Source organism: Methylobacterium sp. J-070, assembly GCF_022829385.1.
GTDB lineage: Bacteria > Pseudomonadota > Alphaproteobacteria > Rhizobiales > Beijerinckiaceae > Methylobacterium.
The window spans coordinates 1-40769 of sequence record NZ_JAKSXX010000307.1 but is presented as its reverse complement, the minus strand read 5'-3'; the positions used below and the strand labels follow the sequence as shown (position 1 = coordinate 40769).

Annotated in this window: 37 protein-coding genes, 1 tRNA gene and 2 pseudogenes; 23 read left to right on the top strand and 17 right to left on the bottom strand. The window is 70.7% G+C overall.

The genetic code is table 11. The features are described from left to right. Nucleotides 1-136: pseudogene (locus MKL01_RS34985) on the bottom strand (methyltransferase type 11); the annotation flags it as partial. A gap of 139 nt (nucleotides 137-275) precedes the next feature. Here MKL01_RS34985 and gloB point away from each other — a divergent pair. The 10 genes from gloB (at nucleotide 276) to lpdA (ending at nucleotide 12965) form a co-directional block, all read left to right on the top strand. Continuing rightward, entirely contained in the window at nucleotides 276-1052 is a 777-nt protein-coding gene (gene gloB, locus MKL01_RS34980; RefSeq protein WP_243909761.1) for a hydroxyacylglutathione hydrolase, read from the top strand. A gap of 358 nt (nucleotides 1053-1410) precedes the next feature. After that, a complete protein-coding gene (locus tag MKL01_RS34975; protein ID WP_243909762.1) occupies nucleotides 1411-1980 on the top strand; it encodes a TetR family transcriptional regulator in 570 nt (189 codons plus the stop codon). A gap of 402 nt (nucleotides 1981-2382) precedes the next feature. Next, nucleotides 2383-3345 (top strand): malate dehydrogenase, encoded by a 963-nt coding sequence (gene mdh / locus MKL01_RS34970; RefSeq protein ID WP_243909760.1) that lies wholly within the window; start codon nucleotides 2383-2385, stop codon nucleotides 3343-3345. Nucleotides 3346-3459: 114 nt separating this feature from the next. Continuing rightward, on the top strand, nucleotides 3460-4656 hold the full coding sequence (sucC, locus tag MKL01_RS34965) for an ADP-forming succinate--CoA ligase subunit beta (protein WP_243909759.1): 1197 nt from the start codon (nucleotides 3460-3462) through the stop codon (nucleotides 4654-4656). 2 nt (nucleotides 4657-4658) lie between these two features. Beyond that, nucleotides 4659-5543 carry a succinate--CoA ligase subunit alpha gene (sucD, locus tag MKL01_RS34960; RefSeq protein ID WP_243909758.1) on the top strand — a complete coding sequence of 295 codons (885 nt, stop codon included), beginning with the start codon at nucleotides 4659-4661 and terminating at the stop codon, nucleotides 5541-5543. Nucleotides 5544-5712: 169 nt separating this feature from the next. Continuing rightward, complete coding sequence (locus MKL01_RS34955; RefSeq protein ID WP_243909757.1) at nucleotides 5713-8703, top strand: 2-oxoglutarate dehydrogenase E1 component; 2991 nt, start codon at nucleotides 5713-5715, stop codon at nucleotides 8701-8703. Nucleotides 8704-8798: 95 nt separating this feature from the next. Beyond that, on the top strand, nucleotides 8799-10130 hold the full coding sequence (odhB, locus tag MKL01_RS34950; protein ID WP_243909756.1) for a 2-oxoglutarate dehydrogenase complex dihydrolipoyllysine-residue succinyltransferase: 1332 nt from the start codon (nucleotides 8799-8801) through the stop codon (nucleotides 10128-10130). A gap of 292 nt (nucleotides 10131-10422) precedes the next feature. Next, nucleotides 10423-10713, top strand: a complete 291-nt coding sequence (locus MKL01_RS34945; protein ID WP_243909755.1) for a DUF2442 domain-containing protein — start codon at nucleotides 10423-10425, stop codon at nucleotides 10711-10713. A 22-nt stretch (nucleotides 10714-10735) separates the two neighbouring features. Further along, nucleotides 10736-11491 carry an SDR family oxidoreductase gene (locus tag MKL01_RS34940; protein ID WP_243909754.1) on the top strand — a complete coding sequence of 252 codons (756 nt, stop codon included), beginning with the start codon at nucleotides 10736-10738 and terminating at the stop codon, nucleotides 11489-11491. A gap of 70 nt (nucleotides 11492-11561) precedes the next feature. Further along, nucleotides 11562-12965, top strand: coding sequence for a dihydrolipoyl dehydrogenase (gene lpdA, locus MKL01_RS34935; RefSeq protein WP_243909753.1), 1404 nt, complete (start codon nucleotides 11562-11564; stop codon nucleotides 12963-12965). 30 nt (nucleotides 12966-12995) lie between these two features. Here lpdA and MKL01_RS34930 read toward each other — a convergent pair whose 3' ends face one another. Continuing rightward, nucleotides 12996-13817, bottom strand: a complete 822-nt coding sequence (locus MKL01_RS34930) for a response regulator (protein ID WP_243909752.1) — start codon at nucleotides 13815-13817, stop codon at nucleotides 12996-12998. Nucleotides 13818-14006: 189 nt separating this feature from the next. Further along, on the bottom strand, nucleotides 14007-14975 hold the full coding sequence (locus MKL01_RS34925) for a tyrosine recombinase XerC (RefSeq protein ID WP_243909751.1): 969 nt from the start codon (nucleotides 14973-14975) through the stop codon (nucleotides 14007-14009). A 107-nt stretch (nucleotides 14976-15082) separates the two neighbouring features. Here MKL01_RS34925 and MKL01_RS34920 point away from each other — a divergent pair, with 107 nt between their 5' ends. After that, nucleotides 15083-15403, top strand: coding sequence for a YnfA family protein (locus MKL01_RS34920; protein WP_243909750.1), 321 nt, complete (start codon nucleotides 15083-15085; stop codon nucleotides 15401-15403). Nucleotides 15404-15470: 67 nt separating this feature from the next. On the opposite strand, the gene MKL01_RS34915 is transcribed toward MKL01_RS34920, so the two are convergent. Further along, complete coding sequence (locus MKL01_RS34915) at nucleotides 15471-16043, bottom strand: peroxidase-related enzyme (protein ID WP_243909749.1); 573 nt, start codon at nucleotides 16041-16043, stop codon at nucleotides 15471-15473. Nucleotides 16044-16133: 90 nt separating this feature from the next. Between MKL01_RS34915 and ruvC the strand changes: the two genes are divergently transcribed. Next, a complete protein-coding gene (gene ruvC, locus MKL01_RS34910; protein WP_243909748.1) occupies nucleotides 16134-16757 on the top strand; it encodes a crossover junction endodeoxyribonuclease RuvC in 624 nt (207 codons plus the stop codon). A 17-nt stretch (nucleotides 16758-16774) separates the two neighbouring features. Here ruvC and MKL01_RS34905 read toward each other — a convergent pair. Then, nucleotides 16775-16858, bottom strand: a tRNA-Tyr gene (locus MKL01_RS34905). 362 nt (nucleotides 16859-17220) lie between these two features. On the opposite strand from MKL01_RS34905, the gene MKL01_RS34900 reads away from it, so the two are divergent. The 3 genes from MKL01_RS34900 (at nucleotide 17221) to MKL01_RS34890 (ending at nucleotide 19921) form a co-directional block, all read left to right on the top strand. After that, nucleotides 17221-19071, top strand: a complete 1851-nt coding sequence (locus tag MKL01_RS34900; RefSeq protein ID WP_243909747.1) for a DEAD/DEAH box helicase — start codon at nucleotides 17221-17223, stop codon at nucleotides 19069-19071. Between the two features lie 27 nt (nucleotides 19072-19098). Next, nucleotides 19099-19422, top strand: coding sequence for a hypothetical protein (locus tag MKL01_RS34895; RefSeq protein ID WP_243909746.1), 324 nt, complete (start codon nucleotides 19099-19101; stop codon nucleotides 19420-19422). A gap of 343 nt (nucleotides 19423-19765) precedes the next feature. Beyond that, entirely contained in the window at nucleotides 19766-19921 is a 156-nt protein-coding gene (locus MKL01_RS34890; protein WP_243909745.1) for a hypothetical protein, read from the top strand. Between the two features lie 317 nt (nucleotides 19922-20238). Here MKL01_RS34890 and MKL01_RS34885 read toward each other — a convergent pair whose 3' ends face one another. Continuing rightward, nucleotides 20239-21294 (bottom strand): double zinc ribbon domain-containing protein, encoded by a 1056-nt coding sequence (locus tag MKL01_RS34885; protein WP_243909744.1) that lies wholly within the window; start codon nucleotides 21292-21294, stop codon nucleotides 20239-20241. A 441-nt stretch (nucleotides 21295-21735) separates the two neighbouring features. Between MKL01_RS34885 and MKL01_RS34880 the strand changes: the two genes are divergently transcribed. Then, a complete protein-coding gene (locus tag MKL01_RS34880; RefSeq protein ID WP_243909743.1) occupies nucleotides 21736-22140 on the top strand; it encodes a DUF3597 domain-containing protein in 405 nt (134 codons plus the stop codon). A 197-nt stretch (nucleotides 22141-22337) separates the two neighbouring features. Here the strand turns inward: MKL01_RS34880 and MKL01_RS34875 are convergent, their stop codons facing one another. Both MKL01_RS34875 and MKL01_RS34870 read right to left on the bottom strand, forming a co-directional pair. Next, entirely contained in the window at nucleotides 22338-23459 is a 1122-nt protein-coding gene (locus tag MKL01_RS34875; RefSeq protein WP_243909742.1) for a polyamine ABC transporter substrate-binding protein, read from the bottom strand. After that, nucleotides 23456-23812: a RidA family protein gene (locus MKL01_RS34870; protein WP_243909741.1), complete on the bottom strand. Its 357-nt coding sequence runs from the start codon at nucleotides 23810-23812 to the stop codon at nucleotides 23456-23458. Before MKL01_RS34870 ends, MKL01_RS34875 begins: the two co-directional genes overlap by 4 nt. Nucleotides 23813-23993: 181 nt before the next feature. Between MKL01_RS34870 and MKL01_RS34865 the strand changes: the two genes are divergently transcribed. Continuing rightward, the gene (locus MKL01_RS34865; RefSeq protein WP_012317940.1) at nucleotides 23994-24257 is read left to right on the top strand and encodes a GlsB/YeaQ/YmgE family stress response membrane protein; all 264 of its coding nucleotides are present in this window, start codon (nucleotides 23994-23996) and stop codon (nucleotides 24255-24257) included. 70 nt (nucleotides 24258-24327) lie between these two features. On the opposite strand, the gene MKL01_RS34860 is transcribed toward MKL01_RS34865, so the two are convergent. The 3 genes from MKL01_RS34860 to rpsO all read right to left on the bottom strand — a co-directional run bounded on the left by MKL01_RS34860 (nucleotide 24328) and on the right by rpsO (nucleotide 27713). Further along, the gene (locus MKL01_RS34860) at nucleotides 24328-24549 is read right to left on the bottom strand and encodes a YgaP-like transmembrane domain (protein ID WP_012317941.1); all 222 of its coding nucleotides are present in this window, start codon (nucleotides 24547-24549) and stop codon (nucleotides 24328-24330) included. Between the two features lie 464 nt (nucleotides 24550-25013). Next, nucleotides 25014-27233, bottom strand: a complete 2220-nt coding sequence (gene pnp / locus MKL01_RS34855; RefSeq protein WP_243909740.1) for a polyribonucleotide nucleotidyltransferase — start codon at nucleotides 27231-27233, stop codon at nucleotides 25014-25016. Between the two features lie 210 nt (nucleotides 27234-27443). Continuing rightward, nucleotides 27444-27713: a 30S ribosomal protein S15 gene (gene rpsO / locus MKL01_RS34850; RefSeq protein WP_243909739.1), complete on the bottom strand. Its 270-nt coding sequence runs from the start codon at nucleotides 27711-27713 to the stop codon at nucleotides 27444-27446. 293 nt (nucleotides 27714-28006) lie between these two features. Between rpsO and MKL01_RS34845 the strand changes: the two genes are divergently transcribed. From MKL01_RS34845 to MKL01_RS34835, 3 genes are all read left to right on the top strand, one after another. Then, the gene (locus tag MKL01_RS34845) at nucleotides 28007-30007 is read left to right on the top strand and encodes a hypothetical protein (protein WP_243909738.1); all 2001 of its coding nucleotides are present in this window, start codon (nucleotides 28007-28009) and stop codon (nucleotides 30005-30007) included. Then, complete coding sequence (locus tag MKL01_RS34840; protein WP_243909737.1) at nucleotides 30000-30674, top strand: hypothetical protein; 675 nt, start codon at nucleotides 30000-30002, stop codon at nucleotides 30672-30674. Before MKL01_RS34845 ends, MKL01_RS34840 begins: the two co-directional genes overlap by 8 nt. A 158-nt stretch (nucleotides 30675-30832) precedes the next feature. Then, a complete protein-coding gene (locus MKL01_RS34835) occupies nucleotides 30833-32227 on the top strand; it encodes an amino acid permease (protein ID WP_243909736.1) in 1395 nt (464 codons plus the stop codon). Here MKL01_RS34835 and MKL01_RS34830 read toward each other — a convergent pair. From MKL01_RS34830 to MKL01_RS34805, 6 genes are all read right to left on the bottom strand, one after another. Next, nucleotides 32220-32630: a flagellar biosynthesis protein FlgC gene (locus tag MKL01_RS34830; RefSeq protein WP_243909735.1), complete on the bottom strand. Its 411-nt coding sequence runs from the start codon at nucleotides 32628-32630 to the stop codon at nucleotides 32220-32222. The genes MKL01_RS34835 and MKL01_RS34830 overlap by 8 nt on opposite strands. 109 nt (nucleotides 32631-32739) lie before the next feature. Beyond that, complete coding sequence (locus MKL01_RS34825) at nucleotides 32740-33246, bottom strand: GNAT family N-acetyltransferase (RefSeq protein WP_243909734.1); 507 nt, start codon at nucleotides 33244-33246, stop codon at nucleotides 32740-32742. 14 nt (nucleotides 33247-33260) lie between these two features. Beyond that, complete coding sequence (locus MKL01_RS34820) at nucleotides 33261-33569, bottom strand: DUF1778 domain-containing protein (RefSeq protein WP_243909733.1); 309 nt, start codon at nucleotides 33567-33569, stop codon at nucleotides 33261-33263. A gap of 211 nt (nucleotides 33570-33780) precedes the next feature. Then, nucleotides 33781-34641 carry a formyltransferase family protein gene (locus MKL01_RS34815; protein WP_243909732.1) on the bottom strand — a complete coding sequence of 287 codons (861 nt, stop codon included), beginning with the start codon at nucleotides 34639-34641 and terminating at the stop codon, nucleotides 33781-33783. Further along, nucleotides 34641-35408, bottom strand: coding sequence for an SDR family NAD(P)-dependent oxidoreductase (locus MKL01_RS34810; RefSeq protein ID WP_243909731.1), 768 nt, complete (start codon nucleotides 35406-35408; stop codon nucleotides 34641-34643). Before MKL01_RS34810 ends, MKL01_RS34815 begins: the two co-directional genes overlap by 1 nt. Nucleotides 35409-35521: 113 nt before the next feature. Continuing rightward, nucleotides 35522-36829 (bottom strand): capsule biosynthesis protein, encoded by a 1308-nt coding sequence (locus tag MKL01_RS34805; protein ID WP_243909730.1) that lies wholly within the window; start codon nucleotides 36827-36829, stop codon nucleotides 35522-35524. A 334-nt stretch (nucleotides 36830-37163) separates the two neighbouring features. Between MKL01_RS34805 and MKL01_RS34800 the strand changes: the two genes are divergently transcribed. The 3 genes and pseudogenes from MKL01_RS34800 to MKL01_RS34790 form a co-directional block, all read left to right on the top strand. Continuing rightward, the gene (locus tag MKL01_RS34800) at nucleotides 37164-38666 is read left to right on the top strand and encodes a capsular biosynthesis protein (RefSeq protein ID WP_243909729.1); all 1503 of its coding nucleotides are present in this window, start codon (nucleotides 37164-37166) and stop codon (nucleotides 38664-38666) included. 224 nt (nucleotides 38667-38890) lie between these two features. Continuing rightward, a complete protein-coding gene (locus MKL01_RS34795) occupies nucleotides 38891-40381 on the top strand; it encodes an LTA synthase family protein (protein WP_243909728.1) in 1491 nt (496 codons plus the stop codon). Between the two features lie 187 nt (nucleotides 40382-40568). Further along, nucleotides 40569-40769, top strand: a pseudogene (locus MKL01_RS34790) (sugar transporter); the annotation flags it as partial.

Genomic DNA, 40769 nt, shown 5'->3' with positions numbered 1-40769 from the left:
CGTAGCCGATCCCGAGGACGCGCAGGCCCGACACCGAGCCCAGGAACTCGTGCAGGGCGCGCCCGACCACGCGGTGCGTCGTGCGGCCCAGGGGGCTGGCGTAGAAGGCCCGCAAGCCATTGACGTCGAGACGCATGAAGGGACACGAGATCGAGGCCGGGACGATGATGGTACTCAATGGTGAGCCGGACGGCCCGCGGCAAGCGCCGAAGGAACCCGGCCGCTTCGCCGCCAGTTCACGGCCACAGCTTTCGCGCTTCGAGAGATCTCATACGATGGCTGCCGAAACCGAGATCCACACCTTTCTGTGCCGCAGCGACAATATCGGCGTCCTGATCCGCGACCCGGCCACGGGGGCCTGTGCGGCGATCGACGTTCCGGAGGCCGGGCCGGTCCTCAAGGCGCTGGACGAGACCGGCTGGCGCCTCACCGACATCCTCGTCACCCACCGGCACGCGGACCATGTCGAGGGCATTCCGGCGGTCAAGCGGGCAACCGGCGCCCGGGTGGTGGCGCCCGCCAAGGCCGGCGACGCGGTCCCGGAGGTGGACACCACCGTTCGCGAGGGCGACACGGTGCGGATCGGGAACCTGGTGGCGGAGGTCTGGGAGACACCCGGCCATTGCATCGACCACGTCACGTATTCGTTTGCCGAGGCCGGGCTGGTCTGCGCCGGCGACACGCTGTTCACCCTCGGCTGCGGCCGGGTGATGGAGAGCCCGCCGGAGGTGCTCTACCGGTCCCTCCGGCGCTTCGACCACCTGCCGGACTCGACCCAGGTGTTCAGCGGGCACGACTACGTACTCGCCAACGGCCGATTCGCCCTCGCCGCCGATCCGGACAATGCCGCCCTGAAGGCGCGCGTCGCCGAGGCAGAACGCGCCGAGGACGAGGGCCGCTTCCTCATCCCGTCGACCATGGGCGCCGAGCGCGCCACCAATCCGTTCCTGCGCAGCGGGCTCCCGAACCTCGCCGCGTCGGTCGACATGCCGCCAGAAAGCGATCCCGAAGCGGTCTTCGTCGCCTTAAGGGCGTGGAAGAACCGCTTCTGACGCAGGTGATAACGAGAAAAATTTGTTGCCTTCTCAAGGCGAACTGACACATACGGGTTTTTAAGCGGTCTTAATCCGCTCAGGTTAACCGGGCTCCCGGGGGGAAGCCGTAACGTCAACGCGAAGCGCCGGGACGCTTCAGCCGGTATGATGGGGGTCCGTCTCGCCCTACCACCTGTCCACTTCCCGCCTTCCTCTTCCGTTCCTCAAGCCAGAATCTGCCGGGTCCAAGGAAGAGTCGCTCGACGTCAAGGTCAAGCTTCCCGGAACCGACGACGGCGACACCGTCCCGCATCGCGACAGCGGCGATGCGGCCGGGACGCAACGGCCCCGCGCACCGGTCGCGGCGGATGTCCGGCTGCTTGGCATCGCCACCGAGCATCTCTCGCGCCTCGGGCCGAAACGCGTCACGGTCGTCGCCGTCGCCGCGGAGGCCGGCATGACGCACGCCAACGTCTACCGCTACTTCCCATCGAAGGATGCGCTCCTCGACGCCGTGGCGGGCCGCTGGCTCCGGGAGGTCGAGGCCCGGCTCGCCGGCATCGCCGACGCGCCGGATCCGGCCGACGACAAGATCGAGCGGCTGCTAACCGCCCTGGCGACGGTGCAGCGGGACGCCCTGGTCGACGAACCGAATCTGTTCGCGGTCCATCTCGACGCGACGGTGTCGGCCCGGCCGATCGCCAGACGGCACCGCGTGCGCCTGCGCAGCCTGGTCGAGCGCGTGGTCGAGGAGGGGATCACCTCGGGGATCTTCTCGGCGCGCGATCGGGAGCGGGCGATCGCCTACATCTTCGACGCGAGCTACCGGTTCACGCATCCGCTGGCGATCCAGCACGATGCGGAGGTTCCGCGCGACCTGATCGAGGCCCGGTTCGGGGCCGTGATCCACGCGATCCAGCGGGTCCTGCGCTCCGGGATCCTCTGAGCAAGCCGACGGACGATGCGATTACGAAGGCCCGGACCGTGCGTCCGGGCCTTTCGCGTTTCCGGTGGACCGACCACCGCTTAGACACGCCGGGGAGGCGAAAATGACAGCCTCGCGGATCTGTCATCCGAGCTTGGCGGCGGTGCGGGACCAGGGTGCAGTGCACCTAAAACCTTCGCGACGTTGACGTTTCCCAATGCCCGTCGAGGGGGTCTCGGGCGGTCGGCCCGAGGGGATCGCCGACGCGCCGGCCCGGCATCGGCTTGAAGCGGCGGTGCTTTTCGGCCACACAGCCGCGCAGATTTCGGCGCGGCGAATCCGCCCTGTGGCCAAGGTTGCCGCACAGGTCCGGCATCGCCCGAGGCATCATCGAAGTCGACACGCAGCGGAGACGGATCCGACATGGCTCGCAACAAGATCGCGCTCATCGGTGCCGGCCAGATCGGCGGCACCCTGGCTCTTCTCGCTGGCCTCAAGGATCTGGGCGACGTCGTGCTCTTCGACATCGTCGACGGCGTGCCGCAGGGCAAGGCGCTGGACATCGCCGAGGCCGCCCCGGTCGAGGGCTTCGACGCGACCTATGCGGGCGCCAGCGACTATGCGGCGATCAAGGGCGCCGACGTGGTGATCGTCACCGCCGGCGTGCCGCGCAAGCCCGGCATGAGCCGCGACGACCTGATCGGCATCAACCTCAAGGTCATGCAGGCGGTGGGCGAGGGCATCAAGACCTACGCGCCGGACGCCTTCGTGATCTGCATCACCAACCCCCTCGACGCGATGGTCTGGGCGCTGCAGAAGTTCTCGGGGCTGCCGACCAACAAGGTCGTCGGCATGGCCGGCGTGCTGGATTCGGCCCGCTTCCGCCATTTCCTCGCGGAGGAGTTCAAGGTCTCGGTGGAGGACGTCACGGCCTTCGTGCTCGGCGGCCACGGCGACGACATGGTGCCGCTGACCCGCTACTCCACGGTCGCCGGCGTGCCGCTGACCGATCTGGTCAAGCTCGGCTGGACCACCCAGGAGAAGCTCGACGCCATGGTCGACCGCACCCGCAAGGGCGGCGGCGAGATCGTCAACCTGCTCAAGACCGGCTCGGCCTTCTACGCGCCCGCCGCCTCCGCCATCGCCATGGCCGAGAGTTACCTGCGCGACAAGAAGCGGGTCCTCCCCTGCGCCGCCTACCTCGACGGCCAGTACGGCGTGAAGGGCATGTTCATCGGCGTGCCGATCGTCATCGGCGCCGGCGGCGTCGAGCGCGTCCTGGAGGTCACCTTCGACCCAGCGGAGAAGGCGATGTTCGACAAGTCGGTCGCCTCGGTGACCGGCCTGATCGAGGCCTGCAAGGGCGTCGACGGCTCGCTGGCGTAAGGAACAGGCGAATAGCGAATAGTGAGTAGCGAATAGGGCTGCCCTGCCCGCTCGCGCCACGAAAACTATTCGCTATTCGCTACTCACTATTCGCTCCTCCCCCACGAGGTCCCGATGAACATCCATGAATACCAGGCCAAGGCCGTCCTGAAGGAGTTCGGCCTGCCGATCTCCCGCGGCGTGGCGATCTTCGATCCGTCGGAGGCCGAGGCCGCCGCCAAGGAACTCGGCGGCCCGGTCTGGGTCGTGAAGAGCCAGATCCACGCGGGCGGCCGCGGCAAGGGGACGTTCAAGGGAGCCCCCGAGGGTGCCAAGGGCGGGGTGCGGGTCACCAAGTCCATCGACGAGGTGAAGCAATATGCCGGCGAGATGCTCGGCCAGACCCTGGTGACGATCCAGACCGGGCCGGCCGGCAAGCAGGTCAACCGCCTCTACATCGAGGAAGGCGCGCAGATCGCCGAGGAGTTCTACCTCTCGATGCTGGTCGACCGGGTCACCGGCGGCGTCGCCTTCGTGGTCTCCACCGAGGGCGGCATGGACATCGAGGCGGTGGCCCACGACACCCCCGAGAAGATCCACACGATCGCGGTCGATCCGGCCACCGGCGTGATGCCCCACCACGGCCGCGCCGTCGCCAAGGCGCTGGGCCTCACCGGAAGCCAGGCCAAGGAAGCGGCCGCGCTCACGGAGAAGCTCTACGCGGCCTTCATGGCCAAGGACATGAGCCTCCTGGAGATCAACCCGCTGGTGCTCACCGCGGACGGGCATCTCAAGTGCCTCGACGCCAAGATGGCCTTCGATTCGAACGCCCTCTACCGCCATCCCGACGTGATGGCCCTGCGCGACGAGACCGAGGAGGACGCCAAGGAGATCGAGGCGTCGAAATACGACCTCGCCTACATCGCGCTCGACGGCACGATCGGCTGCATGGTCAACGGCGCCGGGCTGGCCATGGCGACGCTGGACATCATCAAGCTCTACGGCGAGGAGCCGGCGAACTTCCTCGATGTCGGCGGCGGCGCCTCCGAGGAGAAGGTCACGGCGGCGTTCAAGATCATCACCGCCGACCCGAACGTGAAGGGGATCCTCGTCAACATCTTCGGCGGGATCATGAAGTGCGACGTGATCGCCAACGGCGTCATCGCCGCCGTGAAGGCGGTGGGCCTGCAGGTCCCGCTGGTGGTGCGCCTCGAAGGCACCAACGTCGAGGAGGGCAAGGCGATCATCCGGAATTCCGGCCTCAACGTGATCCCGGCGGACGACCTCGACGACGCCGCCCAGAAGATCGTCGCCGCCGTGAAGGGAGCCTGATCATGTCGGTGATGATCGACGCCAACACCAAGGTCATCTGCCAGGGCTTCACCGGCAAGAACGGGACCTTCCACTCCGAGCAGGCGATCGCCTACGGCACCAAGATGGTCGGCGGCACCAGCCCCGGCAAAGGCGGCGCGACCCATCTCGGCCTTCCGGTGTTCGACACGGTGGCGGAGGCCCGCGAGGCCACCGGCGCCGACGCCTCGGTGGTCTACGTGCCGCCGCCCGGCGCCGCCGACGCGATCTGCGAGGCGATCGCCGCCGAGGTGCCGCTGATCGTCTGCATCACGGAGGGCATCCCGGTGCTCGACATGGTCCGGGTCAAGCGGGCGCTCACCGGTTCGAAGTCCCGCCTCGTCGGGCCGAACTGCCCCGGCATCGTCACGGCGGGCCAGTCGAAGATCGGCATCATGCCGGCCAACATCTTCCGGCAAGGCTCGGTGGGTATCGTCTCGCGGTCGGGCACGCTGACCTACGAGGCGGTGTTCCAGACCTCCAATGCCGGCCTCGGCCAGACCACCGCGGTGGGCATCGGCGGCGACCCGGTGAAGGGTACCGAGTTCATCGACGTGCTGGAGCTGTTCCTCGCCGATCCGAAGACCGAGTCGATCGTGATGATCGGCGAGATCGGCGGCTCGGCCGAGGAGGAGGCCGCGCAGTTCCTGCAGGACGAGGCCAAGCGCGGGCGCAGGAAGCCGATGGTCGGCTTCATCGCCGGCCGCACGGCGCCTCCGGGCCGCCGCATGGGCCATGCGGGCGCGATCATCTCCGGCGGCAAGGGCGGCGCCGAGGACAAGATCGCCGCCATGGAGGCCGCGGGCATCCGCGTGTCGCCGTCGCCGGCCCGGCTGGGCTCGACGCTCGTCGAGGTCCTGAAGGGCTGAGATCCGCGCGCCTGCGTTGCGGCCATCGCAGGGCCGCGATGCCCATATGGGCGTGCCGAGACGTATCAGCGGGGCGGTCTCGCGCCCCGTTCCGGTTTTGGGGCCCCGTCCCGCGGACGGAGAGCCGGATGAGCCGGGCGACCGGCCCGCGCGACAGGATGGACGGACCATGGCACGCCAGGACGTGAACGAAGCGCTCCTCGAAACCTCTTTCCTCTACGGCGCCAACGCCGCCTACATTGAGGAATTGCAGGCGGCCTACGCCCGCAACCCCGCCTCGGTCGATCCGGAGTGGCAGACGTTCTTCAAGGGGCTCGGCGAGGACGAGACCCTCGTGGCGAAGAACGCGGCCGGCGCATCCTGGGAGAAGCCCAACTGGCCGGTGCCCCTCAACGGCGAACTGGTCTCGGCGCTGGACGGCAACTGGTCGGCCCTGGAGAAGGCGGTCGGCGACAAGATCGTGGCCCGGGACGCCAAGGAGCAGAGGCCCGGCAAGCCCGTCGACAGCGTCTCCGCGACCACCGGCGTCTCGGTGGAGCAGGCCACCAAGGATTCGGTGCGGGCGATCATGCTGATCCGCTCCTACCGGATGCGCGGCCACCTGCACGCCAAGCTCGACCCCCTCGGCCTCGCCCCGCGCGGCGACCACGAGGAGCTGCATCCGCAGCATTACGGCTTCGCCGAGGAGACCGACTGGGACCGTCCGATCTTCCTCGACAACGTGCTCGGCCTCCAGTTCGGCACGATCCGCGAGATCGTCGACATCCTGGAGCGGACCTACTGCCAGACGCTCGGCGTCGAGTTCATGCACATCTCCGATCCCGCCGAGAAGGCGTGGATCCAGGAGCGGATCGAGGGCAAGGACAAGGAGATCTCCTTCACCCCCGAGGGTCGCCGGGCGATCCTGAACAAGCTGATCGAGGCCGAGGGCTTCGAGAAGTTCCTGGACCTCAAGTACACCGGCACCAAGCGCTTCGGCCTCGACGGCAGCGAGTCGATGATCCCGGCGCTGGAGCAGATCATCAAGCGCGGCGGCGCGCTCGGCGTCCGCGAGATCGTGCTCGGTATGGCCCATCGCGGCCGGCTCAACGTGCTCACCAACGTGATGGCCAAGCCGTTCCGGGCGGTGTTCCACGAGTTCAAGGGCGGTTCCGCCTCGCCCGCCGAGGTCGAGGGCTCGGGCGACGTGAAGTACCACCTGGGCGCCTCCTCGGACCGCGCCTTCGACGGCAACAACGTCCACCTGTCGCTGACCGCCAACCCGTCGCACCTCGAGATCGTCGACCCGGTGGTGCTGGGGAAGGTCCGGGCCAAGCAGGACCAGTGGGCCAAGCCGCATATCCAGCGGTCGAGCGTGCTGCCGCTGCTGATCCACGGCGATGCCGCCTTCGCCGGGCAGGGCGTGGTCGCGGAGTGCTTCGGCCTGTCGGGGCTGAAGGGCCACCGCACCGGCGGCTCGGTGCACTTCATCATCAACAATCAGATCGGCTTCACCACCGATCCGCGCTTCTCGCGCTCCTCGCCCTATCCGTCGGACGTGGCCAAGATGGTCGAGGCGCCGATCTTCCACTGCAACGGCGACGACCCGGAAGCCGTGACCTTCGCCGCCAAGGTGGCGGTGGAGTACCGCCAGAAGTTCGGCAAGCCGGTCGTGATCGACATGCTCTGCTACCGCCGCTTCGGCCACAACGAGGGCGACGAGCCGGCCTTCACCCAGCCGAAGATGTACCAGCGGATCCGCAAGCACCCGTCGGTGCTGGAGAATTACGGCCGCCGGCTCGTGGAGAACGGCACCCTCAGCCAGGAGGCCCTCGACGCCCGCAAGGCCGAGTTCCGCGGGATGCTCGACAGCGAGCTCGACGTCGCCACCAACTACAAGGCCAACAAGGCCGACTGGCTCGACGGCCGCTGGTCCGGCTTCAAGGCCGTGCACGAGGACGTGGACGATCCGCGCCGCGGCCGCACCGCGGTCCCGGCCGAGACCCTGCAGGAGATCGGCCGCAAGATCACCCAGGCGCCCCCGGGCTTCCACCTGCACCGCACGATCCAGCGGTTCATGGACAACCGCGCCAAGGCCGTGGAGACCGGCGCCGGGATCGACTGGGCGACCGCCGAGGCCCTGGCTTTCGGGGCGACGCTGCTCGACGGCAACCGGGTCCGGCTCTCGGGGCAGGACGTCGAGCGCGGCACCTTCTCGCAGCGCCATGCGGTGGTGATCGATCAGGAGAACGAGCAGCGCTACACGCCGCTCAACGCCATCCGCGAGGGCCAGGCGTCGATCGAGATCATCAACTCGATGCTCTCCGAGGAGGCGGTGCTGGGCTTCGAGTACGGCTACTCGCTGGCCGAGCCGAACGCCCTGGTCCTGTGGGAGGCCCAGTTCGGCGACTTCGCCAACGGCGCCCAGGTGGTGGTCGACCAGTTCATCGCCTCGGGCGAGCGCAAGTGGCTGCGCATGTCCGGCCTCGTGCTGCTGCTGCCGCACGGCTACGAGGGGCAGGGTCCCGAGCACTCCTCCGCCCGCCTGGAGCGCTACCTCCAGGCCTGCGCCGAGGACAACATGCAGGTGGCCAACGTCACCACCCCGGCGAACTACTTCCACATCCTGCGCCGGCAGCTGAAGCGGGACTTCCGCAAGCCGCTGGTGCTGATGACGCCGAAGTCGCTGCTGCGCCACAAGCGCGCCGTCTCGACCCTCGACGCCCTGGCGGAGGGCTCGACCTTCCACCGCGTCCTCTGGGACGATGCCGAGGAGGAGGGCGCGCAGAACAAGCTGGTGCGCGACGACAAGATCCGCCGCGTCGTGCTGTGCTCGGGCAAGGTCTACTACGACCTGCTGGAGGAGCGGGAGAAGCGCGGCCTCAACGACGTCTACCTGATGCGCGTCGAGCAGCTCTATCCGTTCCCGCTCAAGGCGCTCGCCACCGAGATGGGCCGCTTCCACAACGCGGACGTCATCTGGTGCCAGGAGGAGCCCAAGAACATGGGCGCCTGGTCCTTCGTGGAGCCCTACCTCGAATGGGTGCTCGGCCAGGCCGGCTCCGCGGTGAAGCGCGCCCGCTACGTCGGCCGCCCGGCCTCGGCCTCCACGGCGGTGGGCCAGATGTCGAAGCACCAGGCGCAGCTCCAGGCCTTCCTCAACGAGGCCCTGGCGGTCTGATCTTTCTTGGGACCCGGCGGCGGCCCGCTCGAGCCGCCGCCTTCGAACTCCAGGCCGTCCGGCACGGCCCAACCGATCCGGAAGTGCGAAACGACATGGCTACCGACATCCTCGTCCCGACGCTCGGCGAATCCGTGAGCGAGGCCACGATCGGCCGCTGGTTCAAGAAGCCCGGCGACACGGTCGCGGCCGACGAGCCGATCGTCGAGCTCGAGACCGACAAGGTGACCCTGGAGGTCAACGCCCCGGCGGCCGGCGAGCTCGGCGAGATCCTGGTCAAGGACGGCGAGACCGTGGAGCCCGGCGCTCTTCTCGGCTCGATCGTCGAGGCGGGCGCGGGCGGCGGCGCCGGTGCGAACAGCGGCAAGAAGCCGGCCCCCAAGGAGGTCGCCGAGACCAAGGCCGAGAGCCGCAGCGAGGCGCCGAAGCCCGCCGCCGCCCAGAAGGCCGAGGCGCCGGCGCAGGAATCCTCGGCGGGCTACGGCAACCACGGCGACGCCGGGGCTCCGGCGTCCCAGCGCCCGACCGGCGACAACGGCCCGGCGGTCGCCAAGCTCGCCCGGGAATCGGGCGTCGATCCCTCGGGGATCAACGGCTCCGGCAAGGACGGCCGCGTCACCAAGGGCGACATGCTGGGCGCGATCTCCAAGGGCCCGGCCCCGGCCGCCGCCCCCGCCCGGGAGGCCCGCCCGACCCTGCCGCGGGCGCCCTCGGTCCCGGACGATGCCGCGCGCGAGGAGCGCGTGCGCATGACGAAGCTGCGCCAGACCATCGCGCGCCGCCTGAAGGACGCGCAGGACACCGCCGCGATGCTGACGACGTTCAACGACGTCGACATGTCGGCCGTGATGGCGATGCGCAGCCAGTACAAGGACATCTTCGAGAAGAAGCACGGCACCAAGCTCGGCTTCATGGGCTTCTTCACCAAGGCGGTGATCGGCGCCCTCAAGGACGTGCCGGCGGTCAACGCCGAGATCGACGGGCAGGACCTCGTCTACAAGAACTACTACCACATCGGCATCGCGGTCGGCACCGATAAGGGCCTGGTCGTCCCGGTGGTGCGCAACGCCGACGACCTGTCCATCGCGGGCATCGAGAAGACGATCGCGAATTTCGGCAAGAAGGCCCGCGACGGCAAGCTCTCCATCGAGGAGATGCAGGGCGGCACCTTCACGATCACCAACGGCGGCATCTACGGCTCGCTGATGTCGACGCCGATCCTCAACGCCCCGCAATCGGGCATCCTCGGCATGCACCGCATCGAGGAGCGCCCGGTGGTCCGCGCCGGCAAGATCGAGGCGCGGCCGATGATGTACCTCGCCCTGTCATACGATCACCGCATCGTCGACGGTAAGGAGGCGGTGACCTTCCTGGTGCGGGTGAAGGAGGCTCTGGAGGATCCGGCCCGGCTCGTGCTGGACCTGTGAGACGGAGCCGCGGATCGAGAGTGGGGCGGCCGGCGAGGTAGACCCATGCCGGTCGTCGCCAGGGTGGACGGCGTTCAGATCCTCTCCTACGCCAATGAGCACCCACCCCCACATTTCCATGCAGTATCGCCGAGCACCGGGCAGTCATCGATATCGAGACCTTGAGCGTGACCGAAGGCTTTCTCCCGATCGCGAAACGTCGGATCGTCCTGGCCTGGGCGGCGACGCGGAAGGATGCTTTGCACGACGCCTTCATACGAGCGACGTCCCATGAGAAGGTGGAGCCGATCGCATGAAGCGGCTGCCACGCATCGCCTCAGCGGATCCGGTCATTCACGGGGTTCTCAAGCTTGTCTTCGTTGACGGCTACGAAGGCGTGATCGACCTGAGGCCGCTGTTGGCGAAAGGCAAGGTTTTCGCGTGGCTTCAGAACAGCGAGAACTTCAAGGCAGTTCAGGTCGAGGAATACGGCCACGCGATCTCGTGGACGGACGAAACCGGTTACGTGATCGATCTCGGGGCAGATTCCTTGCGGCGTGACTGCGAGCGGCAAGCAGAGATCCACAAGTTGATGGTCGGTTGATGGATACCGGGGGAGCGAGAACGTGAGCGGAAACTCCAATCCCGTCGCCATCGTCACCGGCGGCAGCCGCGGCATCGGGCGGGCCGTGGCGCTGCTCCTCGCCGAGCGCGGCTACGCGGTCTGCCTGAGCTACGTGTCGGATGCGGCCGCGGCCCAGGCGGTAGTCGATGCCATCACCGCCCAGGGCGGCACCGCGCGTGCGGTGCGCGGCGACGTTGGCGAAGAGGCCGACGTGATCGCGCTGTTCCAGGCCGCCGACGGGCTCGGCCGCCTGACGGCTCTGGTCAACAACGCGGGCGTGGTCGACCTGAAGTCCGACGTCGCCGACATGAGCGTGGCCCGGCTCCGGCGGATGATGAACACCAATGTGGTCGGCAGCTTCCTGTGCGCCCGCGAGGCCGTGCGGCGGATGTCGACCAAGCGCGGCGGGGCCGGGGGCGCGATCGTCAACCTGTCCTCGGTGGCGGCGCGACTCGGCGGCCCGGGCCAGTTCGTCGACTACGCGGCCTCGAAGGGCGCGATCGACAGCCTGACCGTCGGCCTCGCCCGCGAGGTCGCCGGGGAGGGGATCCGGGTCAACGCGGTCGCCCCCGGGATCATCGCCACCGAGATCCACGCCAGCGGCGGCGAGCCCGACCGGGTCGAGCGCCTCGGCCCGGGCGTCCCGATGGGACGGGCCGGCACCGCCGAGGAGGTGGCCGCGCCGGTCGCGTGGCTGCTCTCGGAGGAGGCCGCCTACACCACGGGCGCCATCCTCGACGTCGGCGGCGGCCGCTGAGCCGACCCGCGCCCATCCATTCTTTCTTCGGCTGCCTCAGGGCGGCACGACCGAGCGGAAGCGAACCTTCATGTCCTACGATCTCGTCGTCATCGGCACCGGCCCAGGCGGCTACGTCTGCGCGATCCGCGCGGCCCAGCTCGGCCTGCGGACCGCGGTGGTCGAGAAGCGCGCGACCCACGGCGGCACCTGCCTCAACGTCGGCTGCATCCCGTCGAAGGCGCTGCTCCACGCCTCGGAGGCCTTCGAGGAGGCGAACAAGCATTTCGCCGATCTGGGCATCGAGGTGAGCGGCGTGAAGCTCGATCTCAAGAAGATGATGAGCTTCAAGGCCGAGGGCGTGGCCGGGAATACCAAGGGCGTCGAGTTCCTGCTGAAGAAGAACAAGGTCGACACCTTCCACGGTACCGGCAAGATCGCCGGGGCCGGCCGGGTCGAGGTCGTGTCGGAGGATGGCGGCAACCAGATGCTCGAGACCAAGAGCATCGTCATCGCCACCGGGTCGGACGTGACGCGCCTGCCGGGCGTGACCATCGACGAGAAGGTGGTGGTCTCCTCCACGGGCGCCCTCGAGCTCGACCGGGTGCCGAAGAAGCTCCTGGTGATCGGCGCCGGGGTGATCGGGCTGGAGCTCGGCTCGGTTTGGCGCCGGCTCGGCTCCGAGGTCACCGTGGTGGAATATCTCGACCGGGTGCTGCCGGGTATGGACGGCGAGGTCGGCAAGCAGTTCCAGCGGATCATGACCAAGCAGGGCATCGTCTTCAAGCTGTCCACCAAGGTAACCGGCGTCGAGGTCGGCAAGAAGGGTGGCGCGACCGTCACCGTGGAGCCGGCCGCGGGCGGCGCTGCCGAGGCCCTGCAGGCGGACGTGGTCCTCGTGGCGATCGGCCGGGTGCCCTACACCGAGGGTCTCGGCCTCGACACCGTGGGCGTGCAGCGGGACGACAAGGGCCGGATCCTCACGGATGCCCACTACGCCACCAACGTCACCGGCATCTACGCGATCGGCGACGTGATCGCCGGGCCGATGCTCGCCCACAAGGCCGAGGACGAGGGCGTCGCGATCGCCGAGATGCTGGCCGGCCAGTCCGGCCACGTCAATTACGGCGTGATCCCCAACGTGGTCTACACGTTCCCGGAAGTGGCCTCGGTGGGCAAGACCGAGGAGGAGCTGACCAAGGACGGCATCGCCTACAACGCCGGCAAGTTCCCGTTCACCGCCAACGGCCGGGCCAAGGCCAACGGCACGACCGACGGGTTCGTGAAGGTGCTGGCGGACGCGCAGACCGACCGGGTGCTCGGCGTGCACATCGTCGGGGCGGATGCCGGCAACCTGATCGCCGAGGTCGCGGTGGCGATGGAGTTCGGCGCGTCCTCGGAGGACATCGCCCGGACCTGCCACGCGCATCCGACGCTGACCGAGGCGGTCAAGGAGGCCGCCCTGGCGGTGTCCAAGCGCGCGATCCACGTCTAACGCGCGGGACCGGGGACGCCCCGCGCGGGATCAGGCGATCTTGCGCCGGGCGTTCGGCAGGTCAGCGATGCGCAGGAGCGCGCTGGGCGCCGGGGCGGCGGTCAGGGCGTTCAGCAGATAGGGCCGGCGCAGGCCCAGCGCGTTGTGCAGCGCCAGGTCGATGTCGCGGGCGTAGAACGGCATCCGCAGGACCGCGTCGACCCCGAAATAGCGACCCGCCTGGGCGACCGGCTCGAGTTCGGAGGTGGTCAGCAGGGTGATCCGGGTCGGCAGGCCCAGCGGCTGGATCTGGCAGGCGAGTTCCATCCCGTCGATGCCGCCGAGCTTCACGTCGATGAACGCGAAGTCGTAGGCGCCGAGCTTGAGCTGCTTGAGCGCGTGACGGCCGTCGTCGGTCTCCTCGAGCTCGATGGCGAAACCGCTGCGCGCCACCACCCGGCTGATCGCCGTGCGGCCGGCGGGGGACGAGCAGGCGAGCAGCGCCCGGGTCGGTGCGCGGCGGCGGACATCGGCATGCAGGAGCTGCTCGATATGCGCCGGATCCAGCGGCGTCTTGAGCACTTCGTAGGCGCCGAGGCTCTGGGCGATCTCCTGCCAATGCGGCAGCACGCGGGTGGCGACCAGCACGAGGCAGGGCGGCTCGGCCCCCGCCCGACGCGCCACCGCGACGGCCTCGGGACCGCTCAGATCCTCCAGCTGGAGACCCACGAAGGCGAGGGTGGGGCGTTGGCGCAGCAGGATGTCGCAGAGTGCCTGTCCGGATGTCGCCTCGTCGACCACGGCCTTGGGATCGAATCGCTCGACGATCGCCCTGAGGGATTCGCGGCGGCCCGCATCGCAATCGGCGATCACGACACGTGCCGACGTTCTCCCGTCTTCAAGCCCCATGACGCCCGCCCAAGCCGATCCGTTCGCTAACGAGCAGATTGGACGTAGATCGTGACGAAGGTCTTAAAAAATCGATTGTGCACTCGATCTCGCGGATGATCTGCCTATTCCAGGCAAGAGCAGCGCCGAGGACCGCTTGCTGTCAAACCTAGATTAATACCCAGCGCGCGGATGAGCGGCCGCGTAGGCGCTCATCAGCCGGGCGGCATCGACCTGCGTGTAGAGCTGCGTGGTCGACAGGGAGGCGTGGCCGAGGAGTTCCTGGATGGCACGCAACTCCCCCTGGCGGGCGAGGAGGTGCGTGGCGAAGGAATGGCGGAGCGCGTGGGGCGTGGCGGTGTCCGGCAGGCCGAGCGCCCCCCGAGCCCGGGCGACCGTATACTGGATGATCCGCGGCGAGAGCGCCCCGCCGCGCGCGCCGACGAACAGCGGCCCGTCCGGCGGCAGGGGCAGCGGGCAGGCCGCGACGTAGTCGGCCACGGCCTGGGCCACCACCGGAAGGATCGGCACCATGCGCTGCTTGCCGCCCTTGCCGAGCACCGTAACCTGATCGATGCCCGGAAGCGGCGCGTCGCGGCGGGTGAGGCCCAGCGCCTCGGAGATGCGCAGGCCGGCGCCGTAGAGCAGTGCCAGCACGGCCGCGTCCCGGGCGAGCACCCAGGGGGCGCGCTCTTCGCCCGCGCGGATCCCCGTATCGGTGAGCGCCACCGCGGCGGAGACGGGCAGGGGGCGCGGCAACCGCCGCGGGACCTTGGGCGAGCGCACGCCGCCGAGGGCTGAGACGGTGCCGCAGCCCTCCCGCTCCAGGTAGCGCGCGAAGGAGCGCAACCCCGCGAGCATGCGCATCAGCGAGCGGCCGGAGACCCCGTCGGCCCGGCGCGCCGCCATGAAGGCTCGGATGTCGCGCACCTTCAGCGCGACCAGCATCGGGATCGTCGGGGTGCCCTGTCGCGCTGCGAGGTGGAGAAGGAATTGGCGCAGGTCCCGCGCGTAGGCCTCGACGGTGTTGGGCGCCATCCGCCGTTCGCGCGCGAGGCCGTCCGTCCACGACTGGACGATGGCGCGGAGGCGCGCGTCCCCCGGGATCAGGATCAAATCGTCGGGCGCCGCACGGTCACGCATCGTCTCAGTCCACCGGATGAACCTTGCCGAGCCCTTAATGCGGATCGCGGCCTCGACGCGATCGCGCGAGGCTCGTCGGCGGCGGCGACCCGTGCCAAGCTGGCGCGATGACCCTCCTCGCCTATGCCGGCGCCGCGCTCGCGGAGATCGCCGGTTGCTTCGCGTTCTGGTCCTGGCTGCGGCTCGGCCGCTCCGTCTGGTGGGCGCTGCCCGGTCTGGCCTCGCTGGCGGCCTTCGCCGGCCTGCTGACGCTGGTGGACAGCCCGGCGGCGGGTCGCACCTTCGCGGCCTATGGCGGCGTCTACGTGGCCGCGTCGGTCCTGTGGCTGTGGCTCGCCGAGGGCCAGCGGCCCGACCGCTGGGATCTCGCGGGCAGCGTGGTCTGCCTCGCCGGGACGGCGCTTATCCTGCTCGGGCGCCGGGGATGAGGCGGGTTCGGCGCGCGTCGCGAGGGCCCGAGGGCCTGCCACACTCGCGACGCGATCAGGGCCGGCCCTAGCGGCCCATGGCGTAGAATTCGGCGTTGGGCCGCAGATCCGCCACGCTGGCGAGCCGGTTCGACAGGGCGAAGAGCGCGGTGATCGCCGCGATATCCCAGATGTCGTCCGGGCTGAACCCGTGCCCGGCGAGGGCCGCGTGGTCCGCCGCGTCGATGGTCTGGGAGGTTGTCGCGACCTTCAGCGCGAAGGCCAGCATGGCGCGCTGGCGCGGGGTGATGTCGGCCTTGGCGTAATTGATCGCGACCTGATCGGCGATCAGCGGGTCCCTGGCCCGGACCCTGAGGATCGCCCCGTGGGCGACGACGCAGTAGAGGCAGTCGTTGGCGGCGCTGGTCGCCACCACGATCATCTCGCGCTCGGCCTTGGTGAGGCCGCCGGCCCGGTCCATCAGCGCGTCGTGATAGGCCATGAAGGCGCGAAACTCGTCCGGCCGGTGCGCCAGCGCCAGGAAGATGTTGGGCACGAAGCCGGCCTTCTCCTGCACCAGCGCGATCCGGGCGCGCAGGTCCTCCGGCATCTCGGAGAGCTTCGGTACCGGGAAGCGGCTGACCGGGGCGTCCTCGCGCATGATCGTCCTCCAGAAAGGCGTGCCTTGGTGAAACCAAGCGTTCACGATACGTACGGCAGCCTCGGGCCGTTCGTCGAGCCGTGGAGCATCATGTCCAGCCCCGTCCGAATCCTCGGCATCGATCCCGGCCTCCGCCGCACCGGCTGGGGCCTGATCACCGCGCAGGGGAGTAAGCTCACCTACGGCGCGTGCGGCGTCGTCACGTCGGACGGCGATCTGCCGCTGGCCCTGCGCCTGCGCGAGCTGTTCGAGGGGATCGGCCGCGTCGTCGAGGCCACAACGCCCAACGAGGTCGCCGTGGAGGAGACCTTCGTCAACAAGGACGCGCAGGCCACGCTCAAGCTGGGCCACGCCCGGGCGATGGCGCTTGTGGTGCCGGCGCTCGCCGGGCTTCCGGTGTTCGAGTACGCGGCGAACCTGATCAAGAAGACCGTGGCCGGCTCGGGCCATGCCGAGAAGGCGCAGATCCAGGCGATGGTGCGCTTCCTGCTCCCGAAGGCCGAGTTCCGGGTCGCCGACGCCGCCGACGCGCTCGCCATCGCGATCACCCATGCGAGCCATCGGGATGCGCATGCCCTCCGCCAGGCGCACCTGCCGGGCGGCAAGCGTCGCAGCCTCACCGGCCAGGCGGCCGCGGGACAGGGTCTCGAAGGACAGGGCTTCTCCGCCGCCGCCGCCGCGCGCATCGAGGCGGCGCTGGCGAAACAGGGCTGACGGGATCGGGAAGGACTTGGTGGGGGAAGTAGGACTCGAACCTACGAAGCTTACGCAGCGGATTTACAGTCCGCCCCCTTTGCCGCTCGGGACATTCCCCCAAGGCGGGTTTTTCACCCGCGGCGCCCTTATGGTGAGGGGCTGGCCGGGTGTCAACGCTTGTGGTGCCCCGATCCGGGCCACGATCTCGGGTTCACGCGACCGCGCCGCGGCCCGAACCGGCAATCTCTTCACCCCACGATTGCGGAGCCGGGCCCGGTGACGTTGCGCCGGCTGGGGTGGGCTGATCCGGCATCGGCAGCGGGTCGCCCTGTGCCGGGGGGTATCGGCCCCCCGCGCAGCGGCACGCCCGCCGCCGACCGGCTGACATCGGAAGAAAACGCGAACGTTCCGGGACTCGAGGGATTCACAAAGGAATCGCGATCCGTCACGGTGGCCGGATGTCGCCCTGCTTCGCCGGCCGTTGACCCGCCCCGTCCCGTCCCTGCGGTCGCACCAGCGCACGCTGATGGCCCTCGTCGCCGCCATGGCGGGCGGGGAGGCGTCCGGCGTCCGGAACATCCTGGCCGCGGTGACGCCCGGCGGCGGCAAGTCGCTGCTGCCGGTGATCGCCGCGCACCGGCTGATCACCGCGGGTCTGGTCGAACGGGTGGTCTGGGTGGTGCCGCGGGATTCCCTGCGGCTACAGGCCGAGGAGGCGTTCGCCGATCCGCTCTGGCGGGCCGCCTTCGGACATGCCCTGAGCGTTCGGGCGGCCGACAACGAACGCGATCCCGCCCGCGGGCTCGCCGGCTATGTCACCACCTATCAGGCGGTCGCCGCCGCCCCGGCGCTCCACCTCGCGGAGGCGCGGGCGCGCCGCACCCTGCTGGTGGTCGACGAGGTCCATCACCTGCCGGCGCCCGGCCGTCAGGGGGCCGACGAGGCGTCGCCCGAGGACGGCGAAGCGGGCGCGTGGTCCCGGGCGATGCTGCCGGTGATGGAGGCGGCCGCTTGCCGCCTTTACCTGTCGGGGACGCTGGAGCGGGCCGACGGGCGCCGAATCCTCGGGCTGCCCTATCGGCCCGCCGCGCCGGGCCGGGGGCCGGAACTCGACCTCGACGCGCCGGGGCTCGCGGTGATCGGCTATTCCCGGGCGCAGGCCCTCGCCGAGCGGGCGGTGCTGCCGGTGACCTTCGGGGCCATCGACGGCGAGGCGAGCTGGCTGGAGGGCGGGCGGATCGCCGGGGACAGCCCCCGGGTCGGCCCGCACCGTCTGGGTGCGGGATCGGTGCGCGTCACCACCCGGCCGGCCCTGTTCACCGCCCTGCGGACGGGCTTCGCCCGCGATCTCCTGAGCGAGGCGTTCTTCGCCACGAAAAGGCTGCGGGCCCGGCGCCGGGACGAGCGGTGCATCCCCGCCGGGGAGCCGGCGCGGGGGCTCGGCAAGCTGCTCGTGGTCGCGCCGGACCAGTCGAGCGCCCGGGCCTATCTCGCGACCTTGCGGAGCTGGATGCCCCCGGGGCAGGGGGAGCGCGACGTCCGGCTCGCGACCTCCGGCCAGGGGGACGCTCACGCCGCGCTTGCCGCGTTCCGGCTGACGCCGGAGCCGGCCGTCCTGGTGACGGTCGCCATGGCCTACGAGGGTCTCGACGCCCCCGAGGTCTCGGTGGTCGCGGCCCTCACCCATATCCGCTCGCGGCCCTGGCTGGAGCAGATGCTGGCGCGGGCCACCCGGGTCGATCCGCAGGCCGGGTCGTACGACGCGCAGCAGGCGCTGATCTTCCATCCCGACGACCCGCTCTTCGCCCGCTTCCGCCTGGAACTCGAGACCGAGCAAGGCAGCAGCGTGCGGCCCCCGCGCGAGCGGCCGGCGGGGGCGCTCGTCCCCGAGCGGACCCACTGGCGCGACGAGGAGCCGGCCGGGATCACACCCCTGGAGAGCAACGCGATCGGCCTTCGCTACGCGCTGCTGCGCCCGCGCCTCGCCGAGCCCACCCCGACGCCGCCGGCGCCGGAACCGCCGTCCATCACCGAGCGGACCCTGCGTCAGCGGCTCACCGCCGCGGTGGCCGTGCAGGCGGTGGAGGACGAGGCATCCCTTCGGGTGCCCCGAGGCGGCAACCTCGCCCACCGCTACAATGCCGTCCTGAAACGCGTCCTGGGCAAGGGCCGGGCGACCATGACCCTTCCCGAGCTGGAAGCGGCGCTCGCCTGGCTTGAACGCAACCGGCTCTCGGACCATCTCGACCAGCTCGACGGCGATGCCCGCTACGCATGGTCCGCCCGCCAACGCCGCGGCCGCTGGCAGCCGCAGCGCGCCGCAGGCCGCTGACCCGCCGGGATCCGCCAGGAGAGCGTCGTGACCGAGACCCTGCCCGCCGCCTTCACCGCAGCCCTGACCGAGGCCGCGCCCCCGGCGACGTGGCCGGCGCCGCTGGCCGCGCTCTGGTGGCTCGCCAGGGACCCGTCCGGTCCCGGTTCCGCGGCATGGGAGCGGGCCCACGCCCTCGTGCAGGACACGACCGGCCCCGACGCGGCCTGGGTGCACGCGCATCTCCACAGGATCGAGGGGGACGCGGGGAACGCGCTCTACTGGTACGCCCGCGCCGGCCGGGCGGTACCGAGCGGCACGTTGACCGAGGAGCGGACCGCCATCGTCTCCGCCCTGTCGGATCCCGCCTGATCCGCCACCGTGCGACGGATCGGTTCCGGCGCCTGCGCCGTTTCTGGCCGCGACCGGGTGGGTGTTTCTTACTAGAAGGCGATTTTACGGATCATAATCTACTAGAAGTATCGGAACGCGAAGCCGCAATGGCGGTGTCGGCGGCGACGCGGTGCGCCCTCACGCTTGGACTGATCTCACAACTTCAGATTAAGTCGCGTCGATCCCGAGGATGTGTCCCGGGCGCACGATTTGAACTCTGGCCAATCCTTTCAGTCTACGTTCTTTAATGACTCGCTTGGCGTCGAAAACTGATTATGGGTATGTGTCTCGGTTTCGGACTCAGGGGAAAACGCTGGTCACCATGATGAGCCTGGTTTGTCTTGCCTGCGGTGTGGCTCTCGCAGGCGTCTCGTTAAGCGTCCCGGCGCGCTCCGCCGCCCTGGAGCGCTGGAGCGGTGTCTGCCTCGTGCTCGGCCTGGGACTGCTCGGCGTCGCCCTGCACGGCGCCCGCGGTTAGCGCATTTTATATATGATGCGGCTTACGAACCGCGACGCGCTCTTCTGCCCCTTGCGGGGAGGGGAGGCGCGCTCAGACCGTCAGGCGCGTGATCCAATTCAAATCGAAAACGCTGTCGCGCGGTCCACGACCGTGCCGCATCAGCGTCGGCACGGCAGCGGTCCTTCGGCCGGTCCGAGCCACGCGGGGAGCCACCTAAAGCCGCGACGCACCCGCTCCCGCGTAGATTCGAGCCTCGTTCCGAGGGTGGATAACCGGCGCCCGGGTGAACGGCCGCGTCCCGCCGCGGGCCCGCCGACCCGGTTGGCGATATCCCCTCAGGCTTGGCTCGGGGCGGGCTCCCGGGCCCGGCTGCCGCAGGTGGAGCAGAAGCGTTCGAACGTGCTCTTGCGATGGTCGCAGGCGGGGCATCGCTCGAACAGCCCGATCCCGCAATGCGGGCAGAAATTCGCATCCGGGCTGGCGAGGTCGACAGGGCGCTCGCAGCCCGGACAGACCTTCTTGGCAAGGCGAAGCAGGGCCTGATCGGTGGCGATCTCGGTCCGTCGCTCCTGGTCGGGGCGGGCTTCGGCCGCCTGCTGGCGGTCCCGATAGGCCTGGAGGGCGTTGATCGCCACGCGCCCGGCCACGAGGGTCACCACGACCCCGACGCCGTAATGGACGTAGCCGCCGTAGCTCGGCAGATACGGCACCAGCTCGACGAAGAACGCGAAGGCGGCCGCCAGCGCGAACCCCCACACGAAGGGCCAGTTGCGGGGGGTCCGCCGTTTCAGCAGCAGCCAACCCGCCAGGATCAGCGGCGGGAGCGTCACGGCGAGCCGGTAGCCGAAGACCCGCAAATCCTGCCCCCGCTCGGCGGCGAGGAGTTGCTGCTCGGCCCCGGCGCGCTGCTCGCCCTCGGCGGCCGTCAGCGCCGATTCCTTCTGCGCGAGGCCGAGATCTTCCTGAGCCAGGGTTTCCAGCTGTTCCTCGACGCGCCGTTCGGCGGCCTTCAGCGCGTCGAGCTGGCGTGTCCGGGCGACGAGCTCGGGATCCTGGTCGACGCGCTGGGTCGCATCGCGGGTCTTCAACCAGTTGGCGAAGGTCTCGCGGGCGGCCGCGGAGGCCGACCGCGCCGCATCCAGGGCGAGTTCCACCTGATCCGTCTGCCGGCGTTTGTCGCTTCGGTCGCGGCGGACCTGCTTCAGGGCCGTCGCGGTGGCATCCGCCTGTGCGGGGTCGAGGAACTGTTTGAGCGTGTAGCGGTGCTCGACCTGCGGGAGGTCGCCGACGACCAGGGAACCGAGACCGATCAGGAAGCCCGCGAAGGCGAGGGCCACCAGCCAGAGGACGAGCGTGAAGGAGCGCTCGGACAGACTGACACCTGATCTCAAGGCACGATCCTCGGCAGCGCGCGGCGAACGCGACGGCGTTTGACGTCATGCGGGCAGCCGCCCGGATCGGGGCGGCCCGATCGGCCCGCGCCGTGAGGGGCCGCCCCCCCCCCGCGATCTCCCGCCGGGTCGGCATCCGTCCGGCGACGCGGCCGAGCTTAGAGCCGGTGCCGTTCCCGGTGCAATCTCCGGGGCCGCACGTCTCGGCGGGCGCTCGCACCGGGACGGGACCGGGGCCGGCAGAGTGCCCTCGCGGGTGAGAACACCCGCGCGATCGGGGGTCTACCGGCCTTCGCTGAGGCCGGCCGCGCGGGAGCGGCCTGTCCGGGCGCGCGGTCGGTTCGGGTCCCGCAAGGGCCGACGCACGGAACGTCAAGCCGCAAAACCTGTTGTCTGGCCGCCCGGCACGAATGGTCGGGCCTCGTGAATCGGAGCGGACCTATGAGCCTCCTCGGCAGCATCGTCAGCAAGATCCTGCACCCGTTCGGCGGCGGAACCGCGGACGCCGCACCCGCGCCGACCACGGGCTCGGGTGGAGCGGCCAGCTCCGGCACCGCTTCGGCTCCGGGAAGCGCCGGTGGCGGCGAACCCGTGGATGTCGCGGCGGTCCTCACCGGCCTCGCCGAGAAGAACTCGCAGACGCTCGACTGGCGCCACTCCATCGTCGACCTGATGAAGCTGCTCGGCCTCGATTCCGGACTCGCCGCGCGCAAGCAGCTCGCCGACGAATTGCACTATACCGGCGACAAGGAAGACTCGGCCACGATGAACATCTGGCTGCACAAGCAGGTCATGCAGAAGCTCGCCGAGAACGGCGGCAAAGTCCCGGACGACCTCAAGCACTAGGTCGTCGCGTCAGCTCGGCCCGGATCACATCCCGGCCGACCCCAGCGAGAGGGGCCCGCGTCAGCGGGCCTCGAGCGCCCCCGGATGTCGCGGCGATCCCCGAGCAGCTCCGTCCGGGCTTCCGCCGCGCTTCGGCACCCCTGGGATGCGGGATCGATCGGGATGGGTTCGATCGCCCGACCCACGACTTGTCCGGGTCAGCGGCCGGTCCGGACCCGCGTCCAGAGCCGCGTGACGAAGCGCTGGGTGCGGTCGTCCCAGGCCGTATTGGTCGACAGGCGCTGCATGGTCGCCTCGTCCGGATAGATGCCGGGATTGCTCAGGATCTCGGGCTTCACCAGCTTCTTCGCCGCGAGGTTGCCGCTGGCATAGGTGACGAAGTTGGTGTTGGCCGCCGCCACGTCGGGCCGCATCATGTAGTCGATGAAGGCGAGCGCCTCGGCCGGGTGCGCGGCGTCCTTCGGGATCGCGAACGTGTCGAACCACATCAGCGCGCCCTCCTTGGGCACCACGTAGGCGATCTCGATCCCGTTCTTGGCCTCCTCGGCGCGGCGCTTGGCCTGCATCACGTCGCCGGAATAGCCGACCGCCACACAGATATCGCCGTTGGCCAGGGCCTGGATATACTCCGAGGAGTGGAACTTCCGCACGGTGCCGCGCACCTTGTACAGGGCGTCGGTCACGAGGGTCATGTCGTCCCAGCGCTTGGAATCGGCCTTGGCGCCGAAGGCCGGGAGCATGCTGGGGATCAGGTCCTCGGGGGAGTCGAGCATCATGATCCCGCACTCCTTGAGCCTGTTCGCCGAGGCGGGGTTGAGGATCGCGCTCCAGGAATTCATCGGCGCGCTGGAGCCCAGGCGCTCGCGCACGGCAGCGACGTTGTAGCCGATCCCGGTGGTGCCCCACATGTAGTCGACGGCGTAGGTGTTGCCGGGATCGTAGACCGCGAGGCGGCTGCTGATCTCCGGCCAGAGATTGCCGAGGTTCTTCAGCTTGGACTTGTCGAGGGGCAGGAAGGCGCCCGCCCGGATCAGCCGCTGCAGGTACGGCCCGGACGGCACGACGATGTCGTAGCCGGACCGCCCCGCCAGCAGCTTGGTCTCCAGGATCTCGTTGTTGTCGTAGGTGTCGTAGACGACCTTGATGCCGGTCTCGCGCGTGAAGGCGTCGAGCACCGCCGGGTCGATATAGTCCGACCAGTTGTAGATGTTGACGACCCGCTCCTCGGCGGCGGCGGCGGGACCGACGGCTGCCGGGCCGAAGCCCAGAAGGAGGGCGGCCGCGACGGCCGCCAGGGCGAGGCGGCGGAGGCCGGTCACCGGCTCCTCGCGGCCACGACCACGATCTCGACGAGGTATTCGGGCCCGGCGAGCCTGGCCTCGACGGTGGCGCGGGCGGGGGGGTTGTCCTGCGCGACCCAGGCGTCCCAGGCGGCGTTCATCTCCGCGAAGGTCGCCATGTCGGCGAGGTAGATCGTGGCCGAGAGGATCCGCGCCTTGTCGCTGCCGGCGGCGGCCAGCAGCCGATCGATCTCCGCCAGGATCTGCTGGGTCTGGATCGTCACCCCGGTGCCGACCGTGTCGGCGGCCACCTGCCCGGCGAGGTAGACCATGTCGCCGAAGGCGACCGCCTGCGACATCCGCTTGCCCGGCTCGATCCGCTGCACGTCCATGCCCAACTCCGTCACCTCAGAACCGGCATATCTGCCGCCGCACCGGGCCGGCCGTAAAGGCCGGCGGGTCCGCGCGCCACGGCGCCCCGAGGAAAATCGTCATCGCGACCGGGGGTGCGGGCAACCGTCGCGGGTCCCAGAACGTTCTGCCGGCATCGTCAATCACGCCTTGGGGTTTGTCATGGGTATCCTCTGGACCATCATCATCGGGTTCCTCGCCGGCGTCATCGCCAAGTTCCTCATGCCGGGCCCGAACGAGCCGGCGGGCTTCATCCTGACCACCATCCTGGGCATAGTCGGCGCCTTCGTGGCGACCTTCCTGGGCCAGGCGATCGGCTGGTACGGACCGAACCAGGGCGCGGGCTTCATCGGCGCCATCGTGGGCGCCGTGGTCGTGCTGTTCATCTACGGCCTGATCGCCGGCCGCCGCACCACGACCTACTGACCGGCCCGCAACCGGCCTGAAACGCGAGGGGCGCCCCGAGGGGCGCCCCTTTTCGTTTGCAGTCCCGGGCTCAGAAGTGCTCGGACGCCGCCTTCACGGCGCAGTGGCCGGTCGCGCCCCGCACCGCCAGCCCGACGCCGACCACCAGGGCCAGCAGGCTCAGGAGCTTGTTGGGGCGGGGCTGCGCGGCGGCGGCGGCGATCCCGAGGCCCAGAGCCACCGAGACGGCGCGCTCGGTGGTGGACAGGTTCGGCTGCCCGCTGAAGATGTCGTGCATCATGTCGTTGGCCATGGAGAATTCCCTGCTGTGCGGTCGCCGGGCGAACGCGGGCGCGCCGGTCGCGTTCCCGCCGCCGGCCGAACGGGAGGTGGTGGATGCCACGAAAGACGTCGCGCGCGCGGCCGGTTCAGGCCGATCTCCGCGCGCCCGCCGGACGCAAGGCCTTCGAGCACGCCCGCGCCGATCGTCTGAGCCACACAGTGCCCGATCTTGTGGCCCGGGGCGGCACGATCACGCGCTGCATGGGCGGGCCGCTCCCGCAGGACGGCCGCACTCCGAGACGGCGACAGGCACGCGGGCAACGGCGGGACGTTGCTCGGCAAGCAGCTCTCGCCGTTCGTGGACGCAGGCGGGGGCCGCAAGGCCGGGCGCATGCTGAAGCCGTGGCCCTTTAACAGCAAAGGCGCGGCCCCGGAGGGCCGCGCCTTTGCGGACGGTTCGCGCCGGCCGTGGCCTGCGCGGTTGCGTGCGGGCGCTTACTCGCCCGCCTCGCGGCGACGCTCGCCCCGGTGGCGGCCGCCCTCGCGGGGCTCGCGCGGCTCGTCGCCACGCTCGGCCCGGTCGGCGTCGCGCTGGGCCTTCACCTTCTCGGTGATGTCCTCGCCGGTCTGCTGATCGACGACGCGCATGGACAGGCGGATCTTGCCGCGGTCGTCCTGACCGAGGAACTTCACCTTCACCTTCTCGCCTTCCTTGACGACGTCGGTCACCTTGGCGACCCGCTGGGCGGCGAGCTCCGAGATGTGGACGAGGCCGTCCTTGGCGCCGAAGAAGTTCACGAAGGCGCCGAACTCCATGCACTTCACGATCGTGCCGTCGTAGATCACGCCGATCTCCGGCTCCGCCACGATCGAGCGGATCCAGTTGTAGGCCGCCTTGATCGCCTTGCCGTCGGCCGAGGCGATCTTGACGATGCCGGTATCCTCGATGTTGATCTTGGCGCCGGTCTTCTCGACGATCTCGCGGATCACCTTGCCGCCGGTGCCGATCACGTCGCGGATCTTGTCGGTCGGGATCTGCATCGTCTCGATGCGCGGCGCGTACTCGCCGAGCTCCGGACGGGCGGCCGTGAGGGCCTTGGCCATCTCGGCGAGGATGTGGGCGCGGCCGTCCTTCGCCTGGTCGAGGGCGACCCGCATGATCTCCTCGGTGATGCCGGCGATCTTGATGTCCATCTGGAGCGAGGTCACGCCCTCGTCCGTGCCGGCCACCTTGAAGTCCATGTCGCCGAGGTGATCCTCGTCGCCCAGGATGTCGGACAGGACCGCGAAGCGCTCACCCTCGAGGATGAGGCCCATGGCGATGCCGGCCACCGGACGGCGGAGCGGCACGCCGGCATCCATCAGCGACAGCGAGCCGCCGCAGACCGAGGCCATCGACGACGAGCCGTTCGACTCGGTGATCTCCGACACGACGCGGATCGTGTAGGGGAACTCGTGGGCCGGCGGCAGCACCGGGCGGATCGCCCGCCAGGCGAGCTTGCCGTGGCCGATCTCGCGACGGCCCGGGGAGCCCATCCGGCCGGTCTCGCCGACGCTGTAGGGAGGGAAGTTGTAGTGGAGCAGGAAGCGCTCCTTGTAGGTGCCGTCGAGCGAGTCGATGAACTGCTCGTCCTCGCCGGTGCCCAGGGTCGCGACCACGAGGGCCTGGGTCTCGCCGCGGGTGAACAGCGACGAACCGTGGGCGCGCGGCAGCACGCCGACCTCGGAGACGATCGGGCGGACGGTCTTCAGGTCGCGGCCGTCGATGCGCGAGCCGGTGTCGAGCACGTTCCAGCGCACGACCTTCGACTGGGCCTCCTTGAAGGCGGCCTTGACCTTCTCGACCGGATACTTCTCGGCGCCCTCGGGGCAGAGGGCGGCCATCACCTTCGCCTTCACGGCGTCGACGGCGGCGTAGCGCTCCTGCTTGACGGTCTTGGTGTAGGCGGCGCGGAGTTCCGCCTCGCAGACCTCCAGGACCGCCTTCTCGACCTCGGCGTTCTCGGGCGCCTTGAAGTCGCGCGGCTCCTTGGCGGCCTTCTCGGCCAGGCGGATGATCGCCTCGATCACCGGCTGGAAGTGCTTGTGGCCGAACATCACGGCGCCGAGCATCACGTCCTCGGAGAGCTCCTTGGCCTCCGACTCGACCATCAGCACGGCGTCCTGGGTGCCGGCGACGACGAGATCGAGGCTCGACTCCTCCTTGGTCTCGGTGACCAGCGGGTTCAGCCGGTAGCCGCCGTTGATGTAGCCGACGCGGGCGCCGCCGATCGGGCCCATGAACGGCACGCCCGAGAGGGTCAGGGCCGCGGAGGCCGCCACCATCGCGACGATGTCGGGATCGTTCTCGAGGTCGTGGGTCAGGACGGTGACGACCACCTGGGTGTCGTTGCGCCAGCCCTCGATGAACAGCGGGCGGATCGGGCGGTCGATCAGGCGGGAGACCAGGGTCTCCTTCTCGGAGGGGCGGCCCTCGCGCTTGAAGTAGCCGCCCGGGATGCGGCCGGCCGCGTAGGCCCGCTCCTGGTAGTTCACGGTCAGCGGCATGAAGTCGATGCCGGCCTTCGGCTCCTTCGTGGCGACCACGGTGGCGAGCACCGAGGTCTCGCCGTAGGTGGCGACCACGGCGCCGTCGGCCTGCCGGGCGACCTTGCCGGTCTCGAGGACGAGCTTGCGGTCACCCCACATCAGCTCTTCGCGTTGGACGTCGAACATTCTCAATCTCTTCCTTGCCTGCGGCGGGCCCGGCCCGGCGCCGCCCGGGGGCAAGACGGCGAGACACTCCGCTTTGGGAAGCGTCTCGCGATCCTGCCCCGATGCCGGCGCCTCGAAGCGGCCCGTTTGTCGGGAGGCCGGACCCATTCCGGCAGCCCGCGATGGTGAAACGCGGCCCCGGGCCGGGCCCGGGACCGCGCGAGACGTGCCTTAGCGGCGGATGCCGAGACGCTCGATGAGGGCGCGGTAGCGGGCCTCGTCCTTGCGCTTGACATAGTCGAGCAGCGAGCGGCGCTGCGAGACCATCTTCAGCAGGCCCCGCCGGGAATGGTTGTCCTTGGCGTGGGTCTTGAAGTGGCCGGTCAGGTTGGTGATCCGCTCCGTCAGGATCGCCACCTGGACCTCGGGGGACCCGGTGTCCTTGGCGTCCTTGCGGTTTTCCTTGATGAGCGCGGTCTTGCGCTCTGCCGTGATCGACATCGCATGCCTTTCGGGTTGTGCTGGTCGGATGCGGCGCCCCATCCGGGCGCGCGCGGGCTCGGCGTTCGGCCGGTGCCAGGATGTCGTCCAGCACGGTCACAGCGCCAAGCGGCTCAAGCCCCGCCCGGTAACCCGGTGCGAGGCCGGGCGATCCATACACGAAACCATCCGAGATGCCAGCCCCGGGGCAGGGCGCGGCCGAGCCGGTTCGCGGCGCGCTCCCCGCCGGCGCCCCGAGTGAACGGTTAACGCCCGCATGCTAGCGGGATTCCAGCACGAAACCCGGCCCGGCGATGAACGGCACCCTGTCGGATGCGTGCGGCGTCCTCGTGGCGACGCTGCTCGGCGTTCCCCTCGTCCTCCTGCCGGGCTACGCGCTCGGCACCCTGACCGGCATCCTCGGATTCCGCGCGCTGCCGCCCGGTCCGCGCTTCCTGTGCGCCGCCCTCCTGGGGATCGGGCTCCTGCCGGCCCTCGACAGCCTGCTGGTCCAGGCGGCGGGCGTTACGGCGGCGGCCCTGGCGAACGGCGCGCTCGGCGTCGCGGCCCTGCGCCCGGCGCTGCGGGACCTGCGCGGCCCGCTCGACCGGCCGGCCCTGGCGCTCGGCGCGCTCTGGCTCGGAGCCGTGGCCTACGCGCTGATCGACATCGATACCGGCACCGCCCTCTACCAGCCGATCACAATCATCGACCTCGTCAAGCACGCGGCCCTGACCCGGGCGATCGTCGAGAGCGGGCTGCCGCCGATGGATCCCTTCGTCGCCCGCCCGGAGCCGGCCAGCTACTATTACTTCTTCTACACGCTGGCCGCCCTGGTGGACCGGGTCGGAGGTCGGCTCGTCGACGGGCGCACGGCCTTCGCGGGGCTGACCTTCTGGACCGGGATCGCGCTCCTCGGCCTGCTGGACCGGCTGCTCGCGGTCTCGGGCCTCGTCCGGGAGGCCGGGCCGCGGCGGGTCCGCGCCGCCCTCCTCTTGCTGCTGCCGGCCGGCGGCCTCGACATCCTGCTGGTCGCCGCCGACAGGGCCACGTCCGGCACCTGGCTGCCGATCCCGGAATGGCTGAACGAGCAGGTCGTCAACTGGCCGACCTCCCTGGTCTGGGTGCCGCATCACGTGGCCGGGGCGCTGGCGGGGTGGCTCGGCCTCCTGGCGCTCGCCGAGGTCGCCGACCGGGTAAACCCCGAGCGGCGCGCGGAGGCCGCGGCGGTCGCCGCGGCGGGGGTGGCGTTCGCTTCCTGCGCGGGCCTGTCGGTCTGGGTCTGCCTCGGGGTGGCGGGTACCGCCGGGATCTGGCTCGCGCTGCTCGGGTTCGAGCGCCGCTGGCGCGCCGCGGCCCGGCTCGGGGCCGCAGGACTGCTCGGCACCGTCCTGGCCGCGCCCTACCTGCTCGGCCTCCTGTCGAGCCGGGCGGGGTCGGGCCCCGCGATCCGTCTCGCGGTCCGGCCGTTCGGGCCGCTCGAAGGCATCGCCGACGAGCCCGTCCAGAGCGTGCTGCGGACGCTCCTGCTGCCGGTCAACTACGCCTTCGCCCTCGGTGCGCTCGCCGCCGGGGCGCTCCTGTTCTGGCGTCTCGTCCCGCGCCGGGAGGCGCATGCGCGCGAGGCGGGGCGGCTCCTGACCCTCTGCGCGGTCGCGTCCCTGCTGATCGGCGGCTTCCTGCGCTCGGCGATCCTCTACAACGACCTCGGCTGGCGCGTCGTTCTCCTGGCCCAGGTCTCGGCCCTGGTCTGGAGCGCGTCGGCCCTGGTCCGGATATCCTCCGGGCCGCGGATCCGGCTGCCCGCGCCGATCGGCCCGCTGCTCCTCCTCGGATACGCGACGACGCTGTACGGCTTCGCCGGAATGCGGGCCTATCCCGCTGCCGGCCGGGCGGACTTCGCCTTCCTCAACAGCCGCCCCGGCATCGACCGGGATCTGCGCGTCGCCTATGCCTGGGCCGGCACGCACCTGCCCCCGGACCTCGTGCTCCAGGCCTCGCCGCTCGCCCCGCGGGTCTTCGCGTTCGGCCTCTACGGGCGCCAGCCCGTGGCGGTCGCCGACCGGAAGGCGCAGCTGTTCGGTGCCGGGCCCGACCGGGTGGCCGCGCGGATCGCCGACGTGGCGCCGATCTTCGGTGCGGACCTGACCGCCGCCGACGTGCGCCGCCGGGCCGCCGCGGCCGGCATCGGCGCGCTCGTCGTCACCGCTCTGGACGCGGCCTGGAGCGGCCCGGATGCCTGGATCTCGCGCGTGCAGCCGGTCTACGCGGGACCGCGGGTCCGGATCCTGCGCGTCGAGGACATCCATGACTGATCGCGCCGCCTCGAACCCGGGACGGACGCTGCGCTGGCTCGGCGCGCAGGCGCTGCTGCACGCGGGCGCCCTGGGTCTCGGCCTCGGCTGCTTCGTGCTGCTGTTCCAGACGGATCTCTGGTCCGGCGTGACGATCCTGTTCTACCGCGGCCTGATCCTGCTGGTGGTCGCCTTCCTGCTCACCCTCGCGGCCGTCGCGGCGCTGGCGGGGCTCGGCCGCCCCTGGGGCCTGCGCCGCAGCGACGCGCTGGCGGCGAGCGTGCTGTCGCTCTCCCTGAACCTGAGCGCGTTCGTGATCCTGCCCGTCACGGTCGACCGCTCCATCAGCACTTTCCTGCTCGGGCAGATGGCGGCCCACCCCGGCGAGAGCTTCAGCGCCGAGCGCGCCCGCGCGGTGTTCGAGACCGTCTATCTCGGCGAGTTCCGCCAGATGGAGCGGCGGCTGGCGGAGCAGCACGCCTCCGGTAACGTCGCCCCCGCGGCGGACGGCTACGTCATCACCCCGCAGGGCCGGGCCTTCATCCGCTTCGCCGGCCTCGTCGCCAGGGCCTTCCGCACCGACACCCGGCTGATCGCCGGCACGGGGCGCGGCGAGGCGGCCTCCACGCGGGTGTCCGCCGCGCCCGGTGACGCGGGCGGCGGCCTCGACGGCGACCTGCGGAGGTGATCCAATCCATCGACGGCGCTCCGCGCCCTCCCGATTCTGCGTGCGGCCGAGGGGGCGGGGCGCCGATCCCGGTGGACCCGCGCGGCCGAGCCGGCCGACGGGCACGGAACATGCCCGGCCGCGGCGCTCGGACGATGGGGCGACGACGGAGAGACGCGATGGCGGGATCCGCGGTGACGACAGGGACCGGCGACACGTCCGATCCGGGCCGCGAGCTCGCCCGGAGCCTCACCGCCCCCGGTCTCGTCGCCATCGGGCTCGGGGCCACGATCGGCGCCGGCATCTTCGTGCTCACCGGGACGGCGGCCGCGCAATATGCCGGTCCCGCGCTCAGCCTCTCCTTCGTCGTCGGCGGGATCGCCTGCGGCTTCGTCGGCCTGTGCTACGCTGAATTGGCGGCCATGATCCCGGAGGCGGGCTCCACCTACACCTACACCCGCGCGAGCCTGGGCCGGTTTCCCGCCTGGATGATCGGCTGGGACCTCGTGCTCGAATTCGCCGTGGCGGCCGCGACGGTCGCGGTCGGCTGGTCGGGGTACGCGCAATCGCTCGCGGCCGAGTTCGGCCTGCATCTGCCGCCGGCGCTCGCGGGAGCACCCGGCGACGGCGGCTACGTGAACCTGCCGGCCGCCGGCCTCGTCCTGGCCCTGACCCTCCTGCTGACGCGCGCCACGCGGGACGCCTCCCTGATCAACGGGCTCCTGGTGGCCTGCAAGGTCGCGATCATCCTGGCCTTCGTGGGCGTCGGCGCCGCGCATCTCAGGCCCGAACTCTGGCACCCCTTCGTGCCGGACAATGCCGGATCCTTCGGCGCCTTCGGCTGGAGCGGCGTGTTCCGCGGGGCCGCGGTGGTGTTCTTCGCCTTCGTGGGCTTCGAGACCGTGGCGACCGCCGCGGGCGAGTGCCGGGACCCGCAGCGCGATGCGCCCGTGGGGCTGATCGGCTCGCTCCTGATCACCACGGTCCTGTACGTGGCGATGGCGGCCGTGCTCACCGGGCTCATCCCGTATCGCGAGCTCGACGTCGCCGACCCGGTGGCCAAGGCGGTCGACGCCATCGGCCGGTCGGGCTTCGCGACGGTGATCAAGGTCGGCGCCCTGATCGGCCTGACCACCTCGGCGCTGACCGCCCTCTACGGACAGGGCCGGATCTTCTTCGCCATGGCGCGCGACGGGCTGCTCCCGGGGGTCTTCTGCGAGGTCCACCCGGTGACGCGGGCGCCTGTGGCGAGCCAGGTGGTGATCGGGCTGTTCACCGCGGCGGTGGCGGGCCTCGTGCCCATCGACATCCTGGGCGAGATCGTCAGCATCGGCACGCTCCTGGCCTTCAGCCTCGTCTGCGCTCTGGTGGTGATCCTGCGCCGGACCGATCCGGACCGGCCGCGTCCGTTCCGCGTGCCGGCGGCGACGCTCACGGCGGGGCTCGGAATCCTGTCCTGTGCGACGCTCATGGCCTCGCTTCCGGCCGATACCTGGATCCGTCTGGCGATCTGGCTGGCGATCGGACTGGTCATCTACGCCGGCTACGGCCGGCGCCACGCCCGCCTCAACTGATCAGGTTGATGGTGGCCTGCGTCAGGGTGCTGAGCGTGGTCGAGGCGTTCAGGCTCAACTCGTAGTTCCGAATCACCTGTTGCAGGTCCGCGTTCTCCGTGGTGGCGTTCACGTTGGGCAACCGGATGTAGCCCCTGGGATCCGCCGCGACGTTCGATGGGTCGTAGCGCCTGCGGAAATCGCCGGTGTCGCGGACGATCCGACCGACGGGATTGCGGTGGCTGTCGGCCACGACGGGGGCGAACACCGCGATCTTGCGGGCGTAGGGGGTCCCGCCGGGCGTCGTCGCGGCGGAGTCGGCGTTGGCGAGGTTCTCCGAGATCGTGCGGATCCGGCCGCCCTGCACCTGCCGGCCGGCGGCCAGCACGTCGGAGGCCGAATTGAGGGCGCTGGTGTCCGGCATGCGCGGGGCTTGATCGGGGGTGGACGAGAGTCAACGATCCTTTCCGGATCGGCTTAACGGCTGGTTAAGCGCTTCTCCCGCCCGGTACTGCCGCCGGGTCCCGACCGCTTCATGTCAAAGCGTCGATCGCCTTCTCGATCGGCATGAAGAAGGTTAGGGAGCCGATCGGGCATTCCTCGAACTCGGCATCCGTCCAGAACTTGCCTGCGGCGGCATCGAGCGCGTGCACGAGGATGGCGCGCACGCCGATCGTCTCGGACGCGTCGATGATCCGAACCAACGCATCCCGGAGCAGATCCTGCCCCAGGCCCGTCCCTCGGTAACGAAGGTCACGAGCCAACCGCCCAATGACCGCCACCGGAACCTGTTTCGGCATGCCCCGGGCGCGCTTGATCCTGCTCGGCATCGAGCCGCGCTCGACGCTGCCGCTCGCGATGCAGTAGTAGCCGACCACATCGACGCCTTCGCAGACCACATAGGTGCGCGCGGTCCGCCCCTCGCTGACGCCGGCTTGCTCCCGAATCCAGCCGTTGAGAGACGGCTCCCCGCAGTCGAAACCAGCCAAGCGATGACCTGCAGAGAGGCGAGCGGGCGCGGTCAGAAGCCGCTTCTGCATGGCAGGATGAGCCTTCACGTCTCCCACGGCGGACGCCGCTTCATCAGCGCCTTGAGGCGCGCGCCTGCAGAACGCGGGTTATCGAGCGCATGCGTGAAGGCGTCGTGTTGCTCGGCGGTCAACACGAAGAGGCGCTGGTCGAGGAGCACGTCGATCGCGTGCCGACGGGCGGTCTCGATCATGAATTCGGTGCGGGTCTTGCCGACGACGGACGCCGCCGTATCGATCAGCTCGCGCGTCTCCGTCTCGACGCGCAGGTTGATGGTCGAGCCACGGCGCGCCGGGTCCTGCCGCGCGGCGGGGCGTTCGGTGACATCCGGCATCGTCGCTACCTCCCGTCCAAGGCGTCACGCCACACTTCACCAACCGTATACACGATGTCAACACACTGCGCGGCCTACCGCATGCGTGCCGTCGCAAAGAGGTGATCGCGCATCGGACGCGGGACGCATCGGGAGATGCCACCGCGGCGCGGCAAGAAGAAAAACCGTATCAAAAGCTTGCTGCGGACAAGCCCGGAGTCGCGATCGGAGCTTAACGCGCCCCGCCGGAGAGGCTCAGCGCCTCCCGCAGGTCCCGGCCATCGGTCAGCCGGAGCCCCCGGCGGCGCAGGGAGGCGAGCAGCGCCCGGTCGGGGAACGGGCAGTAGGGCAGCACCGCCTCGGTCCGGCCCTCCGGCACGGCGCCGGTCCGGGCGATGGCGTCGAGCAGGCGGTCGAGCATGCCGAGCCCGTGGGCATGGAGGGCCACGCTCGCCCGGGTGGCGGTGGTGCCGGCCGGCAGCGGTACGCCCTCCTGCGCGAGGATCGCCCCGGTGTCGATGGTGGCGGCCAGCCGATGCAGGGTCATGCCGAAACTGTCCGGCCCGTCCGCGAGGGCGTGGATCGTCGGCACCGGGCCGCGGTGGCGCGGCAGCAGGCCGGGATGGCCGTTGATCCCGCCGAGACGCGCCAGCCCGATGGTCTCGGGCTTCAGGATCTGGTCGAAATGGTAGGTCAGGATGAGGTCGGGCGCCGTCTCGCGCAGGCGCTGGGCGACCTCCGGCCCGTTGACGTCGTCGACCGTCAGCGTCGGAATACCGAGGCGGCGGCAAAGGGTCCTGAGGGGCGTGGCCTCCGGTGCCCCGGTGCTGCCGGAGGCCGCCTGCGTCAGCGGCGCCAGCGGGCGCAGCAGGTCCGGCAAGCCGAAATTCACCGCGAGATACGGCAGGATCCCGACGCCGGACCGCGCGAGGTGCCGCCGGACCTGACCGGTCAGGCCCCCGCTCGACGGCCGCTCGGCGTTCGAGAGCCCCACGAAGGCGATGTCGGCGGGATGATCGGCCACGAGGCGGCGAACCGCGCGGGCGTTCGGCAGGGCCTCCAGGACGAACAGAGCGATCCGGGCGCGGGCCATCAGCGCCGCTTCCGCCGCTGGAACCGGAACGCGTAGAGACCGGCCTTCCGGACGCTCTCCGGCAGGAGCAGCACGGTGCGGGCGAGCGCCGCGAGGACGAACGGGAAGGCGATCACGTCGCGGTTGGCCGCGATGCCCTTGGCGATCCGGACGGCCGCCGCGTCGGCGCTGATCTCCAGCGGGCGCCAGCCCTTCAGCTCGCCGCCCATCGGCGTCTTCACGTAGCCCGGGGTCACGACGTTCACCTTCACGCCCCGGGGGCCGACCTTCTGGCGCAGGGCGAGGCCGTGGGCGACCAGCGCGGCCTTGGCGCCGCTGTAGGCCGGCGCGTCCTGCAGGGGAGCATAGGCGGCCAGCGACGACAGGAGGGCGATCTGGCCGCGCCCGCGCCGAAGCATCAGCGTCAGGGCGGGCAGCACCACGTTGAGCGAGCCGGTGTAGTTGATGTCGGCGGTCTCGAAGGCCACGTCCTCGGCCTCGACCTGACCTTCCTGATTGCCGCCGTTCACCGCGGCGTTGGCGATGACGAGGTCGAGGGGTGCGGCCGCGTCCGCAGCCCGGACGAGCGCCACGGCGGCGTCCCGGTCGCGGGTGTCGAGGCGGGCCGCCTCGACGGTCGCACCCTTGGCGCGGCAGTCCCGCGCGACCGATTCCAGGCGCTCGACGTTGCGGCCGACGAGGACAAGGCTCGTGTCGGCCTGCGCGTAGTGGCGCGCCAGCGCGGCGCCGATGCCGCTCGACGCGCCGGTGATCAGAATGCGAGGCATGCGGCGGGTGCTACGCCGCCGAGCGTGGAAAGATCAAGCTCGGGGACGGCCCGGCGACGGCGAAAGCCGTTTCAAAGGCCGCCGATCGGCCCCCGGCCGAGCCGGAATGCACGTCAGTAGACCGGCGCCAGCTCGCCGTTCCGCTCGGCGGCCTCGCAGATCGCCCGCGCCGCCGCCAGCATCGAATCGGGCAGGGCCGCCTCCATCCGCGGCACCGAGCCCGCCACGGCCCGGTCGATGGCTTCCTTGGAGAAGAAGCCGCCGTTGACCTGGGTCCGGTGCAGGACGACCCGGCGGAAATCGGCCATCAGGTCCATCTCCGGCGGGGTCGGGTTCCTCCAGAACCCGTCGAGGTCGCCCTGATGGGTCAGGCCGGCCATGTTGTAGATCGCGGTGCCGACCGCATGGGTCGGGCGCCCCATCTCGAGCGACAGCATGCCCACCGTCGAGTTGACGATGACCACGCCCCGGGCCCCCTTGATCAGCGCCGGCAGGTCGCCGCCGTCGATGAAGTCGAGGCGGTCGCTGACGCCGTGGCGCCGGGCCGAGGCGCGGGCGAACTTGCGCCAGTTGATCAGGCCGCTGTCGAGGGGATGCAGCTTGACCAGCAGCCGCGTCGGCGCCGCGGAGGCGTCCGCGAAGGACTTGATCACCCGGTCCATGAAGCCCTCGACGCCGAGGAACGGCGAGTGGACCCGGATCTGGTAGTCGCTGTCGAGCTGGAGCGGCAGCAGGAAGTAGTCGCAGCCGACGGCGCGGTAGATCTCGTCGCAGCGCGCCGCCTCCCTGCGCGTGTGGGCGCGCCGGGTGAACTTCTTGATCCAGCCCGCGTACTCGGCGGCGATATGGGTCGGCCGATGGCTGCGGAAATGCGGATAGAGGTAGGGGAACAGGACGTTGGCGAGGTTGTAACCGACGTCCCAGACGCTCCGGCGGGCCATGTCGCCGGTGGACGGCATCGCCCGGCCGGGCTGTGGCAGGCGCCGCGCCAGGGCCCGGATCTCGGCGGCCGTGCGCGGCAGGGACGAGAAGCCGTTCACGCCACCCAGCTCGCAGGTGATCCAGTTCGGGCGGATGTAGCCCTCCTCGAACACGTGGACCCTGAGGCCGCGGTACTCGGCGATCATCCGGGCGGCCTTGTGGAACGGCCGGCAATCGCCGAACAGCACGATGTCGGTGACGGCTTCGCGGGACAGGTAGGAATCGAGGTACTCGCCCCAGGCCTCCCGGCGGCCGCGGTAATTGTCGGCGTCGCCGCGCCAGAACAGCCAGTCGCCCGGGCACAGGTTGATGCGCCGGACGGTGTGTCCCCGGGCGCGCAGCGCCTTGCCGAGATCGGAGAAGAACGGCGTCGCGATGCCCTGCAGGAACAGGAAGGTCGCGGGGCGGTCACGGAGGGCGTCGGGGGCGGGCTGTTGCATTCCGCGGCGCTTCTATCCTTGACCCTGGGCCGGTCGGACCGACCCGGCGCGAGACGATGAGGTGGCACGGTGCCCGGCGGCGCCGCAATCCGAGCCCGCCCGTCGATACGGCTTTTCCGCACCGGCGTGGCCCGTCTGCAACGCTCGCGCGTCTGCCGCACCGGAACGGATTGAGCCGGCAATCACGGCGACGATATGTCCAAATCCCTTCCGACAGATGGCGCCGGTGACGCCTGCCACGATTATCCCCGTCTTACCCAGCCATCCCACGCCCGCGAAAATGCGCTACAGGCGGCCCCAACGGATCGCCCGACCGGAGCCGGACCCGCAGACCATGCCGCCTGACACGATCCCGTCGCTGTTCGCGACCGGCCGAACGATCCGCCGCCTGCGGGCGGAGATCGAGGCCGCGACGGGCCTCGCCTTCGCGCCGGCGCGGCGCGGCGCGGCCGGCGCGGTCTGGGGGGCCGGGCGCCTGCCCGGACCGCTGCTCGCGCTCGCCGGATGGCGCTGCCTCACCGTCGCACCCGGACCGCTCCTCAGCCCGTACGACACCCCGGAGACCGGGTTCTCGTCCCTGCGGATCGGGCTCGACGGCGCGCCGCTCGGCGGGGAGGGGGGTGTCCACTACCTCGATCCCTGGACCCGGGCGCCCATCGCCCGGGCCGCCTGCGTCGAGCGGGTCGAATGGCTCGCCGCGCGCTTCGCCGGGAACGAACGGCGCGTGATCTATGTCGGGATGTCCCGCTGGAAGCGGCCGGCCCTCGACGTGCTCGGCGCCGGACCCGCCGGGCCGCCGGTCCACGTGATGACCACCGAGGCCGCGATCGCCGCCGGACGGCGCCACCAGGGCCGCGTCCTGGCCTGGGCGACCCGGGCGCCGGGCCGGTTGGAGGATGCCTGCGCCCAGGCCGGGCTGCCGCTCGCCCGGGTCGAGGACGGGTTTTTGCGCTCCGTCGGCCTCGGCGCGAGCCTGCAGCCGGGCGCCTCCATCGTGGTGGACGACCTCGGCATCTACTACGACCCGCGCCGGGAGAGCCGGCTGCAGCGGCTGCTCGCCGAGGCGGCGTTCACCCCGGACCTCGTCGCCCGGGCAGGGCGCCTGCGGGAGGAGGTCGTGGCGCGCCGCCTGAGCAAGTACAATGTCGGCCTCGACGCGGCGGCGCTGGACTGGCCGTCGGGCCGGCGGATCGTTCTGGTGCCGGGACAGGTGGAGGACGACGCCTCGGTGCGGTACGGCTCGCCGCTGGTCCGGTCGAACCGGGCCCTCCTGGAGGCCGCGCGGCGGCGCAATCCCGAGGCCTTCCTGCTCTACAAGCCCCATCCCGACGTGGAGGCGGGCTTCCGCCCGGGCGCCATCCCGGAGGACGAGGCGCTGGCCCTCGCCGACCGGATCGTGCCCGGCATCAGCATCGTGGATCTGCTCGACCGGGTGCACCACGTCGAGACCATGACGTCGCTCGCGGGGTTCGAGGCGCTGATCCGCGGGCTCACCGTGGCGACGCACGGCCGGCCGTTCTACGCGGGCTGGGGGCTGTCGGAGGATCTCGCCCCGGGGGCCGACCGCGGCCGCAGGCTGAGCCTCGACGAGCTGGTGGCAGGCGCCATGATCCTCTACGCGCGCTACCTCGACCCCGTGGCGATGAAGCCGTGCCGCCCCGAGCAGCTCCTCGACCGCCTCACGGCGGCCCGGGACGCGGCCCCGCGCAACGCGCTCTCGATCGGCCGCGCCGCGCATCTGATCATGCGCGCGCGCTATGGGCTCCTCAACCCGGTCGTGCGGGCGCTGCGCAGCCGCCGCGGAGTCGGCGGCGACGCCGGCGGCGATCCGCGGTAGAAGCGCGCCTGGGCTCGCGGAATCCGGTCGTCCGAGACCTTCCTGCGACACCCAAGCGCGGGCGCCGGCTGCTAAAGCCGTGGGCCAGCCGCACGCCCCGGAGCCGAATCCGGTCATCCCGCATCAGGAATGGCCCTCAAGACCATGCCGACAGACGTCTTTTCCGCCGGATCGGACCGCGCCCCGGCGGCGAGCCCGCCCGCCCCACGCCGAGTGCTTGAGCCTTGACGACGTTCCTCATCGCCACCGCGATCGCACTCGGCTTCTGCCTCGTGCTCGAGGTCATCGCGGGCGATTCCATCGGCCGGGCGAGCCTGGCGCCGCGGGACCTCGCCCTGCGGCTCCTCGGCTACCTGCTGATCCTGCTGTTCTGGTTCGAGTTCTCCTGGCGGCCCTGGCTCGCCGGGTTGACCTGCGCGATCTCGGTGGGGGCGCTGATCGTGGTGAGCCGCGCCAAGCGTTCGGTGATCGGCGAACCCTTGCTGTTCAGCGACTTCGCCCTGCTTCCGCAGGTGCCGCGTCATCCGCAGCTCTACTACATCCCCCCTCTCTGGGACCCGCGGATCTCGGTGCCGGCGCTCCTGACGCTCGCGGCGACGATCCTCTGGTACCGGACCGAGCCGAGCGTGCTGCCGGCCGCCACGCTCCCGCGCATCGCGGCCCTGATCGGCCTGCCGCTCGGGCTCGGGCTGCTGGTCTGGGCCGCGCCGCGGCCGCCGCTCGCCCGGCTGATCGCCCGCTGGTTCCCGCACCCCGATCTGGAGCCGGACGTGGCCCGGGTCGGTCTGCCCGCGAGCCTGCTGGGCTACACCGCCCGGGCGCTGGCGGGCAGCGAGCCCGTGCCCGAGGCGCCCCCGCTGCCGCCCGGATTGGGTGACGACGTGGTGGTGGTGATCCAACTGGAATCGTTCATCGATCCGGAGCGCCTGGGCGGGCCGCCGCTGCCGGCGATGGACCTGTTCCGGGCCCGGGCCGCGCAATACGGGCGCCTGCGGGTCCCGGCCCACGGCGCCTACACGATGCGCAGCGAGCACGCGGTGCTCACCGGCCGCACCCCCGAGTCCCTCGGTTTCGGCCGGTACGATCCCTACACGTCGCGCAGCGGCGACGAGCCGACGAGCCTGGCGCGCCTCGCCCGCGGGCGCGGTTACGGGACCCTGTTCCTCCATCCGTTCCACCGGGACTTCTTCCGCCGGGCCCAGGTGATGGAGGCCTTCGGCTTCACCGACCTGGTGATGGGGGAAGCCTTCGAGGGCGCCCCGCAGGTCGGTCCGTATGTCGGGGACGTCGCCCTCGGTGAGCGCCTGCTCGCAGAGGTTCGGGCCCGGAGCCGGCCGCTGTTCCTGTTCTGCGTGACCATGGAGAACCACGGCCCCTGGAAGCCCGGGCGTCTGCCCGGCATCGACGATCCGCAGGCGCAGTACCTCCATCACGTCGCCCATACCGGGCGGATGGTGGAGGACGTCGCGGCCGGCCTGGAGAGCCTGGCGCGGGAGCGCGGCGAGACCATCACGCTCTGCGTGTTCGGCGATCACGCGCCGTCGCTGCCCACCTGCAAGCCGGGCTTCGGGGATCGGACCACCGACTACGCCCTGTTCCGCTTCGGCCACCCGGCGGCTCCGCCCCGGCGTCACGACCTCGCGGCGGATGCGCTGGGGCTGACGCTGCGGGAAGCCCTTGCCGCGGCGCCCGCCGACATCGCCGCCGCCACGTGATAAGGTCAAGCTTGTGCGCCCGAAGCGTGGCAGTGCCACGCTGGTGACGCATTACCGGCCGATAGCGTGGCCGCGTAGGAAGCGGCTTCCGCGGGGCCGTTAAAGCGATCGCAGCGTTTGGCGGTCAATCTGGATATCCCGGCCCGGGCCAAAGACGGCAGGGCGCCGGCGAGGAGAAGTCTCTGTGATGCTGCGTAAGACGGCGCGCACTGCCCTGATGGCCGCGGTCGCGGCCGGATCCGTCGGCGGCTGCACGTACCTGCCTGCGGCGGGTCCGACGGCGAGCGCGATCCAGTCGGGCGCGGAAGTGGCGACGCCGGACGGCGGGATCCTGGCGCGCTACGAGATCATCGACGTGACGCCGGCCGTGGTCGAGTCCCTGCGCGGC

Excerpts from the sequence above, each read along its gene's own strand:
- MKL01_RS34890 (WP_243909745.1), top strand. The coding sequence starts at position 19,766 with ATGATGAGCCTGGTTTGTCTTGCCTGCGGTGTGGCTCTCGCAGGCGTC.
- MKL01_RS34815 (WP_243909732.1), bottom strand. The coding sequence starts at position 34,641 with ATGGCCCGCGCCCGGATCGCTCTGTTCGTCCTGGAGGCCCTGCCGAAC.
- MKL01_RS34865 (WP_012317940.1), top strand. The coding sequence starts at position 23,994 with ATGGGTATCCTCTGGACCATCATCATCGGGTTCCTCGCCGGCGTCATC.
- MKL01_RS34955 (WP_243909757.1), top strand. The coding sequence starts at position 5,713 with ATGGCACGCCAGGACGTGAACGAAGCGCTCCTCGAAACCTCTTTCCTC.
- pnp (WP_243909740.1), bottom strand. The coding sequence starts at position 27,233 with ATGTTCGACGTCCAACGCGAAGAGCTGATGTGGGGTGACCGCAAGCTC.
- gloB (WP_243909761.1), top strand. The coding sequence starts at position 276 with ATGGCTGCCGAAACCGAGATCCACACCTTTCTGTGCCGCAGCGACAAT.
- MKL01_RS34800 (WP_243909729.1), top strand. The coding sequence starts at position 37,164 with ATGCCGCCTGACACGATCCCGTCGCTGTTCGCGACCGGCCGAACGATC.
- MKL01_RS34880 (WP_243909743.1), top strand. The coding sequence starts at position 21,736 with ATGAGCCTCCTCGGCAGCATCGTCAGCAAGATCCTGCACCCGTTCGGC.
- MKL01_RS34835 (WP_243909736.1), top strand. The coding sequence starts at position 30,833 with ATGGCGGGATCCGCGGTGACGACAGGGACCGGCGACACGTCCGATCCG.
- MKL01_RS34845 (WP_243909738.1), top strand. The coding sequence starts at position 28,007 with ATGAACGGCACCCTGTCGGATGCGTGCGGCGTCCTCGTGGCGACGCTG.
- ruvC (WP_243909748.1), top strand. The coding sequence starts at position 16,134 with ATGTCCAGCCCCGTCCGAATCCTCGGCATCGATCCCGGCCTCCGCCGC.
- lpdA (WP_243909753.1), top strand. The coding sequence starts at position 11,562 with ATGTCCTACGATCTCGTCGTCATCGGCACCGGCCCAGGCGGCTACGTC.
- MKL01_RS34920 (WP_243909750.1), top strand. The coding sequence starts at position 15,083 with ATGACCCTCCTCGCCTATGCCGGCGCCGCGCTCGCGGAGATCGCCGGT.
- MKL01_RS34870 (WP_243909741.1), bottom strand. The coding sequence starts at position 23,812 with ATGGACGTGCAGCGGATCGAGCCGGGCAAGCGGATGTCGCAGGCGGTC.
- MKL01_RS34810 (WP_243909731.1), bottom strand. The coding sequence starts at position 35,408 with ATGCCTCGCATTCTGATCACCGGCGCGTCGAGCGGCATCGGCGCCGCG.
- MKL01_RS34945 (WP_243909755.1), top strand. The coding sequence starts at position 10,423 with ATGAAGCGGCTGCCACGCATCGCCTCAGCGGATCCGGTCATTCACGGG.
- odhB (WP_243909756.1), top strand. The coding sequence starts at position 8,799 with ATGGCTACCGACATCCTCGTCCCGACGCTCGGCGAATCCGTGAGCGAG.
- MKL01_RS34925 (WP_243909751.1), bottom strand. The coding sequence starts at position 14,975 with ATGCGTGACCGTGCGGCGCCCGACGATTTGATCCTGATCCCGGGGGAC.
- sucD (WP_243909758.1), top strand. The coding sequence starts at position 4,659 with ATGTCGGTGATGATCGACGCCAACACCAAGGTCATCTGCCAGGGCTTC.
- MKL01_RS34805 (WP_243909730.1), bottom strand. The coding sequence starts at position 36,829 with ATGCAACAGCCCGCCCCCGACGCCCTCCGTGACCGCCCCGCGACCTTC.
- mdh (WP_243909760.1), top strand. The coding sequence starts at position 2,383 with ATGGCTCGCAACAAGATCGCGCTCATCGGTGCCGGCCAGATCGGCGGC.
- sucC (WP_243909759.1), top strand. The coding sequence starts at position 3,460 with ATGAACATCCATGAATACCAGGCCAAGGCCGTCCTGAAGGAGTTCGGC.
- MKL01_RS34830 (WP_243909735.1), bottom strand. The coding sequence starts at position 32,630 with ATGCCGGACACCAGCGCCCTCAATTCGGCCTCCGACGTGCTGGCCGCC.
- MKL01_RS34915 (WP_243909749.1), bottom strand. The coding sequence starts at position 16,043 with ATGCGCGAGGACGCCCCGGTCAGCCGCTTCCCGGTACCGAAGCTCTCC.
- MKL01_RS34840 (WP_243909737.1), top strand. The coding sequence starts at position 30,000 with ATGACTGATCGCGCCGCCTCGAACCCGGGACGGACGCTGCGCTGGCTC.
- MKL01_RS34825 (WP_243909734.1), bottom strand. The coding sequence starts at position 33,246 with ATGCAGAAGCGGCTTCTGACCGCGCCCGCTCGCCTCTCTGCAGGTCAT.
- MKL01_RS34860 (WP_012317941.1), bottom strand. The coding sequence starts at position 24,549 with ATGGCCAACGACATGATGCACGACATCTTCAGCGGGCAGCCGAACCTG.
- MKL01_RS34820 (WP_243909733.1), bottom strand. The coding sequence starts at position 33,569 with ATGCCGGATGTCACCGAACGCCCCGCCGCGCGGCAGGACCCGGCGCGC.
- rpsO (WP_243909739.1), bottom strand. The coding sequence starts at position 27,713 with ATGTCGATCACGGCAGAGCGCAAGACCGCGCTCATCAAGGAAAACCGC.